At 40.0% G+C, this 43,235-nt stretch carries 15 protein-coding genes; 14 read left to right on the top strand and 1 reads right to left on the bottom strand.

What is annotated here, in order from left to right:
* Positions 1-511: 511 nt before the first annotated feature.
* The 11 genes from RYP29_RS03335 (at position 512) to RYP29_RS03285 (ending at position 16,680) form a co-directional block, all read left to right on the top strand.
* Positions 512-2,806: an autotransporter outer membrane beta-barrel domain-containing protein gene (locus RYP29_RS03335; protein ID WP_311532259.1), complete on the top strand. Its 2,295-nt coding sequence runs from the start codon at positions 512-514 to the stop codon at positions 2,804-2,806.
* Between the two features lie 619 nt (positions 2,807-3,425).
* A complete protein-coding gene (locus RYP29_RS03330) occupies positions 3,426-4,058 on the top strand; it encodes a hypothetical protein (protein WP_311532257.1) in 633 nt (210 codons plus the stop codon).
* A 318-nt stretch (positions 4,059-4,376) separates the two neighbouring features.
* Complete coding sequence (locus tag RYP29_RS03325) at positions 4,377-5,522, top strand: glycoside hydrolase family 3 N-terminal domain-containing protein (RefSeq protein WP_311532256.1); 1,146 nt, start codon at positions 4,377-4,379, stop codon at positions 5,520-5,522.
* Between the two features lie 254 nt (positions 5,523-5,776).
* On the top strand, positions 5,777-6,802 hold the full coding sequence (locus RYP29_RS03320; RefSeq protein ID WP_311532255.1) for an ATP-binding protein: 1,026 nt from the start codon (positions 5,777-5,779) through the stop codon (positions 6,800-6,802).
* Between the two features lie 273 nt (positions 6,803-7,075).
* Positions 7,076-7,807 (top strand): sigma-70 family RNA polymerase sigma factor, encoded by a 732-nt coding sequence (locus tag RYP29_RS03315; RefSeq protein ID WP_311532253.1) that lies wholly within the window; start codon positions 7,076-7,078, stop codon positions 7,805-7,807.
* A gap of 169 nt (positions 7,808-7,976) precedes the next feature.
* Positions 7,977-8,585: a hypothetical protein gene (locus RYP29_RS03310; protein ID WP_311532251.1), complete on the top strand. Its 609-nt coding sequence runs from the start codon at positions 7,977-7,979 to the stop codon at positions 8,583-8,585.
* Between the two features lie 38 nt (positions 8,586-8,623).
* Positions 8,624-10,000, top strand: a complete 1,377-nt coding sequence (locus tag RYP29_RS03305; RefSeq protein WP_311532249.1) for a YadA-like family protein — start codon at positions 8,624-8,626, stop codon at positions 9,998-10,000.
* Between the two features lie 385 nt (positions 10,001-10,385).
* On the top strand, positions 10,386-12,614 hold the full coding sequence (locus tag RYP29_RS03300) for an S-layer homology domain-containing protein (protein WP_311532247.1): 2,229 nt from the start codon (positions 10,386-10,388) through the stop codon (positions 12,612-12,614).
* Between the two features lie 138 nt (positions 12,615-12,752).
* A complete protein-coding gene (locus RYP29_RS03295) occupies positions 12,753-14,477 on the top strand; it encodes a YadA-like family protein (protein WP_311532246.1) in 1,725 nt (574 codons plus the stop codon).
* A 332-nt stretch (positions 14,478-14,809) separates the two neighbouring features.
* A complete protein-coding gene (locus RYP29_RS03290) occupies positions 14,810-15,469 on the top strand; it encodes a hypothetical protein (protein WP_311532245.1) in 660 nt (219 codons plus the stop codon).
* The gene (locus tag RYP29_RS03285; RefSeq protein ID WP_311532243.1) at positions 15,466-16,680 is read left to right on the top strand and encodes a hypothetical protein; all 1,215 of its coding nucleotides are present in this window, start codon (positions 15,466-15,468) and stop codon (positions 16,678-16,680) included. The genes RYP29_RS03290 and RYP29_RS03285 overlap by 4 nt, the downstream gene beginning before the upstream one ends.
* A gap of 291 nt (positions 16,681-16,971) precedes the next feature.
* Here RYP29_RS03285 and RYP29_RS03280 read toward each other — a convergent pair whose 3' ends face one another.
* Positions 16,972-18,621 carry a methyltransferase regulatory domain-containing protein gene (locus tag RYP29_RS03280; protein ID WP_311532241.1) on the bottom strand — a complete coding sequence of 550 codons (1,650 nt, stop codon included), beginning with the start codon at positions 18,619-18,621 and terminating at the stop codon, positions 16,972-16,974.
* 758 nt (positions 18,622-19,379) lie between these two features.
* On the opposite strand from RYP29_RS03280, the gene RYP29_RS03275 reads away from it, so the two are divergent.
* The 3 genes from RYP29_RS03275 to RYP29_RS03265 form a co-directional block, all read left to right on the top strand.
* Positions 19,380-31,322: an ESPR-type extended signal peptide-containing protein gene (locus RYP29_RS03275; RefSeq protein WP_311532239.1), complete on the top strand. Its 11,943-nt coding sequence runs from the start codon at positions 19,380-19,382 to the stop codon at positions 31,320-31,322.
* 97 nt (positions 31,323-31,419) lie between these two features.
* Entirely contained in the window at positions 31,420-32,223 is an 804-nt protein-coding gene (locus tag RYP29_RS03270) for a hypothetical protein (RefSeq protein WP_311532237.1), read from the top strand.
* A 693-nt stretch (positions 32,224-32,916) separates the two neighbouring features.
* A partial coding sequence (locus tag RYP29_RS03265) for an ESPR-type extended signal peptide-containing protein (RefSeq protein ID WP_311532235.1) occupies positions 32,917-43,235 on the top strand: 10,319 nt, incomplete at its 3' end.

Raw genomic sequence — 43,235 nt, 5'->3', positions numbered from 1 at the left:
TATTGATGCTACCAGGCATTGGTAAAAAAACGGTGGAACAACTAGAGCATAATGGCGTTATATTTAAAGCGTAAAATGTGACTTGAACTCACTAGCTATCCTAGGATAACGAAGGGCTATTTGTCTTTTCCATAACTAAAACAATCCCCTTGATGAGTATCTCGGTACTTATCAAGGGGATTTTAAATTAGAACACGCCTGTAGTAATTAGCAAGACGAGCCTGATATAGTGTCTCTAGAAATAGAACAGGCGTGTTCTAATTTGTAAGATAGCCTGATATGGTCTCTCCAGAAATAGAACAGGCGTGTTCTAATTTGTAAGATAGCCTGATATGGTCTCTCCAGAAATGGAACAGGCCTGTTCTAATTTTTAGAAGAGGTATTAAAGGGTCCAGGCAATACTACAGGCCTGTACTAATTTTATTTCTCTCATATTTACAAATAACAAATTGTAAATTATAATTTAAGATAATTTATAGTTTGTTTACATTGTGCGAGTGAGAGGACTATTATGAGACATGTAAGTAAAGCAAAGCTATCGCTAGCTGTGGCACTGGCGATTGCTGGATTTGTAATGCCTAATATGATGGTAGATGCGGCCTATACCGCTCCGTATACTAATAATACAGATTTCGTAGCTAACAGTGACGATATGATACGTGTATTCCCAGAATACGATAAAAATATATCTTCTATAGTAGCGAATGGTGGTATGGTTATTATTGAAGACGGACGTTCAAATATTGGCTATGGTCATAGTGCATTTGCTACCAGTAAAAATGGTGGTACCATTACATTGAAAGAAGGGGTGTATTATTCTGGTAGAGTGAGTACACCTGTTGCCCTTGCTCAAGGCGGTGCAATTAATATAGGCGTTCAAGACCAAGATGGTCAGTTTACGGGTGATCAAATATTCGTTGAGGGCGATGTTATAGTTAAAAGTGATCCAAATCACGACTCAATCATTAATATCGGTATAGATGGTGAGGAATCCAATTGGTCTGGGTTAGCTTTCAATTTAGCTGATGAACATGACAGAAATTATAATCATATTAATGTGTTCCTTGGTGAAAGAGGGGGTTGGGAGCTATTATATCAAGGTGGCCTTAATGGTACTAATCTTGATAGTAGTACTATGCCTAGCCGTGTACATCGACTCGTTGGCTCTACGAATCGCAATTTCAAAAATACGGTAGAGCAAAATGAGCATAATAAACTGTATATTGATAAACTCGAAGGCCATGTCAATTTTATGTATGATCCTAATGATGAATATGCGGATACGGAGGATCCAGAATATACACCGCCAACCACAACATATAATGGTTTAACGGCTGATTCCTTCTGGGGTGGTGACATTCATATCACAAGTGCGGCCCCTAATTCTGGCGCTCATCTATACACTAGCCGCAAGGGATTTGACTTGTCTACTGAGGATAATGTAAACAAGGTTTTAGATAATCTTGCACACAAGGTGTATTACCATAACTATGTGACTGGTGAAAGAAACCTTGAAGGCACAGTAGCGATTGCCTCTGAAGGTGCTGAATCTGGACGTTTTAAGGTATTAACATCTGGTTATGCTAAAGAAGGTGTTATTACATGGCAAGCTGATAAAGATGGTCAAGGTAAATACGTGTACGGCAATACAACAGTAACGCCAGCACCGCAACCAACGCCGACACCGACACCAACGCCGGCGCCACAACCGGCACCAACACCACAACCAGCACCAACGCCAGCTCCAGCGCCACAACCGGTGCCAACGCCAACTCCTGCGCCGCAACCAGCACCAATACCGGCGCCAACACCGCAACCAGCACCAACGCCGGCACCAACACCGCAACCAGCGCCAACGCCGGCTCCAACACCACAACCAACGCCGGCTCCGGCACCACAACCTGCTCAATCAACGGCATATGATACTCCTCATATGCGTGGCACTCGTTCCGCGATTATGAGCAATATCAACGGCTGGCGCACATTGACAAATACGTATCGCCCTCGTGCATTGCAACAAGGCGCAACAACAGGTATTTGGGCCCATATCGGTGGCGATCAATACAGCTATGATGCACAAGGTATTGATACTGACACAACCTATACACGCATTCAAGGTGGTTATGACGCTAAAACTGGTAGCGGCTGGACCGTAGGCGGTCAAGTGTCTTATCTTCGTGGCCATGATGATTATGTGTTCAATGGCTCTGGCAAAGAAAAGGCCTTTGCTGTTGGCGCCTATGGTTTGAAAGATCTAGGCCGAGATCAATACATTCAACTTGAATCTCAAGTTGGTCGTGTAACGAATACTTTCACAGCTCGTAATGAAATTGGTGAAAGCCTATCTGGCGAAACGAAGGCTAATGCATACACTATCGGCGCTCGCTATGGTAAAACTGTGAAATTACAAAATGGTGTATACATCGAACCGCAAGCACAATTGAGCTATACTCACTTTGGTGGAGATAGCTTTAATGCAGGCAACATGCATGTAGACCAAGCTGGTGTAAGCAGCACTGCTGGCGGTCTTGGCCTTGAGATTGGTAAAACATTTGGCTCAGGGAGTATCTATACTCGTGTCGGCGTTAACCATGCCTTCTCTGGTTCGGTAAAAACTACATACACAAGTGGTTTTACTGTGAAATCCACAGAACAAGACCTTAAAGGCACATGGACTGACCTTGCATTCGGTGGCCGCTATGGCATCAATGCTAACAACAGCCTTTATGCTGATATTAGCACCGGATTATCTGGCGACTATAAAGCAGGCTGGTCCGTGAACGCTGGATTTACACATAAATTCTAAGATATGTTCACCTAAAACAATCTGAGGATATAGTCGATATATAAATAGCCCCAGAGTACTAATAGCTGTATATATTAGCTGTTAGTACTCTGGGACTTTTATAATTTTAACTCGTATATCTGTATTTATAGATGCTTATTGCTTAACTCATATGTTCGCATTATAATTAGCTTCTCTTATTTGTCTTGGAAAAGACAAATAGCCCTTCGTTATCCTAAAGTAACTAGGTAACTGAAAGGCCATTTCATCACGTTTTTTATTCTTGAGATGAGCCTGACGGAACTACTCGCTTGGCTATCTTCTTTTATTATAAGGAAAATTATATATATCGTCAAATTCAAATGAACTTAATCAATTATATGGTGTCTCTAGAATTAGAACACGCCTGTTCTAATTTTTAGAAGCAGTATCAAATGGGCCTATCAATACTACACGCCTGTTCTAATTCCAAGTAGGGCTGTCAGAGGAACGCAATCTCAGAAAATGTGGTATAATAAGTTGTTAAATCGTATACAATCATTTTTATACTTACATAATCTATCTACCATTAGTATGTATTAATGTATATATATATATATATAGTATTAAGATAGGTAGTATTTCATAATGAGGAGGCCTCATGTTTCAACGTATGTGTGCAGTGGCTATGTTTGTGGCAGCGCTGTTTATATCTGTTATACCCAATGCCGATGCTCGGCAAGATATTTATGCTTTCACCTATAATGGCAATAATTGGTATGTGGACCGCGATTCGATTGACCGCAGTAAACCGGACGGGTTGTTACATTTCACGGTGTATACTATGATTGGTTTGCGTTATGATGTGGCCAGTGGCAGTGAGTATTACAACGCAGATGTGTATTATTATGATCAAAAATTGTCTACCGAAGGTGGTCAGTTATTATATCGCAACCCAGGTATCTTAGCGGCGGCTCGTGTGGCACGTCAACAATCGGATGCGCCTAAACAAGCACCAAAACCAGTGGTAGCGCAGCCAGCAGCATCTCAATCGATGGCAGCTCAAACGGCACCACAACCAAATATCGTTAAAGCTTTATCGACACCGGTACAAGCCCCTGTACCTGCTAATGGCCCTGTGAAAGTAAACACACAAATACCAATTGTGTTACCAACAGGTCCTGTGAAAAAGGTGGCGGCTAAAACGGTTATGACGCTTCATAAAGCACCTCAACAAACAACGAATTCAACACCTGAGTCCGATGAAACAGAGGCAAATCGCACTCATAAATAATTTTAAAACTGCAATTTAGTTTTACGTATACTGAGAATACATCAGATACAGTATATATGACTAGGTTGCAGTTTTATTTTGTGAACATGAGGATGGCTGCAGAAATCTCTACCTTGTAATCTGTATGCATTCCTTTCTATCAATATGCGGAATTGGCAAATCAGCGGGTTAAAAATAGTAATCTTTTAATGAGGTATTAATGAAACAGATGGTATATAATAGAATGTATAAAGTGTTAACAATAGACTGATGACTGGGAGGACAGAGGTCTTAACGTAACTTGATTGTATTTGAGCTGTCAATAGAGGGTAGAGAGAGATGAAGCAGTTCGTAAAAAGGTTGGCTTGCGGTGTATTGGCAATAGCCACGATGGGCACTCTTGTAGGGTGTAGTCGAGAGGCGCCGAGTACGACGACAAGTTCAGACCGTGCGCCCGTAGGGTATAAGGCGATTGCTGCCATGAATGCGTCGGCTGCGGAAAAGGCGGACCGCAGTGTGCGCACCATGTCACGAGAGGATAAGATTGGCCAATTGATGTTCATTGGCCTAAAAGGTACTACGTTTGATGAATCACAAAAAGAATTAATACGTAAATATCGCGTAGGTGGTATTTTGCTCGATCATGATAATATGGAATCCAAGGAACAAGTGCGGGCTTTCACAAAAGGCATACGAGACACTGCGAATACGTCGAGCCTCATGCCACCGTTCATCGCCATGAATCGGGAACGCATGCAGTACAGGCCTAGCTTGATGCTGCCTTGGACGGACCCTAAGCTGTTATCGAAGCAGGGGCTTGATGCGGTGTCGAGTTTGGCGACGCGCACGGCCATCGAGATGCGTGACCTTGGGTTCAACCTCAATTTGGGTATCATGGTGAATACCCATTCGTTTTACTCATACACGAGCGATGTGGACCGGGCGGCGCGTATCGGTGAGACCATTACTAAACACTATGCGGCGAATCGCGTGTTTACGGGGTACGAATATTTTCCAGGCGGCGCTGATTACACGGTACCGGGCATGAAACTAGATGCGTCGAAGGCGAGCCTCATGGACGATGATGGCCACGTATTTGCTCAGCTTATCGGTGCGACCGCCGAGGAACATCCTATGATTATGGTAAATGCTGTGAAAGTCACCTCTATTGACTCCAATAATCCGGTGAGTCTCTCTAAACCGATTATTACAGATTGGTTACGGAAGGAAATGGGCTTTGAGGGCGTGGTGATTACCGATGATATCGAGGTTGGTGCTGCCGTTGCTGGCATGTCAATAGAGGACTATGCGATCCGCACTATCAATGCAGGTAGCGATATGGTTATCGTTTGTAATCATGCTAAGCACATCAAGGAGGTTCACGATGCGTTGACGCAAGCCGTAGAAAACGGAACCATTTCCGAAGCACGCCTTGATGAATCGGTGCGTCGCATCATGCTCATGAAATTTAGCAATGACCGATAGATATGGCTTACAACTGTAAGTTTTAATAATAAGAATGTAAAATTAGGCATAGAAACTCTTTTCTTGTAATAATGTACCCTCTTTACTGGACAACCAGTAAAAGGGGTACATATCATAATGGGAAAAGAGTTTTTTATGTGTAAAAAATGAATTTATTATCTATTTGTTAAAATTTACAAGATATATTTTATAGTTTATTTAAAATATGATATAATAAACTCCTGAGAACTATTTTAAGGGAGGTGAGATCTTATATGAAATGTAGTAACCATGAGGCGGTCATTGACGCCATAATGGAACTATACAATCAGGACCGTATGGAAATGAGTGTTGTACACGGTCCTTACAGCGTTGGTAAAACGTATATCGCTAGAGAGTTACAGTCTCGATTAAGCAAGAATCATACCATATATCTGCTTGGACGCTTGGCGAATGAGTCCATTCATATTCGATCAATTGAGAGAGAACTAAAGGTGCCATCAGGGTCTTTTAAGACTTTAGAGGATGCATTGCGTGGCGTTTTTCAAGTAAGTCTTGACAAGCGAATCATGCTCATCATAGATGATTATCCTTCATTTGTGGATACGGTTCCACAAGCGCCTATCATATTGCGTGACTTGATGGAAACCTATCGCGACCATGGCAAAGTATTCGTACTTCTTATGGGAACTCATGTAGATGAGTTAAAAGGTCGTATCATCGGCGAATCAAGCTTGATTGCAGCCTACATTCATAGTTATTTCAAGGTCAATCCGTTCACACTTGATGATGTGAGAGCATTAGGTTGGGACTATACGGACGAAGATCTTGTTAAGCTATACCATGTAACAGGTGGTATGCCGGGGAACCTCGTGCATATAGATCCCGCCTTATCGGTAGATGAAAATATTGTGCGTCTATTCTTTAAACCACAAGGCATATTATGTAAGGAACCACAACGATTGCTTATGCGCTACATTCGTAATGTAGGCGCCGCTAATGCGATTCTCTATGCGTTGGCACAACTGGATAAGCCGTTCTATACAGAACTCTGCCACGCTAGTGAGCTCAAAAGTGGTACCTTTGCGACCCGTATGGCTGACCTATTAGATATGGAAATTATTGGACGTATTCAAGGGGGCAGCCGTGGTCCATTGCGCTACGCAGATTACCATTTTGTGAATACTATGTTCCAATTTTGGTACCAGTTCGTGTTCCCAAACCTTGAGGAAATTAATTGTGGTCAAGGGCAATATATTTACGAAACCATTGCAAAACCTGCGCTAGATACAATTGCTTAATACAATCGTTTTAGTGAAATGAATTCGAATTCGTGCGACTTGTCATTGATTCGAACTCGCTCATTGTACAATAATCGATTCAAATTCATGCAGCTATGTAAAATTGATCTAAATTGGCGTACTTTACTGAAATAGGTTTGTAATTATACACAAATACATATGTAACAACAAAAATTCCGCTGTAAATCTATGCATTTATGGCGGAATTTCTCGTTTGTCTAAATACTCATTTGGGTGTATATTCCAAGTAAGCCTAGGCAGAAAGGAACGAATATGAACGTAAAGCATGTGGTATGTCCCCAAAAGGTGTTACAAGCGGTGACAGACCTAAGTTTAGTGCGCGTCTGCCAAGAACGTCGTGTATCGGTGCTCAGTACGGAACGAGCCGTGTGGCCCATTGAGGAACTGACCATCGATGCAGCACAAGTCGAGCTATGCCGACGCTATCGGCCACTTATCATGCGGTATGCGAGCCGATGTAGTACGGCTATGATGATGGATGACGTCGAATCATTTCTGTGGATCATCTTTATCGAATCCATCTATAGCTTTCACACGTCGGGAAAGGTACCATTTTCTGGCTATGTAAAAGCAGCCATTCATTATGGGTATCTTAATTTTTATAAACAATCAGCTCATCAGTGGCGGCACGAGTTGACATTGCCCCTATGTACCGGTGATGATGTATCAGAGCCTGCTATGGATCAGTTCCCCGATGATGTAGATATCGAACACGACATTATCGGAACGGTGACAGAAGACGAATTGCGCAATCGTCTGTGGGCTGCTTTCAGAAAACTGCCACGCGAGCAACAGCAATTGTTGTTTGCCTTATATCGAGATGGCAAGAGTTGCGTAGACATAGGTTGTGAAATACATCAGTCTAGGCAGGCTGTGCAACAGCGCCATCAAAAGGCTATCGACCAATTGCGGTACTATATGATGGTAGCGGATAACAAAGAATTCGATATCCAAGATATGCAAAATATGCATAGTTATAAGTAATATTAAAAAAACTAAAATATTTTTTAATTTATATATTTACAGTTTGTAATTATAGGTATACAATTGACTCATAAGTGCTGCTAAAGCACCTACTATAACACGTGTTATTTATAAGCTTTTACAAGAGGAATTCCTTAATATTATTACTCCTTTAACATAAGAAGAGGTCATGATGATGCATAATACAACGTGTCAAAATGTAAGTAATAACGAATTAATTTCTTGTAACCCCAATGCCATATATGGAGATGTAGATCACCATATATGTTGCTTGATCCCAATCTACATTGACGGCGGTGATTGTACCGCGTGTTATTATGTAGATGGTCGGCGTGAAATCGTCCATAAATCCATTAAGATGGTATTACGAGAAGTAGCGCACCATGAGGGTGTTCTAGCAAACGGCATTCAATCGTCGAGGCGGTCAAAGCCGATGTATACGGACCCTAGAACAATGAGTCCGAACATGACCTTTGCCAGCCTGAAATCGCGCAAAGCAATCGGGCGTGATGTGGTATATGGTTTATTCAACGTTATCATTCCATTTCAATACCGCATTGAGCCAGGACCAGAACCACATACAACGTATATCATCATAGGAGACTTTGATCCTATACTCGTATTTCATTCCCCTGACCACGTGCAACGCAAACTACGCGATGCTTTGTTAGAACATCTTGATTATACGAAACGGATACTTGCTAAATTGAGTACTTGTGGAAATCCTTACGTGGTGGCTGAAATATATGGTACATCGAGAACGCTAGCGGGAGTATAGCAACATGGTGTAAGAGGAGAGTGTAGGAGGGACGTAACATGAATTACGCAACAAAATTATGTATTCTATCAATGGTTAGTGTGTTTAGTGTATCTTCCATCGGCTTGGTTCAAGCCGCCGATACACCTATCGTTTCAACAGGTGGTGTAGCCTATAATATTGGATTGCAGGGAGCTACTTTTTCTAATTCAGATAATGTATCCTTAGGTGGACAAACTGGAGCAGCTAATAGTGATCCATATTCCCATACAGGAGATCCGAATGCAAAGGGCAATAATATCGCTATTGGTCGTCTTGCTTTGAATGGTTCTCAAGGTGGTGGCAATGTAGCACTTAGCTCTAAGACCTTTGTAGGTGGTAAAGGTGATTATAACTTCTTAGGCAACTTTGCAGCCGGTTATAATTCAACCATTTCCGATACAATTGCTATAGGATATTTTGCAGGTTCTTATTCTCAAGGCAATAAAAACGTATGGCTTGGTGCTTCTCAAGCTGCCTCTAGTAAGGCTAATAATACCGTATTAATCGGTTCTAACTCTACTGTAAATGGTAATTTTAACTATGGCATGGGTCATGGTGTTATCTTTAAAGGTGACAAGAACTCTGCTATTGGTGCATACAATAAAATTGAAGGTAACCAATCTGGTGCCTTTGGTGTAGGTACATATAATGTGGCTACCGTTAAGGGAGATAATTCCTATAGTGTTGGTAACTATAATCGAGTGAGCGCTAATAACACATTCGTAATGGGTAATAATGTGAAAACATCTCTAGATAATGCGGTTGTATTAGGTAATAATTCCACTGCTGAAAGCACAAATGTGGTGAGCACTCCAAGTTACACCTATGCAGGTGGCACCGTTAACTTTGCCGGCACTGCACCGGTATCCACCGTATCTGTAGGCGCTACCGGTCAAGAACGGACCATTACACATGTAGCAGCAGGCCGCGTTAGTGCGGACTCTACAGATGCCATCAATGGTTCCCAATTATATGGTGCGAACCAACAAATCGATAATCTGTACAACAAAATTAGCAACATTGGAAAAGAGGCCAATAAAGGCGATGCTCGTGCTGCGGCACTAGCTGCATTACATCCAATGCAATTTGATCCAGATAATCGAGTACAAGTGATGGGTGGTATTGGTCACTATAAAGATGCCAATGCGCTAGCCCTTGGTGTGGGATATTATCCAAAGGAAAACTTGCTCCTTACAGCAGGTGCTACCGTTAATGATCACATTATGGCCAACCTTGGCGTATCCTATAAATTCGGCGAAAATAAAACGTTACAAAACATCTCTCCTGCTTCCTATAACGCTCTCGAACAACGGGTTGATACATTGGAGGCTCAAAATAAAAAGTTACAAGAAACAGTAGATATGCTCGTACAAAAATTGAATAATAAACAATAGTTACACATTCTATAGTATGGGTATCGTAATTGAATCTATTATAGAATAAATCAAGTATATAAGCGGATAGTTATCCTTTGTGATGCGCTATCCGCTTTTTGGTTTGTTTAACTGTCTTGAAAAAATATTTATTTTTAAACTCAGTTTATAGATTGTATGATTTTTATGAATAAAATTCTATAGTAAATCTTATATTGTGAGATATATTACATATAAATATTGGTGAAATGAGTATAAGGCATATTTAAAAATCGTTAACTTCATATTAAATTATTGATTTTACAAATCAATTCAAAGTGGTATAATATTGAATTGTAAAGATAAGATGAATTTTATGTATATATAATTCATCTTATGTATAATTTGTGAAATGGAGAGCGGTAAAATGAACAAACGAAAACGTTTATTAACTTTGCTAATTAATGGTGTGCTATTGTCTAGCTTATGTATGGTAGCTAGTGCTGCAGATACAGCAACAGGCACAGGCAATGGTATTGCTTATGGTACAGGCAGTAAAGCGCCAGAAGTTAAAAATGTAGCTATTGGTAACGGTGCTGAAGTTTCTTATGCAAATGGTACTAATCGTCCAGCTACAGGAGATATCGCTATTGGTAGTGGTGCACATACAAATAACTATGTTAACCAAGGCGGTGGCATAGCAATTGGTGAAAAAGCTTTTTCTGAAAATATGGCAGGTACGCAAGAGGCTAGTTTTAATTTTAATCAAACTAGTTTCCGAGGAAGTGGATTTCTTGGCTTAAGTGCGCCATTTGTTCCAGCTGATCCAACTAAAGTACCAACTGGCGTGGCTATTGGTCAAAATACATATGCTCGCTCTGGTGGTATTATGATTGGTACTCATAACTATAAGGGTGAGATTGGTGATACCACAGTAGATACAAGTAATGTAGATAGTATGCGTTCTCATAATGTGAGTGTAAATGCAACTACAGTTGGTGTTAATAGCTTTAATAATGCTACCTTTGGTGTAGTTAATGGTGCCTATTCTGCTATAACAGGTGCTTATGATGGCGGCGGGTTCAGACCACAAGCGGCACAAAACTTTGGTGCTACTATTACAGGTTCTTTAAATAGTATTGAATCCAAGACTGCAACTAGTGACTACTCAGGTATAGGTAATAGTATTGTTGGTACAGCCAATAGAACGTTTAATTCTAATGGTTCTATTATTGTGGGTGCTGGTAATGAAATTACAAACTCTACTACAGCTATCATTGGTGCACCAACTAGTGGTGGTAGTTCTGCTAAAAAATTAGCTGGAAAATTGCGTACAGCTGTCAAAAATTCCAACGGCGGCGGTGCTACGATGGCATTCGGTGGTGGCAATAAGGCTGACTACACATTGCGCACATCTATGATTGGTATTAATAACACTGTAACAGGTGCTGATGGTGCTGAAAGTGCAGACAACCTCGTTATGGGTGTCGGCAATACAGCCTCTAATGTACAACATTTGACTGCTATCGGTTCTAAGAATACTGTATCTGATGCAAAGAACACGGTCATTGTTGGCGATAACCGTACCGTAACAGGTGCTAATAACGCTGTTATTATTGGTTCTAGCGATACGGCTACAACAACAACGGTACATGATGTGGTGGCCATCGGTCACAACACAGACGTATCTACTGAAGGTGGCGTAGCACTTGGTAGTGGATCTAAAGCGACAGTAGCAGCAGGTGCAGTTGGTTATGATATTCTTACTAACGCGCCATCCACTAATACATCAGCTACATGGAAATCTACGGCATCTGCTGTATCCGTTGGCGATGTGGCTAATGATGTAACACGTCAAATTACATCCGTTGCGGCTGGTACAAATGATACTGATGCGGTTAATGTGGCTCAACTTAAACAATTGCGTAACAATATCGGTGGCGATATTACAAACATCAATGGTACCGTATCCCGCCTAGACAAACGCGTTAACAAGGCCGTAGCTGGTTCTGCTGCTTTGGCGGCGCTTCATCCACTCGACTTTGATCCAGATGCCAAATGGGACTTTGCGGCTGGCTATGGTCATTACCATAATGGCAATGCGGCTGCACTTGGCGCATTCTACCGTCCTAATGAGGACGTTCAATTGAGCGTAGGTTCTACATTAGGTAATGGGGAAACCGTTGTGAATGCAGGTCTTTCTGTGAAAGTTGGCGCTCATAGCACTGTATCCCGTTCTCGTGTAGCTATCGGTAAAGAAGTATTAGAACTTAAGAAAACCGTAGCTCTTCAAAATGCACAAATCCAAAAATTGACAACTCTTCTAAATGGTGTAGCTGGTACTAATATGAAAGCTGACCGCACTACACTATTCCCAGATGTGCCAAGCAATCATTGGGCATACGAAGCTGTTAGCGACTTATCTCGTCGTGGCTTAGTAGAAGGATACCCAGATGGCACATTCGGTGGCGATCGTATGTTAACACGTTATGAGTTTGCACAAATCGTATACCGTGCTATTCAAAATGGCGTACAAGTAAACGAACAACTCGTAACAGAATTTAGCCCTGAAATGGCTTTGTTCCGTGTTGATACAGTAGCTAAAAATCATCAAGGGGAACCAACTATTGAACGTGTTCGTGTCAATAAAAAATAGTTAAAAGTATAAGCTATATAAATAGTAATAATTTATCGATTATATATAATAGCAGATAGTTAGTTTAGCAAGACCAATTATCTGCTATTTTTATGTAATAAATATATAAGTATTATTTAATTATGGGGATGTTAGATTATGGTAAAGTTCAACAAAAAAACAATGTTAATCGCTATGACTATGGCTTCTATGACGGGGTCTGTATTCGCTGGAGGTATTGATAATACGATAGATCCTGCGGCAGCGGCAAAAGGGGCAGAAGCCTTTGGTAATGGTAACACGATTTCAGCAACTGCTACGAGTGCGTTGGTTGCTGGATATAAAAATGTAGTAGATGGTGATAATGCGTTTGCTATTGGGGATAAAAATAAGGCTTTGGGTACGAATAGTATTGCTGGTGGGTCATTATCTGAGGCACATGGCAGAGATTCTTTGGCATTTGGTTCCTCCGCACAAGCATTAACTGATTATACCTATGCGATTGGTGCACAGGCTAGAACAAATGGTGAGCATACTATTGCGATTGGTAATGGTTCTTATGCCTCTGGTAAAAGTGCAGTGGCTATTGGTAAATCTTCAAAAGCTACTGATGTTATGGCTACTGCAGTAGGATATGGCACAAAAGCATCTAACCAATATAGTAGTGCTATTGGTTATCAATCTGTGGCTTCTGGTGTGCAATCTACAGCTGTTGGTAGTGATGTAGAAACAACAGGTGATTATTCCTTAGCAACAGGTAATCATGCTGTTGCTAGTGGTGATTATAGTGCTGCTGTTGGGTATAAATCAAAATCAACAGAAGAATATGCTTTTGCTGCAGGTAATGAAGCCGTTGCTAGTGGTAATTCAGCGTTAGCCGTAGGTTCATTAGCAAAAGCATCTGGTAAAGATGCAATCGCTAATGGTCATTCTGCAACCGCTGATGGTGAAGCGTCCATTGCTATTGGTCGCAACGCGAGTGCATCAGGTAATAGTGCAGTAGCTCAAGGTAATGATACACTCGCAGATATTCCAAATAGTGTCGCTATTGGATCTAATTCTGTAACCGATGCAGCAGTTGGTACAAGTACAATAAAAGATAATGCAAGTGACATTAAATTTAGTAATGTCACATTTGCAGGCAGTACTCCAGACTCTGTTGTGTCCTTTGGTGCTAATGGTCGTGCTGGTACAAGTGGTGTTACAACTTATACTCGTCAACTTCAAAACGTCAGTGCTGGTAGAGTATCTTCCACATCTACAGATGCGGTTAATGGATCTCAACTCTATGATGTCGCTCTTGAAGCACAAAAATATAATACTATTGTAGCGGGTGATAATATTACCGTTACATCACAAGACAATGCGCATGGTCGTAAAGAATATACTATAGGATTGAGTCCTGATATCGTTAATCGAATTAACAGTTTCAGTAGTAATACTAATAGTTTGCATAATATTATTAATGCTAATCAAAAAGAAGCACGTAAAGGTATTGCAGGAAGTGCCGCACTCGCTGGATTACATCCATTAGATTTTGACCCAGACCATAAATTAGACATAATGGCTGGATATGGTCATTATCATAATGCTAATGCCGCTGCTATTGGTGTAGCCTATCGACCAAATGAAGATATAATGATTACTGTTGGATCTACTGCTAATGGTGGGGATGATACTGTTTATAATGCAGGAATTTCTTATAAATGGGGTGCTAAGTCTGAAGTATCTCGTTCTAAAATAGCTATGGCTCGTGATTTAGCTGATGCTAAACGTGAAATTGCTAAATTACAAGCAGATAATGAACAATTTAAGGCTATTTTAAATTCCGTACTAGGTCTTAATATACAAACAGATCAAAATAAGGATCTAAAACATAATTAATAGGGTACGGTTATAACATAAAAAGATATAACATTATAAATCCTATATATATGATAAATGGCGAATAGTTGATATATTAAGGCTCTATAATAAATGTTGGGGTGACACCACTACGGTGTCACTTCCAACATTTATTATAGAGCCGTTTTTTTAGAGGAGATTTGATTTGAAGAAAATCTAATGTGTTAATATTGATAAGTATAGATTATAATGAAAGAAGAGAATATGTAGGGAGATAACGATAGATTTTATATATCATAAACTAGAATGAACAGAGGAGTTTTGTAATACAAATGTGTTAGTGTTAACTTAGTGTTGTAGGAGTTGAAGATATGTTACCGTTAGTTGTTGATGAAGTTGCTATTGGTCTATTGCTATTATTATTTGGAGGGAAAGATAAGAAATTTGAGGCAGAAAGAAGGGGACTTGAACGAGCTGCAAGAATTTTTACGCCTATTCTTGAAGAAGTAATACAATTAGAGGAACAGTTAAAAAATATATATTCCGTTGAGAAGGAATGTTTTAATAGTTTAATAGAAGAGAAGACAAAGTATCTTAAAAAATTAGAGCAAGATATACCGAGATATAAAAAAGCCTACGAAATGAAGTTAAAATACGATATAGAAGAAAGCAAATCACAATGTATTGGGGGAATCACAAGTACAATGGGTAATGGATCGTTGAGTACTATAGCGATAGGAACGGGTGGTATTATTGGTGGTCCATTATATAGGTCCCCATGGGAGCTAGAAGATGAGATAAAAAAACGGGAAGCAGAACTTAAAGCTATTGAAAATCAAGGATTTGAAAATGCAAAAGTAATGTGGGAGAAACAGATAGCTGAACATAGAAAAGGAATAGACATAATAAAGGTTAAGGGGGATAAAGAATCTCAAGAATTGATAAAAATATATGACGAATGTATTTATAAAGTGATAGAATTAGAAAAGACTGTTGCCTATTATCAAGAACGTGTAGGTGATTTGGGATGAGTACGGCTGATGAATTACTAGCAAGGAAAAATGCTACTATAAAAGCTTTAGATGATACGATTGGTTCGTTAGATGATATACAAAAAGAAACAAAACGGTTACACTCTATTGCTATTAATACTACCAATATACTTACTGACTTAGATGAAGAATTTTCTAAGCGTACTTCGTTAGGTTGGCAAGATATTAAATTTTTATTCGCTGCCACTGCTTTGCAATGTATTAGGATATATGTTATTAATACACTTACTAAAGTGCAACCAGCTGGGGCAGGAAATGTAAAGGAGAACCTTTTACATAAAATACAAGGTAAATTGTTAGGAACGTTAAATGATGGTGTGCCTTTAACACCATCTCCATATTATGCACCGTTGATGCAAATTTGTACTGCTCGTGGTGTTCCTTATGATGCTACAAGATTTAAAGGTGTAAATCATGGTTTTTTTAAAGAAGCAAATCATCGTTTTGCTACATTTGGTCATGATCCTATAGTCGGTCTTATCGTAGGTACATCTAATATACTGACTAACACAATTACCTGTAGATCGAAGGGTCCCTTGCCAGTCCCAATCACCTGTCATGTCGAATATGATATGGATTTAAAAAATCCATGTATAGGTGATGTGTGTTCTACTATAGAGGCATTAAAGGCAGCAGCTTATAGAATTGACAATGATGCGGTTTCTATTGTTGCAGCATTGATAAAGCAAATTATCCATATTGGAACAGACCTTTACACACCTTGTGGTATTCAAATTCCAGGGGCAAATTTAATACTCGATAATCGATATGCAGAGGAATTAACTAAGTATGTTAGTGCAGGTGATTTTATTAAGATTGGGGTATCTTACCAGATTTTTAACCTTATTAATATGTTCATCAGTTCTTTACATATGTTAACCTGTCAGTCTACAAGCCATCGCGATAAAGAATTACATCATGTTAAAACAATGAAAATATTGGAGTATTCTAATATCATTGCTACAGGGAGTAACGTAATCATTAATGCAGTACGATCTTATTATGGAGATGGAAAGGCTTTAAAAGATATCGACTTTGCAGGACTTGTAGGGACTATAATGATGCTCATTAGAAATGATGAAATAAAGAGAAAAATAAAAAGAGAATTTATTTTTGGTGAATATGAACGTATGGTAATAGGTGATTCATATGACCCAACAGAGTCATTTTTACTAAAGTTACCACAATAGAAAATAGTATTAATATAGCATATGAATATTCATTGATACTAACTAGATAAGTAATGAAAAACAGCAGCTATCAGCCCTTTTGAGGGCTAACTAGCTGCTGTTTTTATCTGTTTATGATAATAGATAGGCAATAGATATTAAATAGACAGTAGATAGACAGTAGATAGACAGTAAGTAGAAATTCTTGTTAATATTAGATTGATAATAAGAGTTTAAAATACAAACACAATGGGGCTGTAACAGAATGTGGTTTTACCGCACTCTAGTTACAGCCCCTTTGTTGTATCTATGTTATTTTTTCCTAAAGAACCCCAATACTTGTAAATGATGCAATACTTCATCTAAGTATTGTTCCGATGGAACGCGGTACTGTTGACCGTCTTTCGTTGTCCGTTCGACGGTCACATTCACATCTAGATCTTCTATGAGTTTTTCTTTTGTAGTTGGTTTTGTTAAGAGACGCATAATGTATAACACGCCATGGTCCACGTCATAGTCTATTTGATTATACATGTTTGATGTCGTCATATACTGATTGCCATCCTTTTCAATGAGGGTCGCAATATAGTCGATGAACCGTTGAGGAATGTAGGTTTCATTTTCCTTGAATGGTAGGTGTTCATAGCGTTCACCAAAGGTATAGAGTTGTCCGATAACCACTAATAAGAACAAGCGCGTATAAAGCTTATCTATATCGATCTCATAGCCCGGATACTGATGTTCAATATGGGCGACCACATCTTGTACAGAGAATGGTAATCGCGTATCCATCATTTCCTTAATAGCGATGTGTACTGTATCCGTCCATTCCGGTGGAACGCCTAAATCTGTATCTAAGGTGATGAGGAAATAGAGTCCGTCCAATATGTCCTTAGTTACCGTTTCATTTTGCGTAATCTGGTCTTCGTTGGATTGTTTCGTTAACAACGCCATGCGGAACTGTGTATCATACACATAATCAAAGTACTGTTCTTTATCTACGCGGTTATCTTGAGCCAACTTTTTAATATTCGTCACCGTCACATCCGGTAACCACGTAATAAAGGAGCGCTGCATACATTCATCGCCTACATAGGCGCAGCCTTGAGCCTCGGCGCGTTTCACAAATTCCGATACGTATACCGGATCGTTGATGGCCTCTAAATACTCATGGCCCACGTAGTAATCATTGGCCTTAAGGACACGGTCAATATTAGGAATCTTGTAACTCGATTTCATGCGCGACCGTTCATCCAACTTCATCGTTTCCTGAATGAGCTGCAACACCTGTTTCGTATACGCCGTTCGGTCCTGTAGGGACGTCGTTGGCGCATGCTTTTCCGAATAGAGCATAATATCTCGCAATTGTTCTAATCGCTTCCATCCCGGATACGTATTATATGACACATACGCAATGCCGCGGTCCGATAGATTGCGATTACAAATGCTGAGAATTTTGTCCTTCACCATGTCCGGTACCCATGACCAAATGCCGTGCACGATGATGTAATCGAAGGTGCCGAAATCGTCGTCGATATCCATGATGTTTTTCTCCAGCAACGTAATATTCGTGAGACCCATAGACTCGATTAATTCCTTGCCGTGCTCAATCTGTACGCCCGATAAATCGATGCCCGTGAAAGTGGTCTCTGGATAGTACAGCGCTTGTGGGATGATATTGCCCCCGCATGACGAACCTAGCTCTAACACGCGCGCCCCTTTGAGTGGTGCTGGTGAAAGCCCATATAATCGGGCGCGGGCTTGCAGTGAATTGATATTGGTGTTGGAAAACGCCTTAGACACATAGAGAAAATTGTCATACGACTCTTTCAGCTCTTCAATCTTTTCTTGCACCACCTCATTAATAGGAGGCTGTATAGTGTTTGATTTCTTTGGAAACTCATCTTTTTTAGGTGTTTTAGCTTGCTTTGCATCTGTCTTGGGAATAGAGTTTTGGCTCATGTGTATACCTTTCAATAAAGACTAGTATGTATATCTTTTAATAGAAATGAATATTATAACTTTTATAAGAGACAAATTTTCTTTAAGTATATCATAGGAGAAATATTTGAGTAGGGTATAACTTGTACCTCGCTGTTCATATTTTCCATGAGAAACCTCTCCTACATCATGATATATATGTGTTTAGTATAGCATAGAGTTGATTTCTCTATATAAGATTATGAACAAAATTTCATAATTAATATAAATCGTCCCGTATGGGGCGATTTTTTCGTTTTATATTATTTAGAATTGTTAATTTGTATTGCTAGTAAAAAGATGACTAAAAAATAGAAATCCTTATTTTATGCAGATTTATACTATATCGATGTATATGAAAGTTATTAAAACGATAGGATAATAGTTTATAAGTAAAACTAATGCATATATCGATAATTATTGTAGTAAATCGAATTCTATAAAAATAAACGGTCTATATAGAGAGAAAAATACCCATAAAATCAATAAAAATTGAGTTAAAATATAAAATGTTTATAAATAAATATAAAATAATAAAAATATATGAGGGAAAAATGAAAAAACTATTTACAAGGACTTTTATATTTGTTATCTTATATATGACGCAAGATGAGAAATAAATGAAATGTGTATTATGTCTCGGTTTTGAGGCTTTCACAAACATGAAAAACCTCATCGAACAACATTGTAATAATAAGGATTATAATTGTGTCTTTTTTCAAAGGGGGTTCATAGATTCTATGAATAAGATTTTTAAGGTTGTTTGGAGCAAAACAAAAGAATGCTACGTTGTAGTATCTGAAGTTGCGAAAAACAATAGTGGTAAGAAAAAAGTTTTAGCTAGCGTATTAGCTACGTTGGCTATTATGGGCGCTGGTGCTCAAATGGGTACTCCGGTACAAGCGGATACAGATCTAAGGTATAGTGCAGTTAATATTGCCCCAGATAATCTTCCTGCTGGTTATGGTCCGAATAAGGTAAGTACAAACTCGATAGTTGTGGGGTATGATAACAATACTAAGACTGGTGTCAAAGGTAAGGGTCATGTGGCTTATGGCTTTGGCAATACTGCTACAGAGGACAGTACTACCGCAATTGGTGGTGGCAATCAGGCTACAGGTGGTGCAGCGACTGCAGTAGGTTCATTTAATACGGCTTCAGGGCGTGCTTCTGTAGCTATTGGTAATGTATCTATTGCTTCTGCTGAAGACTCTATTGCCATTGGTAACCGTGCGAACTCTAATCCAGCTAATACAGATAGAGGTAGTGGTCGATTCTCTATTGCTGTGGGCCGTGAAAGCTGGGCAAATGGTACTGATAACATCAGTATCGGTCATAAGGCTGAAACAAATTCCACTGGCGATAGCATTGCTATGGGTCGTGAATCTAAAGCAAACCAAGCTAATGCAATTGCTGTTGGCCCACAAGCTGATGCCAACGGTTGGGGTGGCATTGCCATGGGTCGCGAAGCAGCTGTAAGTGCTAACTTTGCAACTGCTATTGGCTATCAATCTAAGGCAAACGGTAGTGCTTCTGTAGCAATTGGTAAACAAAATAAATCTAATATGGCTGATACTGTTACTATGGGTAATGGTAATACAGCTAATACTATGGGCGGTATTGCTATTGGTTTGAATAATACAGCTGATTCCTCTATAGGTGATTCTACAACTGCTAATAAAAGTAATCTTCAGATAGCTTTTGGACGTGATAATGAAGCTACGTCTCTTGATACAATCGCTATTGGTCGAGAAGTAAAATCTACTAAAACTGGTGCAGTTGCAATGGGTTCTCGTATCAATGCAAATGGTGACTATGCAGTTGCTATCGGGAATTCCTCAGCAGGCGGTACCGTAGAAGCCGGCGACTATGCTGTAGCAGTTGGTTTCAAAGCAAAAGCAACTGGTGGCCGTTCCATCGCTCAAGGTGGTGCTGCAGAAGCTGCTGCTCGTGCATCTATCGCTATGGGTTTACGCTCAAAGGTTAATGCACAAAAAGCGACTTCTAACTATGAATTCTCTGGTTCCAATGGTACACCAAGCCCAGCAGGCTATAATACAGAAACAATTACTATTAACTCAGCTTCAGCTCCTGCGGGTGGTGCCGTAGCTGGTAATTATTATGATGCTGGCTCTGCTATTGCTGTTGGTGAAGGCGCAACTGTTAGTGATGAATCTGATCGTGCTGTTGTTGTTGGCCCAGATGCAAAAACCAATGGTAATGCTCACTATTCCGTAGTATTAGGTTCCGGTTCCCATGCAGATGCATCTGACGGCTTCGTAGCTGGTCATGGTTCTTCTGTTGCGTCTCGTGAAAGTATCGCTATTGGCTCCGGTGCTAATGTATCTGGTACTGAAAATATCCGTTCTCAAGTTATAGGTTTTGGTGCTACTGTAACTGGTACTGGTGCGTATGACGCAACAGCGATTGGTGCTACAGCTCAGGTTTCTGGCGTACAAGGCGGCGTAGCGCTAGGTTCTGGATCCTTGTTGAGCCGTACAACAAATTCTAATGAAAATGCTGGTTTTAATAGTAAATTCGTAGACGGTACAAAAGTTCGTAATCGTGCATATACTGCTGATTTGACGGGTCATAATGATCAATGGGATTCTGGTTCCATTAATACTGGTGCCGTTTCCGTTGGTAATGATACTCAAAAACGTCAAATCATCAACGTAGCAGCTGGTAATAAAGATACTGACGCTGTTAACGTAGCACAATTGAAAAACGTTGGCGTTCGTGTTGGTGCTGATACGAATACAGCTACAATCGGCACAAACAAAGTTGCAGCAGATTTCCTTGCATACAATGGTCAATTGAACATTAAAGGCGATAACAACCGTGTTACAACTGTATCCGAAAATGATGCAAACGGTAAAGATGCTAACGTAAATGTTAAATTCGATTACGATGGTTTGGTGAAAGCTAAAACTGGTTCTGCAGTTACTGTAGATCAAAAAACAGATGCAGCTGGTAAAACATACTTTGAAATCGACGCTGCAGCAGGAAGCAAAACTGTAGTAGCCGATGGTAAAAATACAACTGTAACTGGCGCAGGTACAACGGCTAGTCCATATAAAGTAAACGTAGAAGGTGCTTTAACAGGTATCTCCTCCATTACAAACAACGGTGGCGGTAAAATCGAATTCACTACCGGTGGTACCACTATTTCTGGTGGCCCTGTTAATGTATCTAACAACAAAATCACAGGTGTTGCTAATGGTGATGTAAATGCTACATCCACTGATGCAGTTAACGGTTCCCAATTACATGCTGTAAAAGCGGCTGAACGTCATATTGCGCCTACAACTGCTGGCCATGAATATACTGTTGATAGTAATGGCGATGTAACTATGACATACCTTGATGGTAATAATAACGCTGTTACTGGTGAACAAGCAGTTATTAAAGGCATTGCTAAAAATGATCTTTCCAACATTACAAATGAAGGCAAGAAAGAAATTACTAAACTTGGCACTATTGTAAAAGCTGGCGATAATGTCAATGTATCTGAAAGCTCTGATGCAACAACAGGTCGAACAACTTACACTGTAAACGCTGTAACACCTGCTGTTTATACTAAAGCTGATGGTACAAAAGTGTATAAACGTCCAGATGGCACTTTCACAACAAATAGTAATCTTGCTGCTGGTAATAATGTAGACAAAGGTGATGTAATCACATCCTTCATGGATGGCAATGGCAACACAACTGGCGGTAACATGGTTATCAACAACGTTGGCTCTGCTATTAAAAAGGCTGGTAATGCAGGTGATTCTTTCTTGACTAAGTTAGATGCTGCTAATACTGCAACTCCAAATGCAGCAGTAAACGTATCTGACTTGAAAAACACAGCTGATGGCTTGACTGATAAAGGCTTGAGATTCGATGCTAACGAAGGTAATGAAAAAACTAACAAACTTGGCTCTAAAGTAACAGTCAAAGGTACTGGCGCTTTAACTGCTGGTAAAGCATATGCTGATGAATACAACACAGCTAATATTAGAACAAATATTGAACAAGGTTCTGATGGTAATACAACAATCAACGTTGGTTTAGCTAAAGCGTTGAAAGATATTAATTCTATTTCTAATGGTAACTCCTCTATCACTCTTAACAGCAATCCAGGTGGCACTAATAATACACCTGCAGTACAAATTACTGGTGGCAACTTGTCCATGGGCAATGGCACAACAAATAATAAGATTGTAAACTTGGCTCCTGGTACCAATGATACTGATGCTGTAAACTACAGCCAAATCAAAGGTTTGCGTACAGAAGTAAAACAAGGTGCAAATGTTACAGTTAGTAAGACACAAGGTACTGACGGTCACGATATCTACACAATCAGTGCGGCAGCAACTGGTGGTACAGCATCTTCCTGGAATATTAAATCCTCTGCAGACACTGCTAATGGTGGTGCTACAGCAACTGGTCATAATGCTAACGCTGTTACCATTTCCGACCAAAAAACTGTTGAAATGGTAGCAGGTAAAAACCTTACTGTTAAACAAGACACTACAACTGATGGTGCTAAAGTTGAATTAGCTCTATCTGATAACATCGTAGCTGGTAAAGATGGCGTGAATGGTAAAGATGGTTCTGTTGGTGCAACTGGTAAAGACGGTTCTTCCGTAGTTATCAATGGTGCAGACGGCTCTATCGGCATGACTGGTCCTAAAGGCCAAGACGGCAAAGATGGCATCAATGGCCGTGATGGTGCTAACATCTCCATGACATCTGCTAAAGGTGAACAAGTTCTTGTAAACCGTGACCCAGCTCATAATGCTGATACTGACAAAGCAGAACGTATCGTATATGTTCCAAAAGATGCTAATGGCGACCCTATTAAAGGTGCTGATGGCAAGAACATTGTACGTGAAGTAGCCACTATGGACGATGGCTTGAAATTCGCTGGTGATGATGCACAAGGTACTGATAAATCTAAAGTAATTGCTAAGAAACTTAACAATACCGTAGATATTATTGGCGGTGCTAATAGTAATAACTTGACTGACAATAACATCGGTGTTAATAACGACAACGGCAAGTTGAAAGTTCAATTGGCTAAGACTATTGATCTTACTAAAGATGGTTCTGTAACAACAGGTAACACCAAGGTAGATAACAGTGGTGTAACAATCACAGCGCCTACTGGTGGTGCAACAACTAATGTTACCTTGACTCAATCCGGTCTTGATAACGGCGGCAACAAGATTGTGAACGTTAAAGCTGGCGATGTAAATGCTACATCCACTGATGCAGTTAACGGTTCTCAATTATATGCTGTAAAAGCTGCTGAACGTCACATCAAACCTACAACTAATGGCAGTGAATACACTGTTGATAGCAATGGCGATGTAACTATGACATACCTTGATGGTAATAATAACGCTGTTGCTGGTGAAAAAGCAGTTATTAAAGGCATTGCTAAAAATGATCTTTCCAACATCACAAATGCTGGTAAGAAAGAAATTACTAAACTTGGCACTATTGTAAAAGCTGGCGATAATGTCAATGTATCTGAAAGCTCTGATGCAACAACAGGTCGAACAACTTACACTGTAAACGCTGTAACACCTGCTGTTTACACAACTCCAGATGGTGAAAAATTAACTAAAAAATCTGATGGTAAGTTCTACAAGGCGGATGGTTCCGAATATACTGGTGGGGATATCATTACATCCTTTGAAAATCCAAACGCTAACAGCATTCCGGCAGGTAAAAATAGTACAACTGATGGTGGCATGATTGTTAACAACATTGGTTCTGCTATTAAAAACCAAACCCCAACAATGCCTGCAGGTCAAACTGCTACATATTTGGATAAATTGAAAGCAGCTGCTGATGCTGGTTCTAATGTTAAGAATGCAGCGGTTAACGTATCTGACCTTCATAATACTGCTGAAGCATTGAGAGCAAATGAACTTCATATTGCTCCAACTGCAGTGAAATCTGGTTCCACTGAAGTTAAAGGTGGTGAACTTAATACAGCAGGTACTGAAAATGTATATAAATATGATGCAGCTACTAAGAAAGTTACATTGACATACAATGATGGCAATGGTAAAGCAGTAACTGATACAAAAGCAGTTATCGACTTCTCTGCTTTGAATACTGGCGGTACAACAGCTTCTACTTGGACTGCTAAAACATCTGCGGAAAATACAACTGCAGGTTCTGAAGTAGGTAAACATGCTGGTAACGATAGCCAAGTAATTGGAAATCAAAACTCTGTTGATTTCCAAGCTGGTCGTAACATGACTGTTAAACAAACTAATGATGGTAATGGTAATACAACTATTAACTATGCATTGGATAAAGATTTAACAAACTTGGATAAAGTTGTTGTTAATGGCAAAGATGGTATTGCTGGTAAAGACGGTGTAACAATTATTGGACCACAAGGTGCTACTGGTACTCCTGGTACTAACGGTATCGATGGTAAAGTTGGTATCTCTGGCAAAGATGGTAAAGATGCTGTATCTATTTCTGGTAAAGATGGTGTAGGCCACATCGGCTTAACAGGTCCTCAAGGCCCTCAAGGTCCTGCAGGTACTCCTGGTACACCTGGTGCTAATATTGATATTTCCACAGATCATGGCATACAAACACTTGTTAAACCAGAAGCTAACAATAATAACCAATCTGAACGTATTGTATACGTACCAAAAGATTCTCAAGGTAATCCATTGAAGGATACTGATGGCAATACAATTAAACGTGAAGTAGCCACTATGGACGATGGCTTGAAATTCACTGGTAACAATGAATCTACTGTAAATAGCCATAAACTTAATACACTTGTAAAAGTTCAAGGTGAAGGTACTAAAGAAGGTACTAATGCAGCTGGTGCTAAAGAAATCCAAACTTCTGATGGTACTAAATTCGAATCTGCTAAAGATAATATCGCAGTAGAAGCGAATAATGGTGATACATTAACTGTTAAGTTGAATAAAAATCTTAAAGGTTTAGATTCTGTTCAAACTAAGACTGTTGAATTAGGCGATCATACAACACCTGGTGGCACAACTAATATTACTTATAATACTGGTGATAACCGTATTGAATACACAACACCTGGTACTACAGATACTAAGAAAGTAGCAACTACTGACGATATCTGGACAATCCAAGGTAATGGTACTGATGTTGCTCCTGTAAATGGCAAGGTTAATGTAAAAGCTGGCGAAAATATCCTTATCACAACTCCTGCTACTGCCGATGGCTCTATGACTATCAATGCAGTAACACCTGCTGTTTATACAGATAAAAATGGTAACAAGCTAACTAAGGATAAAGATGGTAAATTCCATAAAGATGATGGTACAGAAGTAGCTGCAGCTGATGTTATTACATCCATCCAAGATGCAGCTGGTAATGTAACTGGTGGTAATTCCATCGTTAACAACGTTGGTTCTGCTATTAAAAACGCTGGTAATGCAGGTGATTCTTTCTTGACTAAGTTAGATGCTGCTAACACTGCAACTCCAAATGCAGCAGTAAACGTATCTGACTTGAAGAACACAGCTGATGGCTTGACAGATAAAGGTTTGAAATTTAACGCTAATGAAGGCGGCGTTAAAACAAATAAACTAGGTTCTACAGTAACAGTTCAAGGTTCTGGTGCTTTAACTGCGGGTAAAGCATATGCTGATGAATACAATACAGATAATATTAGAACTAAGATTGAACAAGGAACTGATGGTAACACAACAATCAACGTTGGTTTAGCTAAAGAGTTGAAAGGTATTAACTCTATTTCTAATGGTAATTCCTCTATCACTCTTAACAGCAATCCAGGTGGCACTAATAATACACCTGCAGTACAAATTACTGGTGGCAACTTGTCCATGGGCAATGGCACAACAAATAATAAGATTGTAAACTTGGCTCCTGGTACCAATGATACTGATGCTGTAAACTACAGCCAAATCAAAGGTTTGCGTACAGAAGTAAAACAAGGTGCAAATGTTACAGTTAGTAAGACACAAGGTACTGACGGTCACGATATCTACACAATCAGTGCGGCAGCAACTGGTGGTACAGCATCTTCCTGGAATATTAAATCCTCTGCAGACACTGCTAATGGTGGTGCTACAGCAACTGGTCATAATGCTAACGCTGTTACCATTTCCGACCAAAAAACTGTTGAAATGGTAGCAGGTAAAAACCTTACTGTTAAACAAGACACTACAACTGATGGTGCTAAAGTTGAATTCGCTCTATCTGATAACATCGTAGCTGGTAAAGATGGCGTGAATGGTAAAGATGGCTCTGTTGGTGCAACTGGTAAAGATGGTTCTTCCGTAGTTATCAATGGTGCAGACGGTTCCATCGGTATGACTGGTCCTAAAGGTCAAGATGGTAAAGATGGTATCAATGGCCGTAATGGTGCAGATATCTCTATTACATCTGCTAAAGGTGAACAAGTTCTTATCAACCGTGATCCTGCTCATAATGGTGATGCTGACAAAGCTGAACGTATCGTATATGTTCCAAAAGATGCTAGTGGCAACCCTATTAAAGGTGCTGATAACAAGAACATCGTACGTGAAGTAGCAACTATGGACGATGGCCTCAAATTCGGTGGCGATATGGGTACTGTAGGTGCTGTTAAACTCAATAAACAAGTTGATGTTAAAGGTGGCATTACAGATACAAATAAATTAGCTACTGGTAATAACATCGGTGTTACATCTGTTCCTGATGCTACAACTGGCAATACTGCCTTGAATATTCAATTAGCAAAAGACCTTACAGGGTTGAACAGTGTTGAACTTGGTGGTAAGACAATTAAGACTGATGGTGATCACATTACTATCACTACTCCAAGTACTACACCTGGTGGTAATGCTACTGTGAATAAAGTAGCTAACCTTGCTGATGAATTACACATCACACCTGGTACATATGAAGTTGGTGCAACAGATAAAGATGGCAATGCTAAAAACGATGAAGTAACATTGACATACACTGATGGCAATGGTGCTGAAAAAGCAAATACATTTGCAAAAATCAAAGGCGTTGCTAAATCTGATCTTTCCAACATCACAAATGATGGTAAGAAAGAAATTACTAAACTTGGTACTATTGTAAAAGCTGGCGACAATGTAACTGTTACATCCACATCTGATGGTACAACAGGTCGTACAACTTACACTGTTAACGCTGTAACTCCAGCTGTTTACACTAAAGCTGATGGTACTAAGGTTTACAAAATTGTAGATCCTACTACAGGTGCAGTAACTTGGAATACAAGTGCTGATGGCAATGGTACACCAGTTAATGCTAATGAAGTGATTGCATCCTTTGAAACACCAGCTAATGGTACTACACCAGGTGCAACAACTGGTGGCACAATGATTGTTAATAACATTGGTTCTGCTATTAGTGGTCATGAAGCGAAAGATACTGCAGGCACGGTAATTACTAGCCCTACATATTTACAACGTTTAGAAACAGCTGCTGGTGATAACTTAACTAAACATGCTGCTGTTAACGTATCTGACTTGAATAGCGCTGCTAAAGAATTGAAAGCTTCTGAATTGCATATTGCTCCAACAGAAGGTACTACAGAAGATTTAGGTGGTACAGTAACTGGTACTACTGCTGTATACAAATACGATGCAACGACTAAGAAAGTTACATTAAATTATAACGATGGTAATGGTAAGGCAGTTACTGGTCCTAAAGCAGTTATCGACTTCTCCGACTTGAATATTCCAGCTGGCGGTAATAACTACGGCTTCAAAGCTAATGCAACTGCTAATGGTGGTAAAGTAGCAAATGATGCTACAACTCCTGCAGCGGCAACAGCTGTTGAAAGTGGTGGTACTGTTAACTTTGCAGCAGGCAAAAACTTGACTGTAAAACAAGATATCGATGCTACTAACAAAACTCAAACGTATACATTTAGCTTGGATAAAGATCTTACTAACTTAGACAAAGTTGTTGTAAATGGTAAAGATGGTCAACCTGGTAAAGATGGCGTAACTATCGTTGGTCCTCAAGGTGCTACAGGCACTCCTGGTACAAATGGTATCGATGGTAAAGTTGGTATCTCTGGTAAAGACGGTAAAGATGCTGTATCCATTTCTGGTAAAGATGGCGTAGGTCATATTGGTTTAACAGGTCCTCAAGGCCCTCAAGGTCCTGCAGGTACTCCTGGTACACCTGGTGCTAATATTGATATTTCCACAGATCATGGCACACAAACACTTGTTAAACCAGAAGCTCACAACAATGACAAATCTGAACGTATCGTATACGTACCAAAAGATTCTCAAGGTAATCCATTGAAAGATACTGATGGCAACGTTATTAAACGTGAAGTAGCTACTATGGATGATGGCTTGCGTTTTACTGGTAACAATACTTCTAAAGAAAATAAACAAGAAATGAATTCTCTTGTGAAAGTTCAAGGTGAAGGTGTTACTGAAAATGCAACATCTGGTAAATTAGAAGTTAATGGCCAAGAGTTCAAATCTGCAGCAGGCAACATCGCAGTTGTAGCAGATGGCGGTACCACTTTAACAGTTAAGATGAATAAAGATCTCAACCTTACTAAAGATGGCTCTGTAACAATGGGTGATACTGTTGTAAATAACGATGGCATTACTATTAAAGCTCCTACAACTCCTGGTACAACTACAACTGATGTTAAGTTGACTAACCAAGGTCTTGATAATGGTGGTAACAAAATTACTAACGTTGCAGCTGGCACAGATAATACTGATGCAGTAAACGTAAAACAATTGAAAGATAATGTTACAACTGTTACATCTTCTGATAGCTCCATTAAAGTAGTAGACAAAAATGTTGCTGGTCAACCTGGTTATGATGCAACTAAAGGTCACCAATATGACATCACTATCAATAACCAAGGTGTTGTAAATAATGCACAAACTCCTGTTGTGTATACTAAGGAAGATGGCACTAAAGTTTACTTACAACCAAATGGTACTTTCACAACAAACATTGATGGAAGTGGTCAAGTTGTTCCAGCAAATGAAGTTATCGCATCTATGAACAATGCTGATAAATCTACAACTACTCCTATGAAGTTGAATAATGTTGGTTCTTCTATCGCTGATAAAACTGGTACTACATTCTTAGATAAGATTAATACAGCCGCTAATGATCCTAATGCTAAGAATGGTGCAGTTAATGTAACTGACCTCAAATCTACATCTGATGCTCTTATCGACAAAGGTCTTGTATTTGATGCAAATAACGGAGATCCTAAGACAAACAAACTTGGTTCTAAAGTAACTATTGCTGGTACAGGCGCTCTCGGTACTGGCGAAAACTTTGCAGATAAATACAACACTGATAACATTAGAACTAACATTACACAAGATCCAACAACTGGTAATACAACTGTTGAAATTGGTCTTAATAAAAACCTTAAAGGTTTACAATCCGTTAGCGTTCCAGGTAAAGATGGTGTTGACGGTCAAGACGGTGTATCCATCACTGGTAAAGATGGTGCGAATGGCCTTGACGGTAAAGTTTCTATCGGTAAAGACGGCAAAGATGCTGTATCTATCTCCGGTAAAGACGGTATCGGTCACATTGGTTTAACTGGCGCTGCTGGTAAAGATGGTGCAAATACGAAAGCAGATATTACTGTTAAAGAAGGCAAACCTGGCTTAAATGGTACTGATGGTATCACTCGTATCGTATACGCAGATAAAGATGGTAACGATCATGAAGTAGCAACTCATGATGATGGCTTGAAATTCACTGGTAACAATACTTCTGTTGAAAATAAACATAAGTTGAACACTCTTGTTAAAGTTCAAGGTGAAGGTGTAACAGAGGATGCTACAACTCATACATTGAAAGCTAATAATAAAGACTTTGCATCTGCAGCTGGTAACATTGCTGTTGTAGCTGATAGTCATGATACATTGACTGTTAAGATGAATAAAGATCTAGCAAATATCAATTCCATCAGAAACAACCCAACATCTGGTCCTGTTATGAACTTCAATGCTGGTGATATCGCTATCACCGGTGGTAACCTAAGCATGGGCGATGGTACACATAACAATAAAATTGTGAATGTTGCTCCTGGTACGGCTAAATCCGATGTTGCAACTGTTGGTCAATTAACTAAAGTTAAATCTTCTGATCATTCGGTTACTATTAAACCTGTAACTATAGATGCTGATGGTGCTCCAGTTTACGACTTGTCTGTAACTGGTGTTCCAGGTGCGGATCCACGTGTTGATCAACTTGGCGAAGAAGTAGGTCGTGTAGGTGCTCAAGGCGCAGCTCTCTCCGCATTGAAACCTATCCAATACGATCCATTGGAACCAACTCAAATCATGGCTGGTTATGGTAACTACCGTGGTAACTCCGCAGTGGCTCTTGGCGTAGCTCATTACAAAAATGAATCTACATTAATCCATGGTGGTGTATCCTGGGCTGGTGGCTCTAGCCACATGATGGCAAACGCTGGTGTAACTTGGAAAGTTGGCAACCGTGATAGCGAAGCTGCTGTAGCAGATCGTTACCGCAAAGGCCCTATCAGTTCCGCCTATGCAATGCAACAAGAAATGGCAGCTATGAAAGCTCAAAATGCCGGATTAAAAGGCGAAGTATCTGATTTGAAAGCAGAAAATGAACAAATGAAAGCTCAAATTGCTGCAATGATGGCAAAACTAGGTTTATAATTTGAAACGTTAAACTTTCACAGACGCTGGGATGAGGGTTCTCATCAATGAGAATCCTCGCATCCCTTTTGATTCGACTAAGAAAAGAGGAATAGATATGAAAAAATCTACAATGCTTGCTTTCACAGCAGCAATATTTATGAGCGCTGCATCCCTTACTGGTCACGCAGCTAGCGCACCAACATATGATGATGTATTAATTGTTAAAAACCCGGTAATGACGCCACAACTTGGTTCTGTTGTACTCGTTCCTGTAGCAAGTCCACAAACCGTGGCTGCTGTTCATGATTATGTGAAAGCTTGGCAAAATGCAGAGGTAAACATTGCAAAAGCTAAGGTTAAACGCGATAATCACGAACAATTAACTAAAGCGGACGTAAAATGGTTACATTCTTATGATAAACATAATTATGCTGACTATTTCCGTACACATTCCATCGGTCGTGTGCATGGTCAAGAAGTGTTCATGAACTGGAACGGTGAAAACCGCAACAAAAATGAATATGAATACTTTGATATGCCAAAATATAATGAACAAGATGGTTTCACTAATAGCTACGGATACAATGTACTTCGTGGTATGGTAGACCAAATTAATGCAGTAATCCAAGAGCAAAAGAAAATCGGCGGTCCTATGACTGACGAAGAAGCGACTGCTTTGGAAGATTCTATTTTGGATATCATGGCTCATGACCAAGAACATGTAAACAATGACGAACTTCGTCACTACATGAACGACACAATTTGGTTCGCCGCTAAACAAACGGTGAAAAATAAGGCAAGTGAAGAACCAGTTGCTGGTGAAGATCATGAAGTGGATCTTCGTGCAGCGATTGCAAAAGCACCTGTCGATCAACCTCAATCCCGTAAAGTAAATTTGCGTGACGCTATTAGTAAATAATACTAGTAGATACAATTATAATCACATATGGCCCTCATTATGACTCTCACAATTCCCCCCCTTTAATTGTATTGGGGGCCTATAAAAAGACGCTCACACGATGTGTGGGCGTTTTTTTGTGCATATATGAGCATCTTACGTTGTATGGGAGCTGCATTTGTCTTATTTGTACTTAAGTAGTGAGATGTTGAATATATTAATTAATCATTAATAATATAGGTCTATTATTTAATTAAATGAATTATTTGAATAACGTAAAACCCAGTACTTTATTGCTTCTTTGGCATATAACTGTTTATAAAATTTATGGATGATAGATTGGTGTTTATATCTGTAAGATGCTCTTATTTTCATTATTTAACAAAATTATAAACTAAAAAGAGTGGGAAGTTGTATGAAAAAAATATGAAGATGATAGCTAAAATATAGCTATAAACATTGATATAATGCACTTTCTTGTAAATGCGTTTGTTTTTACACATAGGTATAAATTTCAGTTTATTTTCATCTAAAATATAAAATTTCATTAAATAAATAGGTGAAAAAGTATTTACAATTAATTAATAAATTGATATTATTGAATTATCCTATATGAAGTGTGTGTGAATGAGAGGAAAGCCACTCTTCATGAAGTGAACTAAAGTGTAAAAGTTACATTTATATGTACTTATGAGAAAGGGGTTCAAAGGTTTTATGAACAAGGTCTTTAAAGTCGTTTGGAGCAAATCCAAAGAGTGCTACGTTGTAGTACCTGAGATTGCGAAAAATAATAGCGGCAAAAAGAAAGTCCTAGCTAGCGTATTGGCTGGTTTAGCGCTTGTTGGCGTTGGCGCACAAATGGGTACGCCTGTAGATGCGTTCACAAGTTTTGATGGCAGTGTAAATACTGAAGGTAGTCGTATTAATATTGCAGCTAACGCTAAACCAAATAATAGTGTTGGTGTTAATTCTATCGTTGTCGGTTACCAAAACACAACGGATGATCAAAATGGCACTACGGCTCTTGGTGCTAATAATACAGCTAAAGGTAATTCTGCATTAGCTGTAGGTAATGAAAACACAGCAACAAATGGAGCTGCTACAGCCATTGGTGCTGGCAATGAAGCGACTGGTGATACATCTGTTGCTATCGGTAATAAAAGTAATGCTAGTGGTGACCACTCTATTGCTATTGGTGCGTACAATAACCAAAATTGGACACATGGTTCCAATGTAACTACACCTAAACCAGCTGGTGCTTATTCATTAGCCATCGGTAACTTTAATGATGCATTAGGTAGTCGTGCTACTGCAGTAGGTGCTTTCAATACAGCTAAAGGCGAATGGGCTACAGCTATTGGTGCATCTACAGTGGCAAGCGGTGATGGTGACGTAGCTATCGGTGATACAACTAAAACAAATGCAACTGGTGTTGGTCATGCTGTAGCTGTGGGCTGGCATGCTGAAACAGGTGCTGCTAATGCCGTGGCTGTAGGCCCTAGCGCATTAGCTAGTGGTAAAAATTCCGTATCTGTTGGTACTAATAATAAATCTCGTGTGCAAGACACTGTTACCATGGGTCAAGACAATGATGCGAAAACAATGGGCGGTATCGCCATTGGTAAAAACAACATGGTGGACTCCACAAATGGTGGTACAAACTTTGGTGAAACTCGAAATGAGAATTCTCAAATTGCCATCGGTCGAGATAACACAGCGACTCATTTAGATACAATTGCTATTGGTCGTGATACTCATGCCACAGGATCTGGCGCAACTGTAATTGGTGCACGCGCTGATGCTTCGGGTGATAACTCTATTGCTATTGGTAATAGTGGTAAAAATTCTGACCGAGTTACTGCTTCAGGTGATAACTCTATTGCTATCGGTATGCGTTCCCAAGCAACTGGTGAAGCTGCTATCGCACAAGGTGGTAGCGCTCAAGCACAAGGAAAATATGGTATTGCTGTAGGTCGTTATGCAAAAGCTAGCGCCCAAGAAGCTGTTGCAGTGGGTAATGAAACTGAAGCTAACATCGCTAACGGCGTAGCTCTTGGTGATCACTCTGTTACAACAACAGATAAAGGTGTGTTAGGTTACAACCCATCTGATTCACATGATCGTAAATATAAAAACTTAAAAGGTAACGTACAAACTGCAACAACTGCTGCTGTATCTATCGGTAATGGCGACACATTGACTCGTCAATTGACAGGTCTTGCTGCTGGTACTGCTGATACTGATGCTGTTAACGTAGCTCAATTGAAAAACGTTGGTGTTGCATTGACTGGTAACACTGGTTCTAGCGATTTCTTGGCTGACGGCGGTAAATTGAACGTTCGTGGCGAAGGCCGTGTATCTGCAGCTGTTGCAGATGATGGTAAAAAGGATTCCAAATTGACTTTGACATTTGATGACAAAGGCATGGTGAAAGCTGGTAAAAACGTTACTGTTGATGAAAAAACAGTAAACGGCCGTACTACATACACAATCAACGCTGCAGACGCTGCTGCAAAATACGATTTCTTAACAAATGCTAAGGCTAACGGCGGTAAATTAGATGGTACTGCTACAGCAACTAAAGTTGAAAGCGGTCAAACTGTTAACTATGCAGCTGGTAAGAACTTAACAGTTAAACAAGACATTAACCAATCCATTGGTGAACAAACATATACATACTCTTTGAATAGCGATCTTGGTGGTATTACATCCATTACTAATAATGGTGGTCCTACATTACACTTTGGTGATAACAACATCAGCGTTACTGGTGGCAACCTAGATCTTGGTGATCACAACATCACTAACCTTAAATCTGGTGGCGATGTAGAAAATAACGCTGCTAATATTGGCGATGTTACTCGTATTTCCAAAGCTAACGATTTACACATAGCACCTACAGCAGGTACTAATAATAACGTAGCTGAATATACTGTAGACGGTAACAAAAAGGTTACATTAACATACCAAGATGGTAATGGTAAAACTGTAAATGGCCCTAAAGCTGTTATCGACTTGAGCGGTTTGCCAACAGGCGACATGAGCTCCTTCAACGTGAAATCCACGGCTACAGAAGGTACAGTGGCTCGTGGTTCTCAAGGCCAACAAGCTATTCGTGACGGCAAAACTGTAGAAATGCAAGCCGGCAAAAACATGACCATTAAACAAACTAATAACAATGGTAATGCGGCTGTTGAATTCTCCTTGAACAAAAATGTGGACCTTACTCCAGATGGTTCCTTGAAAATTGGCGATACTAACATCACTGACAATGGTTTGACTATTAACAATGGTCCTTCCATTACTAAAACTGGCATCAACGCTGGTGATTTGAACATTACTAATGTGAAAGCTGGCGTAAATGATAACGATGCTGTTAACGTAAGCCAATTGAAAAAAGTTCGTGCTGACGAACGCCACATCAAACCTGGTGAATATGCGGTAGATGCAAACGGCAAAGTAACGATGACATACCTTGACGGTAACAACCAAGACGTTGCTAACGAAAAGGCTGTTATCACAGGTATTGCTAAACAAGATCTTTCCAACATCAACAAGGGTGGCGAAACAGTTATCCAAAATCTTGCTAAAAAAGCCATCAATATGGAAAATGGTAAGAATACAAAGGTTAGCAACCGTGAAATCGATGGCGTTAAAACTTTCAAAGTAGACGTTGAAGGTGATTTAAACGACATTACATCCATCACAAACAACGCTGGCGACGGCAAAGTTGTATTCGGTGGTAACCAAACTGTTAACGTAGCAGGCGATCACAACATTAACTTGAATGCTAAAGTTGGTGACATCACTGGTTTAACTAACGTAACGTTGGATGCTCCTGACTTTGCTACAAAAGGTCGTGCAGCTACTGAAGAACAATTGAAAATCGTTAACAACGGTTTCAATAACACAGTTGGCTTGACTGGTAACACTGGTGCTACTGATCTTCAAAAATTGAACCAAGCTGGTGGCTTGAGCTTTGGCGTAGTTGGTGCTAACAATGGCCAATACATCAAGACAACTGCATCTGGTAGTAACGTAGCTGTTGACTTGTCCGATGATGCTAAAGGCAAATTGAACAATACGGTAGAGGTTCGCGGTAAAAATGCTGCGAAGGTTACATCTGTAACAGAAAATACTGTTGATGGTGGTAAGAAAACAATCTACACTGTAGACGTTGACAATGTAACACCTACAGCTGCTTCTACTGAAAAAGTGAAAGCGAAAGCTAATGTAACAGGTTCTACAGATACAAATATCGCTAAGGTTACTCCTCAAGCAGGTGACCAATACGGTGACGCTGGCGCAACTTACGAAGTAAACGTATCCCGTAACGACGTAAAAGACGCAGCTCGTGAAGCGGTAACTGTAAACACTACAAATACAACTAACAACCCTATCACTGTGACACCTGTACAAGATGAAACAAATCATAACACTACATACACAGTAACATTCGATGGTAACAAAGCGGCTACTCAAATTCCTTTGACATACAAAGCGAATGGCCAAAATGCTCAAACAGTTACATTGGATAAAGGTTTGAACTTCACAAACGGTAAAAACACAACAGCTTCTGTAGATGCTGAAGGTGTTGTTAAATACGATGTGAACAAAGACTTAGTAGACATTCATTCCATTTCTAACACTACAAATGGTCCAAAAATGGAATTTGGTCCTAACTCCATCAACATCACTAATGGCCCTATCAACATGGGTGACCAAAACATCACTAACCTTAAATCTGGTGGCGATGTAATCAATAATGCTGCTAATATCGGCGACGTAAAACGTATTTCCAAAGCAAACGACTTGCATATTGCTCCTACAACATCTAACCGTCAAGGTGAAACAACTACATCTTACGCTTACGATGCAGCAAGCAAATCTGTAACATTGAAATACAACGATGGTAACGGTGCTACACAATCCGGTACAGTTGCGAAAATCGACTTGTCTGGTTTGGCTGATCAAATCAAAGATGGTTATTCCTTCTCCACTGATGCTAAAGGCAATGTCGTTGGTAACCACGCTGTTACGGCTGTTGGCAATGGTAAAACTGTGTCCTACGCAGCAGGCGATAACTTGACTGTAAAACAAGATATCGATAATGCAACTGGTGAACACACTTACACATATGCATTGTCCAACAATGTTGATTTAACTCCAAATGGTTCCTTGAAAATTGGCGACACTATCCTCAACAATGGTGGCCTAACAATTACAGGTGGCCCATCCGTTACTAAGACTGGTATCAACGCTGGTAACTTGAACATTACTAATGTGAAAGCTGGCGTAAATGATACAGACGCAGTTAACGTTAAACAGTTGAAAGATGCTCGTACAGTTGTTACATCTAACGATAACTCCGTAACAATTAACAAAACTGAAAACGGTAACCAAGTGACTTACGACTTGCACGTGGCTCCTGGTGCTGCACAATCCGTATGGAATGTGAAATCCACAGGTAACACAACTGCTGATTCTGAAACAGCTGCAAAAACTATCTCTGATGGTAAAACAGTTGAAATGGCAGCAGGCAAGAACTTGACTGTAAAACAAACTAGCAACAACGACGGCGCTAAAGTTGAATTCGACTTGGCTAACGATATCAAGATTGGTAAAGATGGTAGAGACGGCGTTGACGGTAAAATCGGCGTAAACGGTAAAGATGGTTCCTCCGTTGTGATTAACGGTAAAGATGGTTCCATCGGCTTAAATGGTAAAGACGGCAAAGATGGTCTTACTATTAAAGGTGAAAAAGGCCAACCTGGCTTAAACGGCAAAGATGGCATCACTCGCATCGTTTATGAAGATAACAACCATGATAAACATGAAGTGGCTACGTTAGATGATGGTTTGAACTTCACTGGTAACAACACTGATACAGTGAACAAACAAAAATTGAACAGCTTAGTAAAAGTACAAGGTGAAGGCGTAGATAAAAATACATCTGCTACATTTAAGAGTGCAGCCGGTAATATCAACGTAAAAGCTGATGGTACAGATACTCTAGAAGTTCAATTGAACAAAGACTTGAAAAACATCAACACAATTAAGAACGGTGGCAATGCTACGTTCACAATTGGTGGCGACAACTTCGCATTCAATGGTGGTAATGTAAGTATTGGTGGCAACAACATTACGAACCTTAAATCTGGTATCGTAAATAATAACTCCACTGATGATACAAACGGTGCTAATATCGGCGACGTTAAGACAATTTCTAAAGCTAATGACTTGCACATTGCACCTACTACATCCGATCGTGCTGGTGAAACAACTACATCTTATTCCTACAATACAGCAGATAAATCCGTAACATTGAAATACAACGATGGCAACGGTGCTAACCAAGCTGGTACAATTGCAAAAATCGATTTGTCCGGTTTGGCTGATCAAATCAAAGATGGTTATTCCTTCTCCACTGATGCAAAAGGCAATGTAGTTGGTAATCACGCTGTAACAGCTGTAGGTAATGGCAAAACTGTGTCCTACGCAGCAGGCGATAACTTGACAATTGCTCAAAATATCGATAATGCAACTGGTGAACAAACATATACATATGCATTGTCCAATGACATCAAGGTTGGCAAAGACGGTAGAGATGGCGTTGACGGTAAAATCGGTGTAAACGGTAAAGATGGTTCCTCTGTTGTGATTAACGGTAAAGATGGTTCCATCGGCTTAAATGGTAAGGACGGCAAAGACGGTCTTACTATGAAAGCAAAAGACGGTCAACCTGGTGTGAACGGTAAAGATGGTATCACTCGTATCGTATACGAAGATCACAACAACGATAAACACGAAGTGGCTACATTGGATGACGGCATGAAATATGCTGGCGACGATGCACAAGGTGCTGATAAATCCAAAGTTATCGCTAAGAAATTGAACGAAACTATGGACGTTGTTGGTGGTGCAGATAAGTCCAAATTGACTGACAACAACATCGGCGTGAACAACGTAGATGGCAAGTTGAAAGTTCAATTGTCCAAAGAAGTTAACTTAACTCCATCCGGTTCCTTAACAATCGGCGATACTGTAGTTAACAACAATGGTTTGACTATCTCTGGTGGCCCATCCATCGTTAAGACTGGTATCAACGCTGGTAACTTGAACATTACTAATGTGAAAGCTGGCGTAAACGATACAGACGCAGTTAACGTAAAACAATTGAAAGATGCTCGTACAGTTGTTACATCTAACGATAATTCCGTAACAGTTAACAAAACTGAAAACGGTAACCAAGTAACTTACGACTTGCATGTGGCTCCTGGTGCTGCACAATCCGTATGGAATGTGAAATCCACAGGTAACACAACTGCTGATTCTGAAACAGCTGCAAAAACTATCTCTGATGGTAAAACAGTTGAAATGGCAGCAGGCAAGAACTTGACTGTAAAACAAACTAGCAACAACGACGGCGCTAAAGTTGAATTCGACTTGGCTAACGATATCAAGATTGGTAAAGATGGTAGAGACGGCGTTGACGGTAAAATTGGCGTAAACGGTAAAGATGGTTCCTCCGTTGTGATCAACGGTAAGGACGGCTCCATCGGCTTAAATGGTAAGGACGGCAAAGACGGTCTTACTATGAAAGGCGAAAAAGGCGCTGACGGCGTAACTCGCATTGTTTACGAAGATCATGACAACAACAAACACGAAGTAGCTACATTGGATGACGGTTTACGTTTCGACGCTAACTCCGGTGGCGAAAAGAAAAATAAACTTGGCTCCAAAGTAACTGTTAAAGGTACAGGCGCTAAAGCTGATTCCGAATATGATTCCTCTAACATCAAAACAAGCATCACCCAAGGTGCTGATGGCAACAGCGAAATCAACATCGGTTTGGCTAAAGACTTGAACAACATCAACACAATTAAAAACGGTGGCCCTGCTACTTTCACAATCGGTGGCAACGAATTCAAATTCGACGGCGGTAACGTGAACATGGGTGGTAACAACATTACGAACCTTAAATCTGGTATCGTAAACAACAACTCCACTGATGATACAAACGGTGCTAACATCGGCGACGTTAAGACAATTTCCAAAGCTAACGACTTGCACATTGCGCCTACTACATCTGATCGTACTGGTGAAACAACTGCAACATATGCATACAACACAGCAGATAAATCCGTAACATTGAAATACAACGATGGCAACGGTGCTAACCAAGCTGGTACAATTGCAAAAATCGATTTGTCCGGTTTGGCTGATCAAATCAAAGATGGTTATTCCTTCTCCACTGATGCAAAAGGCAATGTAGTTGGTAATCACGCTGTAACAGCTGTAGGTAATGGCAAAACTGTGTCCTACGCAGCAGGCGATAACTTGACAATTGCTCAAAATATCGATAATGCAACTGGTGAACAAACATATACATATGCATTGTCCAATGACATCAAGGTTGGCAAAGACGGTAGAGATGGCATCGATGGTAAAATCGGCGTAAACGGTAAAGACGGCTCCGCTGTTGTGATCAACGGTAAAGACGGCTCTATCGGCTTAAATGGTAAGGACGGCAAAGATGGTCTTACTATCCGCGGTGAAAAAGGTCAAGATGGCGTAGACGGTAAAAATGGTACGAACGGTATCACTCGTATCGTATACGAAGACCACAACAACGATAAACACGAAGTGGCTACATTGGATGACGGCATGAAATATGCTGGCGACGATGCACAAGGTGCTGATAAATCCAAAGTTATCGCTAAGAAATTGAACGAAACTATGGACGTTGTTGGTGGTGCAGATAAGTCCAAATTGACTGACAACAACATCGGCGTGAACAACGTAGATGGCAAGTTGAAAGTTCAATTGTCCAAAGAAGTTAACTTAACTCCATCCGGTTCCTTAACAATCGGCGATACTGTAGTTAACAACAATGGTTTGACTATCTCTGGTGGCCCATCCATCGTTAAGACTGGTATCAACGCTGGTAACTTGAACATTACTAATGTGAAAGCTGGCGTAAACGATACAGACGCAGTTAACGTAAAACAATTGAAAGATGCTCGTACAGTTGTTACATCTAACGATAATTCCGTAACAGTTAACAAAACTGAAAACGGTAACCAAGTAACTTACGACTTGCATGTGGCTCCTGGTGCTGCACAATCCGTATGGAATGTGAAATCCACAGGTAACACAACTGCTGATTCTGAAACAGCTGCAAAAACTATCTCTGATGGTAAAACAGTTGAAATGGCAGCAGGCAAGAACTTGACTGTAAAACAAACTAGCAACAACGACGGCGCTAAAGTTGAATTCGACTTGGCTAACGATATCAAGATTGGTAAAGATGGTAGAGACGGCGTTGACGGTAAAATCGGCGTAAACGGTAAAGATGGTTCTTCCGTTGTCATCAACGGTAAAGACGGCTCCATCGGTCTCAATGGTAAGGACGGCAAAGACGGTCTTACTATGAAAGGCGAAAAAGGCGCTGACGGCGTAACTCGCATTGTTTACGAAGATCATGACAACAACAAACACGAAGTAGCTACATTGGATGACGGTTTACGTTTCGACGCTAACTCCGGTGGCGAAAAGAAAAATAAACTTGGCTCCAAAGTAACTGTTAAAGGTACAGGCGCTAAAGCTGATTCCGAATATGATTCCTCTAACATCAAAACAAGCATCACCCAAGGTGCTGATGGCAACAGCGAAATCAACATCGGTTTGGCTAAAGACTTGAACAACATCAACACAATTAAAAACGGTGGCCCTGCTACTTTCACAATCGGTGGCAACGAATTCAAATTCGACGGCGGTAACGTGAACATGGGTGGTAACAACATTACGAACCTTAAATCTGGTATCGTAAACAACAACTCCACTGATGATACAAACGGTGCTAACATCGGCGACGTTAAGACAATTTCCAAAGCTAATGATATTCACGTTAGAGATACACGTTATACTGTAAACGCGGATAAAACTGTTACATTGGAATATGTTGACGGCAATGATAAGAAAATCAATAAAACAGCCGTTATCGATTTAAGCAACTTGCCTACAGGTGGTAATGCCATCACGTATAAAGCGAATAACCAAAATGCTCAAACTGTATCCTTGGATAAAGGTTTGAACTTCATTGATGGTAACTATACGAAAGCATCCGTTGATGCAGATGGTATTGTTAAATACGACGTAACAATCGGTAAGGTGAAAGACGGCGTTGACGGCAAACCAGGCGTAGATGGTAAAGATGGTATCGCAACAGTTAAAACTGTAGTTGATACAATCAACAATTCCGGTTGGAAAGGTGATGTTTCTGGTAACACAGTAAATAACCATACTGCAACAATCGTTAAACCTGGCACAACTGTAAACTTCGGTGCTGGTAAAAACTTAACTGTAGAACAAATCGTTGATAAAGTAACTGGCGATCATACTTACAACTATGCATTGTCTGATGACATCAAACTTGGTAAAGATGGCAAAGACGGTGTTGATGGTAGAATCGGCGTAAACGGTAAAGATGGTTCTTCCGTTGTTATCAATGGTAAAGATGGTTCTATCGGCCTCAATGGTAAGGACGGTAAAGACGGTCTTACTATGAAAGCTGAAAATGGCCAACCAGGTCTAAATGGCAAAGATGGTATCACTCGTATCGTTTATGAAGACAAAAACAACAACAAACACGAAGTGGCTACATTGGATGACGGTTTACGTTTCACTGGCAACAATGAAGTGGAAAATAAACAAAAACTTGGATCCCTTGTAAAAATCAAAGGCGAAGGCGTTTCTAAAGCTGAAGAAGCTACATTTGCATCTGCTGCAGGCAACATCGCTGTTACTGCTGATGGTACAGATACATTGACTGTTCGTTTGAACAAAAACATCAAAGGCATCGACTCTATCCAAACTAAGGAAATCCACTTAGGTACTCCTGATAACTACACAACCATCAAGAAAGATGGGGACCGCATTAAATACGGTGATAAAACAATTGCTAACACTGACGAACTCTGGACAATCCAAGCTAATGGCACAGATGTTCCAGCTAACGGCGGTAAAGTAAA

It is taken from the genome of uncultured Veillonella sp. (assembly GCF_963534045.1).
Taxonomy (GTDB): Bacteria; Bacillota; Negativicutes; order Veillonellales; family Veillonellaceae; genus Veillonella.
The sequence above is the reverse complement of the archived record's forward strand: the minus strand, read 5'-3'. Positions and strand labels throughout refer to the sequence as shown.

Coding starts and splice junctions, on each gene's coding strand:
- RYP29_RS03335 (WP_311532259.1), top strand. CDS start 512: ATGAGACATGTAAGTAAAGCAAAGCTATCGCTAGCTGTGGCACTGGCG.
- RYP29_RS03330 (WP_311532257.1), top strand. CDS start 3,426: ATGTTTCAACGTATGTGTGCAGTGGCTATGTTTGTGGCAGCGCTGTTT.
- RYP29_RS03325 (WP_311532256.1), top strand. CDS start 4,377: ATGAAGCAGTTCGTAAAAAGGTTGGCTTGCGGTGTATTGGCAATAGCC.
- RYP29_RS03320 (WP_311532255.1), top strand. CDS start 5,777: ATGAAATGTAGTAACCATGAGGCGGTCATTGACGCCATAATGGAACTA.
- RYP29_RS03315 (WP_311532253.1), top strand. CDS start 7,076: ATGAACGTAAAGCATGTGGTATGTCCCCAAAAGGTGTTACAAGCGGTG.
- RYP29_RS03310 (WP_311532251.1), top strand. CDS start 7,977: ATGATGATGCATAATACAACGTGTCAAAATGTAAGTAATAACGAATTA.
- RYP29_RS03305 (WP_311532249.1), top strand. CDS start 8,624: ATGAATTACGCAACAAAATTATGTATTCTATCAATGGTTAGTGTGTTT.
- RYP29_RS03300 (WP_311532247.1), top strand. CDS start 10,386: ATGAACAAACGAAAACGTTTATTAACTTTGCTAATTAATGGTGTGCTA.
- RYP29_RS03295 (WP_311532246.1), top strand. CDS start 12,753: ATGGTAAAGTTCAACAAAAAAACAATGTTAATCGCTATGACTATGGCT.
- RYP29_RS03290 (WP_311532245.1), top strand. CDS start 14,810: ATGTTACCGTTAGTTGTTGATGAAGTTGCTATTGGTCTATTGCTATTA.
- RYP29_RS03285 (WP_311532243.1), top strand. CDS start 15,466: ATGAGTACGGCTGATGAATTACTAGCAAGGAAAAATGCTACTATAAAA.
- RYP29_RS03280 (WP_311532241.1), bottom strand. CDS start 18,621: ATGAGCCAAAACTCTATTCCCAAGACAGATGCAAAGCAAGCTAAAACA.
- RYP29_RS03275 (WP_311532239.1), top strand. CDS start 19,380: ATGAATAAGATTTTTAAGGTTGTTTGGAGCAAAACAAAAGAATGCTAC.
- RYP29_RS03270 (WP_311532237.1), top strand. CDS start 31,420: ATGAAAAAATCTACAATGCTTGCTTTCACAGCAGCAATATTTATGAGC.